Source organism: Streptomyces sp. 4F14, assembly GCF_048159485.1.
Taxonomy (GTDB): domain Bacteria; phylum Actinomycetota; class Actinomycetes; order Streptomycetales; family Streptomycetaceae; genus Streptomyces.
Genome location: NZ_JBLRVY010000003.1, coordinates 57,672 through 115,161, shown reverse-complemented (window position 1 = coordinate 115,161; position 57,490 = coordinate 57,672). Strand labels below are relative to the sequence as shown.

The following is a 57,490-nucleotide window of genomic DNA, read 5'->3' as shown; positions in this document are numbered from 1 at the left end:
CATACCCAATGATGGACAGAACGGGAAGATCCCCTACTCTCTTTCCCGCATTCTTCACCCCATCAAGCGACAATGGGCCGACTTATCCCATTTCCGATTTTGGTGGTTTTACCAACCCCTTTCTGTATGCGTAACTCACCGCCTGCGCACGGTCCTTGAGGCCCGCCTTGGCGAACAGGTTGTTGATGTGGGTCTTCACCGTCGTCGGCGAGACGTGCAGCCTGCGGGAGATCTCCTGGTTGCTGAGGCCGTCGGCGATGAGGACCAGCACCTCGGTCTCCCGGACCGTCAACCCGTCGGGCGGGCCCGCGGGTTCCACCGGCTCCGGTTCGGGCTGTGACAGCCGCTCCAGGAGCCGCAGTTGGATGCTCGGCGACAGTCCCGCGTCCCCGGACAGGACGTCGTGCACGGCCCGGACGATCTCGTCGCCGCCGGCGTCCTTCGTCAGGTAGCCCCGCGCGCCCGCCCTGAGCGCGGGGAACAGGGACTCGTCGTCGGCGAACGTCGTCAGCACCACGACCTGCGTCCCCGGGTACCCGGCCCGGATCCGCCGGGTCGCCTCGACCCCGTCGCAGCGGGGCATGCGCAGGTCCATCAGGACGACGTCCGGGGCGAGTTCGGCGACCAGCCGCACCGCGTCCTCGCCGTCCACCGCCGCGCCCACGACCTCCACCTCGGGCAGCAGCCCGAGCAGCGTCACGATGCCCTCCCTGACGACGGTCTGGTCGTCCGCCACCAGCACCCGCGCGGGCCCGCCCCGCTCCTGCGACGTCATACCGGCACCCTCAGCCTCACCGCGAACCCTTCCTCGTCCGGCCCCGCCTCCAGCGAGCCGCCCAGCAGTTCGGCACGCTCCCGCATGCCCAGGAGACCGTAACCTCCCCCCGCGCCCGCGAGTTCACCCGGCGAGCCGCCCGAGTCCCGCACGTCCAGGGCCACTTCGCGGGGACCGTACTCCAGCCGGAGGCTGACCTTCGCGCCCGGGGCGTGCTTGCGTACGTTCGTGAGGGCCTCCTGCGCGACCCTGCGCACGGTCTGGGACGCCTCCACCGACAGCGGTCTGCGTTCACCCGCCACGGTGACCCGCGCACCGTCCGTCGCCCGCGCCAGGTCGGCCAGAAAGTCCTCCAGCGGGGTCAGTTCGCCGCGCAGCGCGGACAGCGCCTGGCGGGTCTCGTCGAGGCCGTCCCTGGCCATCCCCCGCGCCGCCACGACCCGCTCCAGGATCTGCTGCCGGTCGGCGCCGCGCTCGATCAGCAGGCGGGCCGCCTCCAGGTGCACGAGCTGGGCCGAGAGGCTGTGGGCCAGTACGTCGTGGATCTCCCGGGCGATCCGGGCACGCTCCGTCAGCGCCGCCGACTCCGCCTCGGCGGCCCGCGCGGCCCGCTCCTGGGCCAGCAGCCGCGAGGCGTTGCCGCGGGCCTCGGCGTCCAGCCGCAGGGTGTAGCCGACGAGGGCGAGCGCGCCGAGCGTGGCGGCCGTGGTCAGCCACATGTCCTCGTTGACCACGGCGAACGCGCTCAGCGCGACCGAGGCGAACGGGAGCGCGGCGCCCAACGGAAGCCGTTGCAGCCCCACGACGGCGCAGCCGCACCACAGGACGAGCGCCGAGGTGCCGAACCCCAGCACCTCGGCCACGACCGCGACGCCCAGCAGCAGCGTCAGGAGCAGCAGCGAGGGCCACAGCCGGTGGGCGAACGTCAGCGCGAAGAACCCCTTCGCGGCCCCGACGGCAACGAGCGCGAGGCCCACACCCGCGACGAGGACCCAGCCGTGCGCGCGGGAGTTGTTCTCGAAGGCGCTCCACACCATGATGCCGATCAGCAGCAGCCGGACGACCCGGCCCAGCGCGTTCCTGACCGGGGAGCGTCCCTCGCGGGTGAGCGCCTCCCGGGACGGCCAGCGCAGCCATGGGTTCTCGGTCACACCCGCTCCCTCGTCTTCCGGGCCCCCTGGTCACCGTACGACGCCGAGGGCGCGTGGGTGCGGGCGAGCGTTCGCGCGCGGTGGGTGACGAACCCGGCGCGTACCAGCAGCATGGCCGCCAGGGAGAGCATCAGGGCGGCACTGTGCAGGTGGACGCCGAAGGCCGCGCCGATGCCGAACAGAGCCACCCTGAGAAAGACGCCGCCGCTCCACACTCCCAGGCTCGCCCTGGTGCTCCTGCTCCAGACGACGCCGTCCGCCTCGACCCACATCCGGGTCGTCCAGGCCCAGCCGGCGCCCGACACGAGCCCGATCAGCACCTCCGCGGCGAGCAGCACGCCCGAGAGGACGGGATGGCCGGAGTCCAGCAGATCCGGGTCGCGCAGCGCTATGACGGCGAGGATCCCGGGCACCAGCCACCACCGCCGCTCCCCGTCGACCGGCGCCGCGCGGAACTGCCGCACCAGCACCAGGGCGACCACCACCACGATCACCAACGCGTTGACGAGCCCGGCCATCACTGCCTCCGTGAGCGGAACGAGGATGCCGGCGACGACCGCCGCCGACACCACCGAAGCTACGGAAACCGAAGCCCCAGGAGATCGGAGCCAGGGTGGATCAAGGGTGGATATCCCACCCCTGATCGTCTCCACCCCTGGGTGGAGACGACACGCCCCTCAAGCGCCCCGAGGGGCCCCGCAGGGGCACCCGAGGGGCGCGGGGAACTGCGCGAGCAACCACCGACGACCCGCACCCCGACGACTCCGGAACCCGGCACGACGAACCGCACCGGCCCAAGCCGAGCGCAGCGGCTACGCGTCGATCCGCGACCGGTCCAGCGTCGCCGCCGAACTGGAGATGAACTCCTTGCGCGGCGCCACATCGTTGCCCATCAGCAGGTCGAACACCTGCTCCGCCGCCTCCAGGTCGGACAGGTTGATCCGGCGCAGGGTCCGGTGCCGGGGATCCATCGTCGTCTCGGCCAGCTGGTCCGCGTCCATCTCGCCGAGGCCCTTGTACCGCTGGATGGAGTCCTTGTACCGCACGCCCTTGGTCTGGAACTCCATGAGCTTGTCGCGCAGTTCGCGGTCCGAGTACGTGTAGACGTACTTGTCCTGCCCCTTCTTGGGCTGGACGAGTTCGATCCGGTGCAGCGGCGGCACCGCGGCGAAGACGCGCCCGGCCTCGACCATGGGCCGCATGTACCGCTGGAACAACGTCAGCAGCAGGCAGCGGATGTGGGAGCCGTCCACATCGGCGTCGGTCATCATGATGATCTTGCCGTAGCGGGCGGCCTCCAGGTCGAAGGTCCGGCCGGAGCCCGCTCCTATGACCTGGATGATCGCGCCGCACTCGGCGTTCTTCAGCATGTCCGTGACGGACGACTTCTGGACGTTGAGGATCTTGCCGCGGATCGGCAGCAGCGCCTGGAACTCCGAGTTGCGGGCGAGCTTGGCGGTGCCGAGCGCGGAGTCCCCCTCGACGATGAACAGTTCGCTGCGGTCGACGTCGTCGCTGCGGCAGTCGGCGAGCTTGGCCGGCAGGGACGACGACTCCAGGGCCGTCTTCCTGCGCTGGGCGTCCTTGTGCTGGCGGGCGGCGACGCGGGTGCGCGCGGCGGCGACGACCTTCTCCATGACGACCCGCGCCTGGGCGGCGGCGTCCCGCTTGGTGGAGGTCAGGAACGCCTTGAGCTCCTTCGCGATGACCTGGGCCACGATCCGGCGGGCCGCGGAGGTGCCGAGGACCTCCTTGGTCTGGCCCTCGAACTGCGGTTCGGCGAGCCGGACGGTGACGACGGCGGTGAGGCCCTCCAGGGCGTCGTCCTTGAGGACGCCGTCCTCGGCGACGCGCAGCAGCTTCTTGGTGCGCAGCACCTCGTTCATCGTGGTCGTGACGGCCTGCTCGAAGCCGGCGACGTGGGTGCCGCCCTTGGGGGTGGCGATGATGTTCACGAACGACTTGAAGGTCGTGTCGTAGCCCGTACCCCAGCGCATCGCGACGTCCACGCCGAGTTCGCGGGTGACCTGGGTGGGGGTCATCTGGCCGTGCTCGTCGAGGACCGGGACGGTCTCGCGGAAGGTGCCCTGGCCGGTGAAGCGGAGGATGTCGCAGACCGGCTTGTCGGTGGCCAGGTACTCGCAGAACTCGCTGATCCCGCCGTCGAAGCGGAAGGACTCCTCGCCCTTGCTGCCGCCCTCGCCGAGACCGAGTTCGTCGCGGACGACGATGGTCAGGCCGGGCACCAGGAACGCGGTCTGGCGCGCGCGCTGGTGGAGGTGTTCCAGGGAGAGCTTGGCGTCCTTGAGGAAGATCTGGCGGTCGGCCCAGTAGCGCACGCGCGTGCCGGTGCGGGCCTTGGCGACCTTCTTGGTCTTGCGCAGTCCGCTGCGCGCCTCGAACCCGGCGTCGGGTCCGGCGGCCGCGAAGGCGCCGGGGACGCCGCGGCGGAAGCTGATCGCGTGCGTGCTGCCGCCGCGGTCCACCTCGACGTCCAGCCGGGCGGAGAGGGCGTTGACGACGGAGGCGCCCACGCCGTGCAGGCCGCCGGAGGCGGCGTAGGAGCCACCGCCGAACTTGCCGCCCGCGTGGAGCTTGGTCATGACGACCTCGACGCCGGACAGGCCGGTCTTGGGCTCGACGTCGACCGGGATGCCGCGGCCGTTGTCGCGGACCTCCACGGAGCCGTCGTCGTGCAGCACCACGTCGATGTGATCGCAGAACCCGCCCAGCGCCTCGTCGACGGAGTTGTCGATGATCTCCCACAGGCAGTGCATCAGACCGCGGCTGTCGGTCGATCCGATGTACATACCCGGGCGCTTGCGTACGGCTTCTAGTCCTTCGAGGACGAGCAGGTGCCGCGCGGTGTAGTTGGAGCCGTCCCGGTCTGCTCCTGCCAGCAGCGCAGTGGACGGCACGGACGTATCGGCGGTCACGCGGTTCGCTCCTCGCTGAATTTCAGGTGGGGCCCTTCTGGGTAAGGGCACGGCTTCGGTCGCCGTCAAGAGGGTACCGAGGCCAGGTAGAGCCGTTGTCACGCCACCCTCGTCTGGAGTCAGACTAGTCCAGAGTCGTATGCGTGTTCGATCGCTCGATGGAGTGAAGTACATATCACGTTCCCTTCGAGGCATGAACCATTTAGGCTCCGGGCACGTCCTCAAGAACGAACCGGCAACCCCGCCGGGAGGACCGACCACATGATCGACAGCGCGAAACCGTAAGCACACAAGAAGCGCAATACGGCACATTCGCCGCCAAACCGGCAGCAGACAGCCGCCTCGAAAGATTTTTTCGAGGGAAAGCCGCAAGCGGGAACGTTTGAGGCTGGTTGGATGTTGACCCTGGTACGACAGCTCGTCGAGCTAGAGAAGAGGCGACGTGACTACTGTTCTGACCCCCGCGAGCCCGCTGACGGCCGGCGATCGCTGCGACCGCTGCGGCGCCCAGGCATACCTTCGCGTTGTCCTGGCGAGCGGCGGAGAACTGCTCTTCTGCGCCCACCACGGCCGCAAGTTCGAGCCGGAGCTCAAGAAGATCGCCGCCGAGATACAGGACGAGACGGAGCGGCTGACGGCCGTTCCCGCGACCGCCTCCGAGGACGAGCGCTGACCACCGGCGTTCACGACGAGCCAGAACCGGCATAGGCCGGCGTACGGGCGGCGCCCCCTGGAGACAGGGGCCGCCGCCCGTACGCGTACCCGGCAGAGCCGCTCAGCGCCCGCCTGACGGCCTGGCGGACCCTCCCGGCTCCGCCTGGCCGTTCAGCACCCTCAGGACGTCGGAGACGCGCGTGTAGACCCCCGGACTCCCCGGGCGCCCGCAGCCGCTCCCCCAGGACACCAGCCCGACCAGCTTGCCCCGCGCGACCAGTGGCCCGCCGCTGTCGCCCTGACAGGCGTCCTTGCCTCCCCTGACCTCTCCGGCACAGAGCATCGTCCGCGCGGTGTAGGCGCCCTCGGGTCCTCCGGGGTACGCCCGCTCGCAGGACCGGTCGGCCAGGACGTGCACCCGCGCGGCCCGCAGGCTGCGCGCGTACTCGCCCCACCCGGAGACGTCGCCCCAGCCGTAGACCGTGGCCGCCGTCCCCGCCGCGTACGCCGCGTCCCCCGCCGGGGCCGCCCCGATGAGCGACGCCTCGGGCAGTGGCTCGGCGAGGGTGAGCACCGCGAAGTCCCCGGAGTTGCTGGAGCGGTCGTACTCCGGGTTCACCCAGGTGTCCTGGACGGCGATCTCCCGGCCCGCGTCCGAGCGCAGGTCGGTGCGGCCCGCGATGACCTTGAAGTCCCGCGCCTGGTTCGGAGGGGCGCCGAGGACGTCCTCGCCGACGCAGTGGGCCGCCGTCAGCACCATGGTCGGCGCGACCGCCACGCCGCCGCAGAACTGCCCCGACCGGTTACCGCCGAACCGGTCACGGCTGGACAGCGCGACCGTCCAGGGGCTCTGGGAGACGTCGACCGGGGAGCCGCCCACGATGATGCCGTCGGGGGCCGCCTCGGCGGTGGTCGCCAGCGGTATGGCGACCACCGCGGCCGCCAGGACCAGCGGCCGGGCGAGCGCCCGGACCAGGGGAAGACGCATGCGCACTCCTGACTCTGGGGTGGATACCGAAAACCCAGAGTGATCGACAGTGGGGTGACGCGCACCCGCGCGTACGACGACGAAGGCCCGGTCCCTCTGAGAGGGACCGGGCCTTCGTCGTCGTACGGACCGACCTAGTCGAGGTAGTCGCGCAGCACCTGGGAGCGGGACGGGTGGCGCAGCTTGGACATGGTCTTGGACTCGATCTGGCGGATGCGCTCGCGGGTCACGCCGTAGACCTTGCCGATCTCGTCGAGGGTCTTCGGCTGACCGTCGGTGAGACCGAAACGCATGGACACGACGCCCGCCTCGCGCTCGGACAGGGTGTCGAGGACGGAGTGCAACTGCTCCTGGAGGAGCGTGAAGCTGACCGCGTCGGCCGGGACGACGGCCTCGGAGTCCTCGATGAGGTCACCGAACTCGCTGTCGCCGTCCTCACCCAGGGGGGTGTGCAGGGAGATGGGCTCGCGGCCGTACTTCTGGACCTCGATGACCTTCTCGGGGGTCATGTCGAGTTCCTTGGCCAGCTCCTCCGGGGTGGGCTCGCGGCCCAGGTCCTGGAGCATCTGGCGCTGCACGCGCGCGAGCTTGTTGATGACCTCGACCATGTGCACCGGGATACGGATGGTGCGGGCCTGGTCGGCCATCGCGCGGGTGATCGCCTGACGGATCCACCAGGTGGCGTACGTGGAGAACTTGTAGCCCTTGGTGTAGTCGAACTTCTCGACCGCGCGGATCAGACCGAGGTTGCCCTCCTGGATGAGGTCCAGGAAGAGCATGCCGCGGCCGGTGTAGCGCTTGGCCAGCGAGACCACGAGGCGGAGGTTGGCCTCCAGCAGGTGGTTCTTGGCGCGGCGGCCGTCCTCGGCGATGATCTCCAGCTCGCGCTTGAGCTTCGGGGCCAGCTTGTCGGCGTTGGACAGCTTGTCCTCGGCGAACAGGCCCGCCTCGATGCGCTTGGCGAGCTCGACCTCCTGCTCGGCGTTGAGCAGCGGGACCTTGCCGATCTGCTTGAGGTAGTCCTTGACCGGGTCGGCGGTGGCGCCCGCGGCGGCGACCTGCTGGGCCGGTGCGTCGTCCTCGTCCTCGTCGGAGAGGACGAAGCCGGCGCTCTCGGTGCCCTCGGGCTCGTCGCCGGTCTTGCCGGCGCCGGGGGCTTCTTCGAGGACCTCGTCCTCAAGGAGCTCGACGTCGTCCTTCTTGGCCGTGGTCTTCTTCGCGGCGGTCTTCTTGGCGGGGGCCGCCTTCTTCGCGACCGCCTTCTTCGCGGCGGGCGCGGCCTTCTTGGCGGCGGCCTTCTTGGCGGGCGAATCCGCGTCGTCGCCGGCCGCCGGGGCGGCGGGGGCGGCCGTGGTGGCGGTGGCCTTCCTGGTGGTCACCGTCTTCGCGGCGACCGTCTTGGTGGCGGTGCGCTTGGCCGGACTCTTCGCTGCGACGCTCTTTCGGGTGCGCTTGGGCTCTGCGGCACTGACCATCAGCGTCACACCCTCTTCCTCAAGGATCTGGTTGAGGCTGCGCAGTACGTTCTTCCACTGAGTGGCCGGAATCTGGTCAGCTTCGAAGGCCCGACGCACATCGTCGCCGGCGATCTGCCCCTCAGCCTTTCCCCGCTCAATGAGCGCCATGACAGAGACGGACTCGGCGATCTCCGGCGGGAGCGTACGGGATGTGCTGGCCGACACGAACAACCTCTCGGAACGTTGGAAAACGGCTTCCGGCCCCGTCCACAGCGGACAGGAGCCGACCACCGGCCTTGGGGATGGGCCGACGGGCGGGCGGGGGCCGGGAGAATACACAGCGCCATGAACGGCGTCCGTATTCCCTCCTCGGCTGTCACCTCTTAGGTCATCGCGCTGTTCCCACGAGCGTTACGCCCAATCTACGTGGCCCGAGTCACACCCCGTAAGTGCTCAAAAACGGTCAGACACGGTCAGAGGAGGCCGCCACCGTGATCGCCTCATGACCGAAAGCACTCTCCCGCCCTGTGCACCGTCGGACTCCGCAGGGCCCGGGAGGGGTCCTGCGGAGTCGACCGGAGGGCGGGGCACCGGCCCGGAGGGACTCCGGCGGGGGAGGAAGAGCACCCCCGGGACCGCACCGCCCGAAAGGCGCGGTCAGTGTTCGCGCGGCGCCGGGACCACGCGCTCCACCTCCGGGTGGACGGTGAGCAGCTGCCGCATCGCCGACTCCGCGCCCGCGCCGTCGCCCGCGGCGAGCGCGTCGACCATGCGCGCGTGGTGCGCGAGGGACGCCTCGTTCGGCCGGTCGCAGCCGGTGGCCGGGCCGCCGGACACCTGGAGGGCGGAGGAGACGATCCCGGAGAGGTGCTCCAGCATGCGGTTGCCGGCGAGCTGGATGAGCAGGGTGTGGAACTCGGCGTCCGCGCGGGAGTACGTCAGCGCGTCGCCCTGCGCCATGGCGTGTCCCATGATCTCGACCATGTCGGACAGCCGCTGCTGGACGTCCTCCCGGCCGTGGCCCGCGGCGAGGCGGGCGGCGAGCGGCTCGATGGTCCAGCGCAGCTCGGTCAGTTCGCGGCGCTGGTCGTCGCGCTGCGGGCCGAAGGCACGCCACTCGATGATGTCGGGGTCGAGCAGGTTCCAGTCACTGACGGGGCGCACGCGCGTGCCGACGTTCGGCCGGGCGCTCACCAGGCCCTTGGCCTCCAGGACGCGCAGCGACTCGCGGACGACGGTGCGGGAGACCTCGAAGCGCTGGCCGATCTCCTCGGGCACCAGGGGACGGTCGGCGCCGAGGTCGCCGGAGACGATCATCTGCCCGAGCTGCTGGACGAGTTGGCCGTGCAGCCCGCGCCCACGGCTGCCTGTGGCACGGCGGCCCACGCGGCCCAGGTCGGCGTCGACGCCGTCCCAGATGGGAGAGCGGTCGGCGGGGGCCTCGGCGTAGGGGTAACGGTCGAGTTCGCCCGGGGCGGCCAGACCGGAGTCGGCGGAGCGGGCGGCGGTCATCATGGTGTGCGCAAGGGTACTCACGGATCTTTTGTCGGCGTCGGCCCCAACTCCCTTGAGGGCTTTGGTGAAAAGCACACGAAAGGGTGATCGCTCACCCCGTCGGAATTGACGCCTTATCGGAAAGAAATGGGCTTTCTGGGGGGAGTTGTGCGCACCACGCGCGTGGACGGTCGTCATCGGACCCGGCCGCGCAGGGTGGTGAGCAGATACGCGCACAACAGGGTGGTGAGCGACAACGCCAGTGCACCGCCCACGGGTTGGGCCACCACACGCGCGGCGGCATCGAGATAACGCTCGCCACCGAAGGGCCAGCGCAGCAGGAACATCTCACGCGCCCGCGCGGGCATCCCGGCCGCCGTCCGCACGGAGGCGCCGGCGAACAGCCGGTGCAGCAGCGGTACGACGGCCACCGGTACGGCGAGCACGGCCGCGAGCCCCGCCGTCGTGGACCGGAACACGCCGGCCGCGAGCACCCCCGCCCAGGCGCACCCGACGACGAGGCCGGTCCAACTCGCGCCGAGCGAGAGCCAGTCCGCGGGAACTTCCGCGACCTCCCGTCCGTAGACGAGGTAGAGCGCCTCGGCGTCGCAGCCCACCGCGAGGAAGGCCAGCAGCAGCGCGGTGAGGGCGGAGACGAGGAGCTTCGCGGCCAGCAGCCCCAGCCGCCGGGGGACGGTGCCGCGGTCGGCGGCCAGCGCGGGATGCCGGAACTCGTCCCCGAAGGCCAGCGCCCCGAGCAGTCCCGCCCCCAGGGCCGCAGGGGGCAGCGGCGACTGCGCGGGCCACGCCGCGAACAGCCGTTCCCGAGGCGTGCGTCCGAGCCGGGCCAGCAGCAGCGCGGTGACCACGGAGACGACCAGCGTCCCCGCGCCGACGGCGAATCCCGTACTGATCCCCGCGGCCCGCCGCAGCTCGTAGCGCAGGGGGCGCAGCGGGGTCGGCGCGGGGCGGACGGAGATGGGAGGCGGAAGCGGGGAGGGGGCTCCGTGCGCGCGCAGCGGGGACTCCCGTACGACGTCTACGGCGCCGTCGGCGCCGTCACCCGGTTCGGCCTCGGCGTCCGCAGGTGCCCCGGGCCCCATGTCCCCCACCTCGTCGGCGAGTTGGTGGACGAGGATGCCGTTGCGGAAGGCGACGTCCCCGATGTCGGCGCACGAACTGCCGTACACGGAGAGGTGGTTGCCGTCCTCCTGGACGACCTCGACGGAGCGGCGCGTCGTGCGGGCGTCCTTGGAGAGTTCGGCGGCGAGGCGGGCGGCGTGCGGGGTGCGGACGGCGACACGGGGGCGCAGGCGGGTGCGGGCGAAGGCGGGGGCGTCCTGGTCGGCGACGACGCGGCCGGCGTCCAGGGTGACGACGTGGTCGGCGGTGCGGGCGGCCTCCTTGGGGTCGGCCATGGTCAGCAGAACGGTTCCGCCGTGGCGGGCGTGCGCTGTGAGCATGTCGTACAGCCAGCGGCTCTCGCGCGCGCAGAGGCCGTCGGCGGGGTCGTCGAGGACGAGGGTGTGCGGGTCGGCGAGGAGGGCGCAGGCGAGGCCGAGGCGGCGGTCCATGCCCCGGGACAGGGCGCCGAGGCGTTCCTCGCGCAGGCTCACGAGGCCGACCGCTTCGAGGACCTCGTCGGCCCGTGGGGCCGGGACGCCGGCCGCCGCGCACAGCATCCGCAGGTGCCCGCGGACCGTGCGGCCCGGGTGCCCCGGCACGTCGCCGAGGAGCACGCCGACCTCGCGCGCGGGGTGGGCGATACGGTGCAGTGGGCGGCCCCTGAAGTACGTGACGCCACGGCCCTGCTGGAGTTCGAGCATGAGTCTCAGCGCCGTGCTCTTGCCCGCCCCCGGCACTCCGAGGAGCACCGTGACATGCCCGACGCGCGCCTCGAAGGAGACGTCGTCGACGGTGGGAGGGAGATCCTTGCGGGGGATGCTGGTCAGTCCGAATGCCTGGATCACCCGCAGCAAGATAGCGCCCCATTTAGGGTTTTTGAGGCATCGCACGGCCGGGCGCACCGAGCCCGGGGGCACAGCGGGGCTCAGGAGGCGGCGGTCGGCGCCGGGCGTCCGTGAGGGCGCGCACCGGATCGGCGCTCAACGCCCGCTGCGGGCCGGCGGCGGGCACCCGCCGCCGGGGGCCTCGGCGTCGCGCGTACGGCCGTCTCGCGGCCCCTCACCCCGCGTCACGGCCCTGCCCCGCCCGCCCTCACACCTCGGGGCGCAGCATCGGCGGGTTGAGCAGCGTCGCGCCGCCCGCGCGGAAGAGCTGGGCCGGCCGGCCGCCCTGACGGGTGGTGGTGCCTCCGGTGGGGACGAGGAAGCCCGGCGTCCCGGTCACCTTGCGGTGGAAGTTGCGCGGGTCGAGCGCGACGCCCCACACCGCCTCGTAGACCCGGCGCAGCTCGCCGACGGTGAACTCGGTGGGGCAGAACGCGGTGGCCAGTGAGGAGTACTCGATCTTGGAGCGGGCGCGCTCGACGCCGTCGGCGAGGATCTGCGCGTGGTCGAAGGCGAGCGGCGCGACGGGGTCGCCGTCCCGGCCGTAGCCGCCCTGGTTGAGGAGCTCCTCGACCGGCGCCCAGCGCGCGTTGCTGGCGTCGCCGCCCGCGCGCGGGGCGGGCAGGTCGGGGGCGAGCGCGAGGTGGGCGACGCTGACGACGCGCATGCGCGGGTCGCGCTTGGGGTCGCCGTAGGTGGCCAGCTGTTCGAGGTGGGCGCCGTTGTCCTGGGCGGGGACGGCGGGCTCGTGGGCGTGCAGCCCGGTCTCCTCGGCGAGTTCGCGTGCCGCAGCCTGGGACAGGTCCTCGTCGGCCCGTACGAAGCCGCCGGGCAGGGCCCATCTCCCCTGGAACGGCGGTTCGCCCCGGCGGACCGCCAGCGCGCACAGGGCGTGGCGCCGCACGGTCAGCACGACCAGGTCCACGGTGACGGCGAAGGGCGGGAAGGCTGACGGGTCGTAGGGCATGCGGCGATCTTAGTCGTCTCCCTGACGATAAACACTCCCTTCGCCGGTCGCGGCCCTTCGGTCTCTCACACCCCCAGCTGGAGCCCCTCGCCGGCCTCCTCGACCATGGCGAGGCCGAGTCTGCTGACCCGCACGGAGAACGGTTCGCCCGCGACGCGCAGCCCGCTGAGGCCGATCTCCCCGAGGGGTGCGCTGTGCACGGGGCGCAGGGTGACCGTCCTGGCCGGGGCGTCGGGGCGGATGCCCGCGAGGGTGGTCAGCAGCAGGATCCCGGCGGCCGCCGAGGTGGCGGCGGGACGGCAGGCGGCCGGGTGCGGAACGGGAGCGCTCCCGTCGGTGCGCCGCTCGCCCGCGTACATCTCGGGCAGCCGGTACCCGAACGCCTCCGCTGCCCCGAGGACGCCCTTCAGGAGCGCGCCCGCCTCCTTCTCGTACCCGGCGGCGGCCAGGCCCGCCACGGCGAGCGCGGTCTCGTGGACCCGTACGGCGCCGCCCCGGTGGCCGAAGGGGTTGTAGCCCGCCTCCTTGGCGCCGAGCCCGCGCAGTCCCCAGCCGGAGTCCAGTGCCGGGCCGCCGAGCAGGCGGGCGAGATGCTCGGTCTGCACCCGGTCGAGGAGTCCGGTGGCGAGTTCGCCGCCGCCCAGCAGCCCGGTGTCCAGGAGGTGGACGGCGTTCGCGCCGAGGTGCGCGACGGGGCGGCCGTCCGGCAGGCGTGCGGCGATCGGCCGGCCGCCGCCGAGGTCGTCGGCCCAGAACTCCTCGCGGAACGCCGCCCGCAGTCCGCGCGCCCACACCCGCAGTGGCTCGCCGCCCGGTCTGCCGCAGTCGTCGAGGAGGTCGGCGCCGAGGAGGGCCGCGCGGTGCGCGTGTGCCTGGGTCTCGCAGCGGGCGGGGCCCGCGGGCTGCGGGTCGCACAGGTACGTGCCCGTCCCGACGGTGGTCCGCAACCAGGTCAGGCAGCGTTCCGCCGTCGGCAGCAGCTCCGCGACCTCCACCTCGGGCAGGCCCCAGCGGCGGGCCTCCGCGAGGAGCGCGGGGAACAGGAGCGTGGCCTCCGTGCCCGTGCACGCGGGCGGCAGGTGAGCGCCCGCGTTCCGCTGGGGGCCGGGGACGAGGCCGTCGGGGCGCTGGGTGCGGGCGAGGATGCGCAGGGTGCCCGCCGCGAGCCCGGTGCCGAGGGGCAGTGTCATGCGGGCGGCGGCCAGCGCGTCGGCCGGGGCGAGGCCGCAGCGCCAAGGCGCACCGGCCGCGAGGTGGGTGTCGGTGGGGTGGGCCGGGTCGCGGACCAGGAGCGCTTGGAGGTCCTCGACGCCGGTCCGCAGCAGCGGGCCCACACGCGGGTCGTCGCCCCGGGCGCTCGCGGGTGCCAGGGGGTTCGTCGCCGAGCGGCCCACGGCCCGCATCGGGCCGCTCCCGTCCAGCCTGACCTTGAGTTCGACGACCGCGCTGCCGCCCGGCGGGATGTCCAGGTCCCAGCGCAGCAGGCCGGCGGAGGCCAGGGCGTCGGAGGGCGGTGGGTCCGCGGTGACGGTGGAGGAGCCCGGCGGGCCGGACCAGCGCAGGCCCGCGTCGTGGACGCTGGCGGGCAGTTCGGGCGCGGTCGCGCCGGCCGCGATCGCACCCAGGTCCGCGAGGTCCGTCCCGAGGGACACCTCGACCGGGAGGCGCAGTGCGCGCGGGGCGTAGCTGTGCAGGGTGATCCGCTCCGTGCCGTCGGCGCTGCGGCTGCGCTCGACGACGAGGTCCGGGTCCGGGCCGCCCTGCGGTGAGAGGCGCAGGGTGCCGACGAAGCGGACCTCGTCGGCGGCCGTCATCCGGGCCTGTGTCCCGAGCGGTTCCCGTCCGGCCACGCGCACCTGGCAGCGGGACAGCAGGCGCCGGCCCGCCCGGTAGAACCCCTCCAGGCCGTGTCCGGTGAGCTGTCCCTCCGGCGGGGAGACGGCGAGCCCCGGCAGGGCGACGCAGATCATCGCCGTGTGGACGGGCGGGAGGCCGGTGGGGCGGGGTGCCGGGCGGCGACCCTGGTCAGGCAGCGGGGGCCGGGTCGGGTCAGGCCGCGCCCCGTCGGCCGGTCCACGGGGCGTCCGCCCCAAGAGCCGCTCGGGGATCTCGTCGCGGCCCGGCGGCGGGGGCCCGCCGTGGGCGGAGGGCGGGGTCGGTTGATGCATGCGGTGACTTCTTCTGCTCTCTGTACGCCACGGGCGGGTGCCGCACCGAGGGTCGGCCCCGGCGGGACAAGGGCGGTACGGCAGCACGGGCCGCGCGGCCGTACCGCCACTCAGGTGAACGGGGCGAGGCTCCCCCGAGTCACGCCCCACACCCCAAGGCCCCTCCGAATGGCGGTGCGTACGGCGTCCGCCGAGAGGCCGCCAAGACGCTTCGCCCGGCTGACGTCCGCCGAGAGGCCACCGGTCCTCTGCCGGGCGCCTGCCAGGGACCCATCCCGGCACGCCTGCTGCCCGACGCCCAGTGGAGACCCACCGCGACACGCCTGCTGTCCAACGCCCACCGGAGACCCACCCCGCCACGTCCGCCGGCCGACGCCTGCCGGAGACCCGCGACGGCACGCCCCCTGCCCAACGTCCGCCGGAGGCCCACCACGACACACCCTCCGGCCGACGCCCTCCGGAAGCCCCGGGAAGCATGCCCCGCTGCCCGCGCCCACCCCAGGACCACCGAGGCGCACCACCCTGCCGCCCCCCGGCCGGAGGACCTCCAGATCCGCCACCCCGGCCCACCGCGACGACCTCCGCTCACAGGCCTCCGATCCACCGCACCAGCCCCGCAGCCTCGGCCCCCGCCGAAGGACCATCGCCCACCCCCGTCGAAAGACCACCGCCCCGCTTCACCACCCCCACGCCCGCCCAAGCCCTCTCGCCCACACCGCCACTCGTCGACCCACCCCGCACTCACTCCGCCCCGACCCCCTCGTCCCCGCCGGACACCGTCTCCTCCTCGGGCGCGCTCCGCTGCCGCACAACCCGCTTGCTCTGCGAGGGCGGACGCGTCCCGTCCTTGTCCCTGGCCTTCGCCGATGACCGTGTGCGAGGAGGCCGCCGCCCGTCCGCTCCCGACTCGGCAGACGTGCCGCTCCTGGTCCGAGCCCGGCGCCGAGGAGCCTGAACCGGCTCGCCGGTCCTAGATGCCGCCTCCGTGCTCTCGGCGTTCTCCGCGTTCTCCGCCGCATCCTCGGACAGCCGCCCCTCACGCTCCGACCGCAGGCACCGCCGGACCGCCTCCGGATCGAGCCCTTCGTTGCACGCCTGGTGCAGGAGCGCAGCGAAGAGGTACTCGGGGTCGGCGCCCAGTGCCATCGCGAGGGCCTCGCGCGCTTCGAGTCCGTCCCCGAGGGACCAGGCGACCCAGCCGGCCAGGGCTAGGGGAGCGGCGGCGTACTCGCTGTACGAGCGGACGCAGCGGCGGGCCAGGGCACGCCACAGGCGCAGCGCGGGGAGCGCCTCGTCGCCCTCCATCCACTCGGCGGCGCGGTCGCGGGTCGTGCGGTCCTGGAGCCCGAGGATCAGCAGGGCCGCCTCGTCCTTGTCGATCAGCGCGTCGTCCTGGCGGTCGGACAGGAGCGGGCCGACGATCGCGGGGGCCTCGGCGAGGCGTCGTACCAAAAGGCCGGCCAGGGCGATCGTCTCGTCGGCGATCCGGGCACTCTGGCCGTCGACGATGCGGGGGACGATCTTCTGGGCGGCCCGGTCCAGCGCCTCCTCCTGTTCCCGGACGTCGCCGGTCTCCCAGGGGAGCAGCCGGATCCTGAAGTCCCGCAGGGTGCCCCGGACCTGGAGCCCGGCGTAGGTCGCGGCGGCGGCGAGGACGGACGTGCCGGGCAGGGTCATCGGGATCCCGTCCTCCGGGCAGCAGCCGTCGCCGCTGCAGCAGTAGGACCAGAAGCGTCCGCCGGAGACGCAGAGGGCCTCGATGACGGGGATGTCGAGGTCCCCGCACTGGGTGCGCAGGTGGTGGGCGAGGGGTTGCAGCCGTTCCATGACCTCGCGGGGTGTCTCGCCGGGCTCCGGCTCCTGGCAGAGGTAGGCGACCATCTGCTCGGGCCGCGCCCCTCGGCGTTCCGCTCCCTTGACCAGTCCTTCGGCGAAGTATCCGGCCGCTTCCTTCCAACTGGCGGGATTCCTGGGAATGCTCAGGGCGCCTCGGGGTCCGAAGTGACTCTGCCCGTCCTGCTCGCACAGGGTCACCAGGACCATGCTGTCCTCGGGCCGGTAGCCGAGCAGGTAGGGGACGGCGTCCGCGAGTTCGGCCGGGGTCTTGAGGGTGTACCTGTGGGGTCCGGAGCCGAACGGCACCGCACTGTCGTTCGTTCCGCTGCCGATGGGTTCAGGCGTTTCGCTGTGATTCGTCATGCCGTGACGATCTCGCGAATCGCGAATCCCCGCCGACCCTGTGGATAACTCCCGGCAGGGACACGACATATCCCGCTCCGGGTACCGTCAACTCCCCTCCTCCGAACGCCTTCGACTCCCCCTCGCCGACAAGCCCCCGAGGCCCCTCCCCCTCCGCTCACCGCCCGCATTGTCAGTCCCGTCCTGTTGTATGGACGCATGCAGCACACCAGCAACGCGAACCTCCGGACCGAGGCCGACACCGTCCTCGCCCGGCTCGTCGGCGACCCCAGCGGCACGGCCCGGCTGCGGGAGGACCAGTGGCGGGCCGTCGAGGCCCTGGTCGCCGAGGGCAGACGCGCGCTGGTGGTGCAGCGCACCGGCTGGGGCAAGTCGGCGGTGTACTTCGTGGCGACGGCCCTGCTGCGGGCCAGAGGCGCGGGCCCGACGGTGATCGTGTCGCCGCTGCTCGCGCTGATGCGCAACCAGGTCGACGCGGCGGCCCGGGCCGGCGTCCGGGCGCGGACGATCAACTCGGCCAACACGGAGGAGTGGGAGTCGGTCCAGGCGGAGATCGCGGAGGGGGTGGTCGACGTCCTGCTGATCAGCCCGGAGCGCCTCAACCACCCGGACTTCCGCGACCGTGTCCTGCCCTCGCTGGCCGCGGCGACGGGCCTGCTCGTGGTCGACGAGGCTCACTGCATCTCCGACTGGGGCCACGACTTCCGCCCGGACTACCGTCGCCTGCGCACGATGCTGGGCGAACTCTCCCCGGGCGTACCGGTCCTGGCGACGACGGCGACGGCCAACGCGCGCGTGACGGCCGATGTCGCCGAGCAGCTCGGCACGGGCGGCGCGTCGGACGCGCTGGTGCTGCGCGGCCCGCTGAACCGGGAGAGCCTGAGCCTGAACGTGCTGCGGCTGCCGGACGCCGCGCACCGCCTGGCCTGGCTCGCCGACCACCTGGACGACCTGCCGGGCTCGGGCATCGTCTACACGCTGACGGTGGCCGCCGCCGAGGAGGTCACCGCGTTCCTGCGGCAGCGCGGGCACGCGGTCGCGTCGTACACGGGCCGGACGGAGAACGCGGAGCGGCAGCAGGCCGAGGAGGACCTGCTCGGCAACAAGGTCAAGGCGCTGATCGCGACGTCCGCCCTGGGGATGGGGTTCGACAAGCCGGATCTCGGGTTCGTCGTGCACCTGGGCTCGCCGTCCTCGCCGATCGCCTACTACCAGCAGGTGGGCCGCGCGGGGCGTGGCGTCGACCACGCGGAGGTGCTGCTGCTGCCGGGCCGGGAGGACGAGGCGATCTGGGCGTACTTCGCCTCGCTCGCGTTCCCCGCCGAGGAGTTGGTGCGCCGCACGCTCGACGTTCTCGCGCACGCTCAGGGGCCGGTGTCGCTGCCGGCGCTGGAGCCGCTGGTGGAGCTGCGGCGCTCGCGCCTGGAGAGCATGCTCAAGGTCCTGGACGTGGACGGGGCGGTCCGGCGCGTGAAGGGCGGCTGGACGGCGACGGGGCAGCCCTGGTCGTACGACGCGGACCGGTATGCGTGGGTGGCCCGCCAGCGGGAGGCCGAGCAGCGGGCGATGCGGGAGTACGGCGCGGCGACGGGCTGCCGGATGGAGTTCCTGCAACGGCAGTTGGACGACGAGACAGCCCGGCCCTGCGGGCGGTGCGACAACTGCGCGGGCGCTCGGTTCACCGCCGACGCGTCGACGGCAGCGCTGGACGCCGCGCGCGTGGACCTCGGCCGGGCGGGCGTGGAGGTGGAGCCGCGCCGGATGTGGCCGACAGGGCTCGCGGCGGTCGGCATGGACCTGAAGGGCCGTATCCCGGCCGGGGAGTTGGCGGCGCCGGGGCGGGCGCTCGGGCGGCTGTCGGACATCGGCTGGGGCAACCGGCTGCGGCCTCTGCTGGCCCCGCAGGCGCCGGACGGGCCGGTGCCGGAGGACGTGGCGAGGGCCGTGGTGGGGGTCCTGGCGGACTGGGCGAAGGGGCCCGGCGGCTGGGCCGGTGGAGCAGCGGACGCGCCCGCGCGCCCGGTCGGCGTGGTGACCCTCCCCTCGCGCACCCGCGCGTCGCTGATCGCCTCGCTGGGCGCGCACATCGCGCAGGTCGGCCGGCTGCCGCTGCTGGGAGCTCTGGAGTACGCGGAGGGCTCCTCCCGGGTCGCCCGCAGCAACAGCGCGCAGCGGCTGAAGGCGCTCGACGGGGCACTGTCCGTGCCGCCCGCGCTGGCCGCCGCGCTCGACGGGGCGCAGGGCCCGGTGCTCCTGGTGGACGACTTCAGCGAGACCGGCTGGACGCTCGCGGTCGCCGCGCGGATGCTGCGCCGCGCGGGCGCGCGGGAGGTGATGCCGCTGGTCCTGGCGCTCCAGGGGTGAACGCGCGCCGGGGGAGGCAGTTCACCGGCAGACGCGGGACCGTACAGGCGCGTCGCCCGTCCTGACCCCGTCGTCAAGCGCGAAACCCGAGGTAGTGATATAAGCCATGTAACGGCACATAACAGTCGGTGATCCCAATTGCTCGTTGCCGCATTCCAGTTCGACCGCAAGAATTGAGGTCCGCTCCCCGCAACGGTTCGCCTGAGGTCAGGCAGAGCTCTGTTTGCGGTGCGTGCCCCCCGAATTCGCCCCGCCCGCTGTGTGGGCCGTAGCCGAAGGGAGGATCGTGACCTTCGGATTCGCGCCGTCCTCGGCGGCATCGCTCTCGACGTCCGCGTCCGCCGCTTCCGCCAGCCGCTTGCTCGAACCCGCGGAATGGGCCGCGGCGGGGATCCCGCTGCTGCGCAACCCGCGCGAGGTCGTGAGCGGGCTGCACGCGCGGCATCGGCCGAGACCGTCGACGGCGATCGTGGCCGTGCTCGATCCGGACGAACGGCTGCGCGCCAGCGCCTCGTTCGTCCGTCGTCCGGCGCCGGCCGACGGCTGGATGTTCCGCAACGCGCTGCTCGCCCAGTTGCGCCGGGTCATCCCGCACGACCTGCGGCGGCGGACGCCGGTGCGCACGGCGGTGCTGCTGTACTGCCGCGACGGCGACGCGCGCTGGACCGAGGAGGACGGCGCGTGGATGTGGGGCCTGCGCGACGCGTGCACGCTGCACGGCCTGCGCTGCGGGGCGTACATCACGCTCACGCGGGACGGCTGGCAGGTGCTGGGCGAGGGCCGGGGCGGCCGTCGGCCCAACTCCGAGTCGCTGCCGGAGCCTTTCGGCCTCTCCGAGGCCCCGCCCCCGCTCCCGCGGACCGGCGGCGCCGTCTCGGACGTCCTGAGGCGCGCGGCGGCCCGCTGAGCGCGCGCCGGGGACGGCGTCGGAAACGGCCGCGACACTGTCGTACGGACGACCCGGCCGCGGCCTCCCGATCGTGTCGGCACGCCGTTACACGGGTACGCCGGAGGGCGCGTGCGCGGTGACCCCCGTTCCGTGCGCACGCGCGGGGCGGGCCCCGCCGGGGTCGGTCAGACCCCGGCGCCGAGCGCCGTGTCGACGTGCTGCGGGTCGCCGCAGACGATCAGCAGGGCGCCCGCCTTGGTGCGGGCCAGCGGCAGGACGGTCGCGGTGGCGTCGTCGGGGCCGCCGTTGACGGCGACCACGACGACAGGGCGCTGGGCGGCGCGGCTCGCGAGGGCGGCGTCCACGTAGAAGACGTCGTCACGCGCGTCGTGCTGGGCCCAGTAGGACGCCTCACCGAACGACAACTCGTGGGCGGACCAAGGGTGTTGGCTGCCGGTCGTGATCACCAGCACGTCGCCGGGGGCGCGGCCCGACTCCAGCAGCAGGTCCACGGCCTCCTCGGCGGCGTCCAGGGCGCCCTCCGCCGAGGCCGGGATCGACTGGATCTGGACCGCCGCGGGGGCGGCAGGGGCCGTGTCGCGCGGGGTGCGCTGCGCCGGGGTCGTAGGCCGGGGGCCGGGACGACCGGGGCGCGGCGGGGCCGCGGGACGGGGGCCGGGTACGGGACGAGGGGTCTGCGCGCTGCGGCCGCCGGCCGGGGTGACGCGGGGACCCTGGGCACTCTCGTGAATCTGAGGCTCCTCGGGAATGAGAGGCATGAGCTGATTTTTATCAAACGCTGGTGCGACGCGCGCGAGGGGGTGGCACATCAGTGCGAGCGGTCGCGTCAGAAGTCGAAGCCGAGCTGGCCCTCGATCTCCGGAGCGCTTCCGTCCGCCCAGCTGCGGGCCTTCTTCAGGTGCCGCCACTGGGGCAGCCCGTCGAGATAGGCCCACGAAAGCCGGTGGTACGGGGTGGGCCCCCGCTCCTCCAGCGCGGCCTTGTGCACGGGTGAGGGATACCCGGCGTTGTCCGCGAAACCGAAGTCTGCATGGTCGACACCCAGTTCGGCCATCATTTTGTCGCGCTGGACCTTGGCGATCACCGAGGCCGCCGCGACCGCCACGCACGACCGGTCGCCCTTGATGACGGTACGGACCCGCCAGGGCGTGCCGAGGTAGTCGTGCTTGCCGTCGAGGATGACGGCGTCGGGCCGGACCGGGAGGGCCTCCAGGGCGCGGACCGCGGCGAGTCGCAGGGCCGCGGTCATACCCTTCTCGTCGATCTCCTCGGGCGACGCGTGGCCGAGGGCGTACGACGTCACCCACCCTTGGAGCTGCGCGGCGAGCGCGGTGCGGCGCTTGAGGGTGAGGAGTTTCGAGTCGGTGAGGCCCTCGGGGGCCCGGCGCAGTCCGGTGACCGCCGCGCAGACGGTGACGGGTCCGGCCCAGGCTCCCCGGCCCACCTCGTCGACCCCGGCAATGACCTTCGCGCCGGTCGTCGCTCGAAGGGAGCGTTCGACGGTGTGAGTGGGTGGTTCGTACGGCATGGCGGTCTTAGCCTACGCCGCCGCGCCCGGTGCTCGACACCCCGGCCCGGCCGACGGCGCACAGCGACGAAGCCGTTCGCTGCCGCACCGCAATGGGCGTTGCCGGAACCAGGGTTCACGCCCTCGCGTTTACCTGGCCACGGACCGGGTACGGCGTCCGCCGCGCCGCGTTCCCCGGGCCGCCCGGTCGCACACGTGAAGTGAACGGCAACGCGAAACCCGTCGCCGTACGGATGGCGAGGAGCACTCCGCGTACGGCCCTCAGGGGCGCGTGGGCGGGCCGCTCACGCCTCCGTCGACAGCCATCCCGGGAACGCCTCCGTGCGCCGCGTCCACTCCTGCGGCGGTGCCCCCGTGCTCCCCGCCGCGACCACCCCGCCGACGATCGCGCAGGTGGTGTCGACGTCCCCGCCGGCCTGGGCGGTCGTCCAGAACGCGGACGTGTAGTCGCCCAGCGAGCGCGCCGCCGACCAGAGGGCGAAGGGGACGGTGTCGTGGGCGGTGGTGCGGCGTCCGCAGCCGAGGACGGCGGCGACGGTGGCCGGGTCGGAGTAGTCGAGCATGTCGCGCGCCCGCCTCAGGCCCGCGGAGACGGCGCTGCGGGGGACGAGGGCGACGACGCCGTCGAGGAGGGCGTCGGGGGCGGGCGGGCCGCCTGCGGAGGCGGCGAGGGCGGCGGCAGCGGCCACAGCCATGGCGCCGGCGACGGCCTCGCGATGCTGGTGGGTGGGGTAGGCGGAGATCTCGGCCTGGTGGGTGGCCTGCTCGGGGTCGCCGGCGTACCAGGCGCCGAGCGGGGCGATGCGCATGGCCGCGCCGTTGCCCCAGGAGCCCTGGCCGTCGAAGAGCGCGGCGGACAGCTCCCGCCAGTCGCCGCCCTCGCGGACCAGGCGCAGGAGCCGGTTCACGGCCGGGCCGTAGCCGCGGTCGAAGTCGTGGTGCACGGCGAAGGAGCGGGCCAGCGCGTCCTGGTCGACGCGGTGGTGGGCGGCGAGGACGGCGACGACGGAGCAGGCCATCTCCGTGTCGTCGGTCCACTGCCAGTCGCCGGGCGGCAGCTCGCGGCGGGCGAGCAGCGGGTAGTTCTCCGGGACGAAGAACTGGGAGCCCAGCGCGTCGCCCACGGACAGCCCGCGCAGGCTGCGGAGGGCTCGGGTCAGGCGCTCGTCGGTCGAAGGGGCGGGAGGGTCGGAGGGGATGGAAGGGGCGGGAGTCATCGCCGTCACCCTAACCGGTGACGCCGTAGGGCTCCGGGTCCCGCCACCGGGCGAACGGCCGGTCGAGGCTGTACCTGCCGTCATCCCCTAGAACGAGCATCCGCATCTCCGCGTTCCCGGGATTCGACAGGGATTCGAAATCGGCGACGGTCCAGTGGAACCAGCGCATGCAGAACAGCCGCATGGCGAGGCCGTGGGTGACGATCAGGACGTTCGGCGGGTGGTCGGGGTCCTCGAAGCTGCGGAACAGGCTCTCCAGGAAGCCGCCGACGCGGTCGTACACGTCGGCGCCGCTCTCCCCCTGGGCGAAGCGGTAGAAGAAGTGCCCGTAGGCGTCCCGGTACGCCTTCTGGAGGCGTACGTCGTCGCGGTCCTGCCAGTTTCCCCAGTCCTGTTCGCGCAGCCGGGGCTCCTCGCGCACGCGTATGCGCGCGGGGTCGAGGTCGAAGGCGCTCAGGGTCTCGTGGGTGCGCCGGTAGGGGGAGACGTACACGCTGACCTGTTCGTCGCCGAAGATCTCCCGGACCCGCTCCCCGGTGGCCTCCGCCTGTCGCCGGCCCTTGTCGGTGAGGGCCAGCGCGTGGTCGGGCTCGCGTTCGTAGACGGTGTCATCAACATTGCCCGTTGACTCCCCGTGCCGGACAAGAACGATGCGCCGTGGTCGTGCCATGCCGAAACCCTAGATCGAGTCACCCGGTTTCGAGCACTCGTACGGCCCCCGTACGGCGTAGGTCACACAGAACGGGCACCGCGGGCCACTCGCCTACCCCCGCGGCGGCGGCCTCACACCGTCCAGGCGGATTCCATCTCGACGATGTCACCGGTGAGGGCGGCGATGTCGGCCTCGATCTGGGCGCGCAGGGCGAGGCGTTCGATGCGCTCGGTGCGGTACTTGCCGTGCTCGGCCTCGGAGCGCCACATGGACAGGACCATGAACTCGTTGCCGGGCGCCTCGGCGAACAGGCCGCGGATCATGCCGGGCGAGCCGGCCATCGCGGGGTTCCAGACCTTCTCCTGCATCAGCGTGAAGTGCTCGGCGCGCTCCTCGTGGACCCGGGAGAGGGCGACGCGCAGCAGGTCGGCGTCGGTGAAGCGGGGTTCGAAGCCGGTCTTGACGTCGAAGCGGTGGTCGAAGAGCCGCACCTGAGCGTCGCGGAAGGTGCCCACCTGGGACGCGGCGAGCCGGTCGTGGGAGCGGGCCATGAACGAGTCGTAGAAGGCGCGGCTCTCCCAGAAGGCGAAGACATGCGCGACCCCGGGACGGCTCCGGCTCCAGCCGCCCCCCTGTCCGCGGAATCCCGGTTCCCCCAGAAGCCCCGCCCACTTCCGCTGTCCCCGTTCGAAACCTCGGCGGTCCACCACGGTGCAGCGAATCCACTTGACCAGCACCGCGCCATGGTAAGGCCCCGGGACGTGGCGCCGGTCACCCTCGGCCGGGCAGCCGCGCACATGCACGTGGCAGGATGGACAACCGGCCCTGCTGACCGGGCAGTTCGGGGCGCGAACGACAGGGGAGAAGGGGAAGCCTGATGAACGGCCTCATCAAGGGGATCCGCAAGGTGGAGATCTCGGTCAAGTGGGATCCCAGTCCGGCGGGGCAGCCGGCCACCGACCTGGACATAGTCGCCGGGACGTACCTGCAGAGCGATCCGCAGGGCGGGCCCGGTTTCGTCGTGCACTTCGACAGCCGGTCCCCGGACGGCACGATCTACCTCAACCGCGACAGCAAGGACGGCAAGGGTTTCGGCTGGGACGAGGTGATGACGCTCGAACTCGACCGCCTGGACGCGCGCTACGGCCGTGTCGTGGTCGGTGTCGTCATCCAGCAGCGCCCCGACCACCGGACCTTCGTCAGCGTCACCAACCCGAGGTTCCGTATCCGCGAGGGCTACACGGTCCTGGCGGAGGGCGACTTCGGCGAGATCCTCGGCTCCACGGCGGCGACCGTCGCCTCGTTCGTCCGCGATCCCAAGGACGGCTGGGAGTTCCACGACGGCGTCCACGGCTTCGAGGACGACCCCGCCGATTTCACCCGCGTGATGGGCACCCTCCGCCCGTCCTGACGCGCCGCGTACCGCGTACTCCGTACTCCGTACGACGAGGTAAGGGGCGTCGGCCATGGCCGACGCCCCTTACCTCTGGCACCTATCCGTCAGTGCCCGCGTTCACAGGTCAGCTGCATCCGCTGGTCGAGCCGCAGCCCTCGCAGATGTAGCAGGAGCCGGCGCGCTGCATCTTCGTACCGCAGGAGAAGCAGAGCGGGGCGTCGGCCTGGATGCCGAGCTGCATCTCGACCAGTTCGGCGCTGGTGTGGGCCTGCTGGGGGGCGGGCACGGCGACCGGGGCGGCCTTGGGGGCGACGGCCGCCGAGGCCGTCTGGAGCGGCGCCGACTGGGCCAGGCCCTCGACGTCGACGTCTTCCTCGGCCGGTTCGTACGAGCCGGTCTCCAGGTGGCGCTGGCGCTCCTCGGCGGAGTGGATGCCGAGCGCGGAGCGGGTCTCGAAGGGCAGGAAGTCCAGCGCCAGGCGGCGGAAGATGTAGTCGACGATCGACTGGGCCATCCGCACGTCCGGGTCGTCGGTCATACCGGCCGGCTCGAAGCGCATGTTGGTGAACTTCGAGACGTACGTCTCCAGCGGCACGCCGTACTGGAGACCGACGGAGACCGCGATGGAGAAGGCGTCCATCATGCCCGCGAGGGTGGAGCCCTGCTTGGACATCTTCAGGAAGACCTCTCCGAGGCCGTCGTCCGGGTAGGAGTTCGCCGTCATGTAGCCCTCGGCGCCGCCGACCGTGAAGGACGTGGTGATGCCGGGGCGGCCCTTGGGGAGGCGCTTGCGGACCGGGCGGTACTCGATGACCTTCTCGACGGTCTCGCGGATCGCCGCCTCGGCCTTCTCTGTGACCTCGGCCTTCTCGTCCTTGGACGACTTGGTCTTGGCGGAGAGGGGCTGGCCCACCTTGCAGTTGTCGCGGTAGATCGCGAGCGCCTTGACGCCGAGCTTCCACGCCTCGAAGTAGATCTCCTCGACCTCCTCGACGGTCGCCGTCTCCGGCATGTTGACCGTCTTGGAGATGGCGCCCGAGATCCAGGGCTGGATCGCGGCCATCATCCGGACGTGCCCCATCGGGGAGATGGCGCGCTCGCCCATGGCGCAGTCGAAGACCTCGTAGTGCTCGGTCTTGAGGCTGGGGGCGTCGATCACATTGCCGTGCTCGGAGATGTGGGCGACGATCGCCTCGATCTGCTCCTCCTGGTAGCCCAGGCGGCGCAGGGCCTGCGGGACGGTGCCGTTGACGATCTGCATCGAGCCGCCGCCGACCAGCTTCTTGAACTTGACCAGGGCGAGGTCGGGTTCGACGCCGGTGGTGTCGCAGGACATCGCGAGACCGATGGTGCCGGTCGGGGCGAGGACCGACGCCTGGGAGTTACGGAAACCGTTCTGCTTGCCGAGGCGTACGACGTCCTGCCATGCCTCCGTGGCCGCGGCCCAGACCGGGGTGTCCAGGTCGTCCATGGTGACGGCGGCGCCGTTCGCGTCGGCGTGCTGCTTCATGACGCGGTTGTGGGCGTCGGCGTTGCGCGCGTAGCCGTCGTACGGGCCGACGACCGCGGCGAGTTCGGCGGAGCGGCGGTAGGCCGTGCCGGTCATCAGGGAGGTGATGGAGCCGGCGAGGGCGCGGCCGCCGTCGGAGTCGTACGCGTGGCCGGTCGCCATCAGGAGGGCGCCGAGGTTGGCGTAGCCGATGCCGAGCTGGCGGAAGGCGCGGGTGTTCTCGCCGATCTTCTTCGTGGGGAAGTCGGCGAAGCAGATGGAGATGTCCATCGCGGTGATGACGAGTTCGACGACCTGCTGGAAGCGCTCGGTCTCGAAGGACTGGTTGCCCTTGCCGTCGTCCTTGAGGAACTTCATCAGGTTCAGCGAGGCGAGGTTGCAGGACGTGTTGTCCAGGTGCATGTACTCGCTGCACGGGTTCGACGCGGTGATCCGGCCGGACTCGGGGCAGGTGTGCCAGTTGTTGATCACACCGTCGTACTGGATGCCCGGGTCGGCGCAGGCCCAGGCGGCCTCGGCGAGCTTGCGGAACAGGGCCTTCGCGTCGACCGTCTCGATGATCTCGCCGGTCATCCGGGCGCGCAGGCCGAACTCGGTGCCGTTCTCGACGGCCGTCATGAACTCGTCGTTGACGCGGACGCTGTTGTTCGCGTTCTGGTACTGGACCGACGTGATGTCGTCGCCGCCGAGGTCCATGTCGAAGCCCGCGTCGCGCAGGGCGCGGATCTTCTCCTCCTCCTTCACCTTCGTGGCGATGAAGTCCTCGACGTCCGGGTGGTCGACGTCCAGGACGACCATCTTGGCCGCGCGGCGGGTGGCGCCACCGGACTTGATGGTGCCGGCCGAGGCGTCGGCGCCGCGCATGAAGGAGACCGGCCCGGAGGCGTTGCCGCCGGAGGAGAGCAGTTCCTTGGAGGAGCGGATGCGGGAGAGGTTCAGGCCGGCGCCGGAGCCGCCCTTGAAGATCATGCCCTCTTCCTTGTACCAGTCGAGGATCGACTCCATGGAGTCGTCGACGGCCAGGATGAAGCAGGCGGAGACCTGCTGGGGCTGCGGGGTACCGACGTTGAACCAGACGGGGCTGTTGAAGCTGAAGATCTGGTGCAGGAGGGCGTACGCGAGCTCGTGCTCGAAGATCTCCGCGTCGGCGGGCGAGGCGAAGTACTTGTACTCCTCGCCGGCCTTCGTGTACGTCTTCACGATGCGGTCGATCAGCTGCTTGAGGCTGACCTCGCGCTGGGGGGTGCCGACCGCTCCGCGGAAGTATTTGCTGGTGACGATGTTGACCGCGTTCACCGACCAGAAGTCGGGGAACTCGACGCCGCGCTGCTCGAAGTTGACCGAGCCGTCGCGCCAGTTGGTCATGACGACGTCACGGCGCTCCCAGACCACCTCGTCGTACGGATGCACGCCGGGGGTGGTGTGGATGCGCTCGATGCGCAGCCCCTTGGTGGCCTTGGCGCCCTTGGCTCGGGAACCTCGTGCCGGACCGCTCGCCGTCTCTGTCATGCCGCCTCCCTGGTACAGGCAAAAACGCCCGGAAATGCCACGTTGTTCCCGTGACACAGTGTGATTTCTGAAGTTGCGGGCACTTGATGTGCTGCGTCCTGCCGCCCGCAACAGGTCTCTTCGCCGCCGTCCGGCCGTCCCCGGTGTCCTCGCCCGGTTCCGGCCCGCGGATCAGTCGGCGGTACCGGCGGGTTGGGGCACCTGAACGCCCCCGCTTCCGCCGTCGTCTCCTTCGCGGACGTCGTCGTCCGCGGCCGGGGAGCCGGTCTGCTGCCTGAGCTCGACGATCGCGGCCTCGAAGTCCTCCAGCGAGTCGAACGCCCGGTAGACCGAGGCGAATCGCAGATAGGCGACGAGGTCGAGTTCCTGCAACGGGCCGAGTATGGCCAGCCCCACGTCGTGCGTCGTCAGCTCGGCGCTTCCGGTGGCCCGGACGGCCTCCTCGACCCGCTGGCCGAGCTGGGCGAGGGCGTCCTCGGTGACAGGCCGTCCCTGGCACGCCTTGCGCACGCCGTTGATGACCTTGGTACGACTGAAGGGCTCGGTCACACCCGAGCGCTTGATCACCATCAGTGAGCAGGTCTCCACCGTCGTGAAACGACGGGAGCAGTCAGGGCACTGACGGCGCCTGCGGATCGACGTCCCGTCGTCGGTCGTACGACTGTCGACCACACGGCTGTCGGGGTGCCTGCAGAAGGGGCAGTGCATGGATTCCCAACCCTCCTCACAGCAGACTCGATGGCCTCACGGGCCCCTCGGGCCTCACGAAGCAGCCCCCAGCATAGGCGATCCCTGAGGGTGCGAATACACGGGGCACCACAACTTCTGGGCCACTGCGCCAATCCAACCACTAGATGTGGGGGATTGACGAATAAACGCAGGCCGCTTCAGCGTGTCGCGTCGCTACGGCGCCTCCCGGCGGTCCCGCGCCCGCGCGGGAGGGGGTGCCACCTGGGCACATGCGGAGATTACGTGAGTGCAGAAAGGAGGAGAGGTGGGACTCGGGCCGCGGTACCCGCGCGGCGGGACATCGGCTGGCAGACTGGGACGACGGCCCACAAGGCCGTCCGGTGACGGCGGCGAGGGGTGCGACGTCAGCCCGTTCCGTCCGCCGGACACGGCACGAGCCATACACCTGGACACATGATCAAGTCCAACTCTTCGGGGTTTTTCACTCGAACGTGTGTTTGGCGCAACCTTTCGAAAGCAACTACCGTTGTCAAGCAGGGAGACCATCGAGAGGGGCCGCCGTGACCACCACCGCAGACAGTGCCACCATCACCGCCCAGGACCGCTCCCAGGGCCGGCTCGACCCGGTGCACGCGATGAACGAAGCCACCAGTCCCGAGGGGCACAAGCGCTCCCTGCCGGGCCGACCTCCAGGCATCCGGGCGGACAGCTCGGGCCTGACCGACCGGCAGCGCCGGGTGATCGAGGTCATCAGGGATTCCGTGCAGCGGCGCGGCTACCCACCGTCCATGCGGGAGATCGGCCAGGCGGTCGGCCTGTCGAGCACCTCCTCGGTGGCCCACCAGCTGATGGCACTGGAGCGCAAGGGCTTCCTGCGCCGCGACCCGCACCGCCCGCGCGCGTACGAGGTGCGCGGCTCCGACCAGTCGGTGTCCGTCCAGCCGACGGACACCGCGGGCAAGCCCGCCGCGTCGTACGTCCCCCTGGTCGGCCGGATCGCCGCCGGTGGCCCGATCCTCGCGGAGGAGTCCGTCGAGGACGTCTTCCCGCTGCCCCGTCAGCTCGTCGGTGACGGTGAGCTGTTCGTGCTGAAGGTCGTCGGCGACTCGATGATCGAGGCCGCGATCTGCGACGGCGACTGGGTGACCGTCCGCCGTCAGCCCGTCGCCGAGAACGGCGACATCGTGGCCGCGATGCTCGACGGGGAGGCGACCGTCAAGCGTTTCAAGCGCGAGGACGGGCATGTGTGGCTGCTTCCGCACAACTCCGCGTACGAACCGATCCCCGGGGACGACGCGACGATCCTCGGCAAGGTGGTGGCCGTACTGCGCCGCGTCTGAGGCGGTGGGCGGGCGGCCCTTCCCGCTGCGCCTGCGCCCTGTTGACTGGGCCCCGGGATCCCTGCGCCGGTTCCGGGGCCCTGTGGTGTCTTCGGGGCCTGTAGGGGCCCTGATCCGGGTCTGCGCGTTGCCTCACGGCTCAGGGCTGTGCTGCCTCGCGAAGCCTCAGGTGGCTCTCCGGCCCGAAGGGGGCGAGTTCCGGCTCGCCCCCTCAGTCATGCACGCACACTGTCATGCCCCCGGGCTGCCGTGCCCTCAGGCCCCCGCCTGTTTCGCCGCCGCGTCGATCGCCGCGAGGGACTTGCGGACCTGGTTGCGGTCCGTCGTGTACCAGAAGTCGGGCATGGAGGACTTCAGGTAGCTGCCGTAGCGCGCGGTGGCGAGGCGCTGGTCGAGGACGGCCACGACGCCCCGGTCGCCCATCGCGCGGACGAGACGGCCCGCGCCCTGCGCCATCAGAAGAGCGGCGTGGGTGGCCGCGACGGACATGAAGCCGTTGCCCCCGGACTCCTCGACCTTCTTCTGCCGGGCGCTCATCAGCGGGTCGTCGGGGCGCGGGAACGGGATCTTGTCCATGACGACGAGCTGGCAGCTCGGCCCGGGGACGTCGACGCCCTGCCAGAGCGAGAGCGTGCCGAACAGGCACGTCCTCGGGTCCGCCGCGAAGTTCTTGATCAGCTCGCCGAGCGTCTCCTCGCCCTGGAGCAGGATCGGGAACTCCGGCATGCGCACGCGCAGTTCCTCGGCGGCGAGCTGGGCACCCCGCATCGACGAGAACAGGCCGAGCGTACGGCCGCCGGCCGCCTGGACGAGTTCCGCCAGCTCGTCCAGCATGTCCGCACGGTCCCCGTCGCGCGCGGGGCGCGAGAGGTGCTTGGCGACGTACAGGATGCCCTGTCTGGGGTAGTCGAAGGGTGAGCCGACGTCCACGCCCTTCCACTGCGGCAGGTCCTCGCCCTCGACGCCCTCGGGGGCGAGCCCCAGGGACGCGCCCACGCCGTTGAAGTCACCGCCCAGCTTCAGCGTGGCCGACGCCAGGACGACCGAGCGGTCCGCGAAGAGCTTCTCCCGCAGCAGGCCCGACACGGACATCGGGGCGACGCGCAGGGACGCCCCGAAGCGGTCGTGGCGTTCGTACCAGACGACGTCGTACTCGGAGCCCTGCACGATGCGCTCGGCCACGTCGTGGACCGTCTCCACCGACGCCAGCGCCTGCTTGCGGACCGCGTCCTCGTCCTGGACGGACTTGTCGCGGGTCGTGCCGAGCGCGGAGATCACCGTACGGCCCGCGTCGCGCAGGGCCATCAGCGCGTAGTTGAGGTCCTCGGGGAGTTCTTCGAGGCGTCCGGGCAGGGCCAGTTCCATCAGCCGCTCGAAGCCCTCGGCCGCGGTCTGGAGCTGGTCGGCGACCTTCTCGTCGACCAGCTTCGCCGCCCTGCGCACCGCGCGGTTGACCTGCCCCGGGGTCAGCTCGCCGGTGGCGACGCCGGTGACCCGGGAGACCAGTTCGTGCGCCTCGTCGACGATCAGGACCTCGTGCTGCGGGAGGACCGGGGCGCCCTCGATGGCGTCGATCGCGAGCAGCGCGTGGTTGGTGACGACGACCTCGGCGAGCTTGGCGCGCTCGCGTGCCATCTCGGCGAAGCACTCGGCGCCGTACGCGCACTTGGAGGCGCCCAGGCACTCGCGGGAGGAGACCGACACCTGCGCCCACGCGCGGTCGGAGACGCCCGGGGTGAGGTCGTCGCGGTCGCCCGACTCCGTCTCGTCCGACCAGTCGCGCAGCCGCAGCAGGTCCTGGCCCAGCTTGCTGGAGGGGGCCGCCGCCTCGAACTGGTCGAAGAGTCCCTCCTCCTCGTCCTGCGGCACGCCCTCGTGGAGCCGGTGCAGGCACAGGTAGTTCGATCTGCCCTTGAGCATCGCGAACTCCGGGCGGCGGCGCAGCAGCGGATGCAGCGCGTCGACGGTGCGCGGGAGGTCGCGCTCCACGAGCTGGCGCTGGAGGGCGAGGGTGGCGGTCGCGACCACGACCCGCTCACCGTGCGCGAGCGCGGGAACGAGGTATCCCAGCGACTTTCCGGTGCCGGTACCGGCCTGCACCAGCAGATGGGAGCCGTCGTCGATCGCCTCCGCGACGGCTTCGGCCATGGTCACCTGACCGGGGCGCTCCGCACCGCCGACAGAGGCGACGGCGGCGTGCAGGAGTTCGGGGAGAGAGGGCTTCGTCATAGCGCGACCACCCTACGGCCCGGCACTGACATCGTGCGGCCGAAGGGGAGGTGAGGGGTGGGATCGGGGTGGGGTGTGGAGTGGGAGGGGGCGCGAGGGGGTGGAGCGGGCGCCGGGGTTCGAGGAGGGGACGTGGGCACTGGGTTCGAGGGGGTGGGGACGGGGTGGTGAGTGGCGGGAGGGCCCGGCGAGCGCGTGGGATCCGGCGAGCCGGAGGGGTTCGGAAAAAAGTCTGGGAGACGAGGGAACTCGGACGACACCCCGAACGTCACTATGAGTAACTAATCGAGTTCGAACAGTCAACACCAGTCCGGGAGGTTGGGGTCCGTGAACTGAGGCATCCGGCCCTCGGGCGGAGGGCACAGGGAATTACGGTCGCGCGTCACGATCGCGGCCCGCTTGGAGGGCAGGTCGACCTCGCCGATGCACTCGAAGCCGGTGGTGTAGAAGATGCGGAGGGAGGCAGCGTTGCGGACGTCCGGTTCGGCGATGACCCGGGGGCAGTCGGGGCGCTTTTCGAGGATGAGGTCGGCAACGGTCCGAAGCAGGACACTGCCCAGCCCCCGCCCCCGGTCCCGCGGGTCCCCGATGAGGAGGTGCAGGCCCGTGTCGTGCGGTAGGGCGGGGTAGTAGCGGGCCAGCGGGTCGAGGTCCGCGCGGTAGATCTCCCAGTAGCTCATGGGCGTCCCGTTCAGCACCCCCAGACAGGGGACGCTGCGCCCGCCGCTCTCGAACTGGACCCGGACGTGCCGGGTGGTCCGGATCTCGGGGCCGGCCAGGTCCCAGAAGGCGGCGACGGCGGGGTCGTTCATCCAGCGGGCCACCAGCGGGATTCCCAGGTCGAACGTCACAGGGATGAGGTGAAAGATCCCCACATGGCACAGGGTGGGCCCCCAGTCGGCGACCCCGTCGAGGAGGTCTTCGGTGGTGCTGGGGCCGTCGTGACCTTTCGTGGTCGGCACAGGGACGCTCTTTTCGGGAGGCGGACGGGAGGAAGGCCGGAGCTCAGGAGGCCGAGGAGGCAAGGGGGTTGGCGAAGGTGACGTAGACGGACTGCGTGTCGACCGGGCCGACGAGTTCGTCGAGGCCGTGCACCCGGGTCAGGAGGTTCGCCTTGCAGCGCAGGACGGGTGAGTCGAGCAGACGCGAAGGGAGGGAGCCGCGCATCCGCCGGGGGCCGGCGGCGGCCATTTCGAGGAAGCGGCGGAAGGAGGCGAGCAACAGGCGCTCGTCCACGAGGCGTTCGGAGCCGAAGGCGCCGATCAGACCGAACACGTTGTTGATGCCGAGGTAGTAGGCGAAGCGCTCGTCGGTGACCTCGTCGGAGACGAACGTGTCGCTCGACCCGCCGATCCCGGGCAGCCGGGCGTCGAGCCGGGCGCGATGGGACTCACGGAAGTAGTAGCCCTGGTTGTCGCGGTACCGGCCGCCCGCGGGCCAGCCTTCGGAGTCGAGCAGCAGGAGGGTGTTCTGCTGGTGGGCCTCCAGGGCGATTCCCGCCTCGCCGTCGAGCCACAGCACCGGTCGGACGACGTGTTCCAGGTACCGCAGGAACCACTCGACGGCGACGGCACCCCGCGGACGGGCGCTGCGGGCGGCGAGGCGGTCGACGAGGGTCGCGAGACGAGAACGGAAGGAGAGGAGGTCCGGAGATGGATCGGTCACGGGACGGCGGGCGCCGGGCAGGTGCCCGGGGGTGTGCGGGCGGGGTGAGACCAGTCCGGCGACGCACGAGACGTCGTCCGACGGGGCGAAGGGGTTGTGCCGGATCACCACGTCCAGTCCGGTCACCGGCCGGCCCTCACGGTCGTCGACAGCGAGCCAGGCCGGATCGCGGACGATGTCGAAGTGCGGGTGGGCCGCGTGCCACCCCCGGGCGAGGCCGGTGCGCAGGAGGCGGTGCACCTCGACGCCGCGGTGGAGTTCCTTGCGGAGGTTCTCCCGGCGGGAGTTGGTGATGCGCAGCGCCAGCGAGAGCTTCAGCATCGCGGGGGCACCGGAGCGGTGGACGGTGCGGACGGAGGAGGTGGGATGCCAGGGCGGGCCGTACGTGCCGAGGTCCTTCAGCAGCCCGGCGTCCAGCAGGGCGGCGACCTCGGGGCGGTGCCGGGCCTCGCGGAACTGCCAGGGGTGCAGGGGGAGCGCGGCGTACCCCTCGGGCAGCGGGAGTCCGGGGCCGGCGAGGCGGGCGGTCAGGTCCTGTGCGCGGACCGGGCGGCCGCTCTCGGTCCAGGCCGAGTCGGTGGCGAGCACGGAAGGGGCGACAGCGAGCCAGTGCAGGGGGAACGCGCCGTGCGACTCGGGCGAGTAGAGAAGGGTCTCGACGTCGGTCAGGCCCTCGCGGCTCTTCGGAGTGGGGTGGAGAGGGTGTCCCAGCAGGAGGGACTGTTCGGCGGCGAGGAACAGATCGGGGGTGTCGGTGGAGGAGGGCGCTCGGCGGGCGGTGAGGAAGAGGGTGGCGCGGCGGAGGGAGTCGGCGACGCGGGTGACGAGGTCGGAGGCGTCTGCGGGGTGCGCAGGAGTGGGGGCGTCGGCGAGGCCGGATCCGGGGGCGAGGTCCGGGTTGCCGATGGCCCTGTCGCAGGCCGGCAGCGGGGCGGTGTCCGGCGCCGGTGGCGTGACCGTGTCGCGCGCGTGCGCCTCGCGGGTCAGCAGGGCAGCAAGCGTGACGGCGTCCAGGGGCGGGGCCGGGGCGGGGGTGTCGGCGAGGGACGGGGGGCCGAAGCGGTGCAGGCCGGTCGGGGACCAGTAGTGGACGGGCGCGAGCAGGATGAGGCCGCAGGACGGGAGGGGGATGCGGAGGAGGTCGGTGTCGGGGGGCGGTACGGAGGTCTCGCGTACCCAGCAGCGGAGGAGGTTCTCCGTGGCGGCGGCTCGGGCGGCGGGGTGGGTGAGGGGGGCGGTGATCGGTCGCGGGGTGGCTTCGGCGTGCACGCGGGGTCCTTGTGGGGAGGGTGGCCGGTGAGCGGGAGGGGGCTAGGTCGGAGGTGTCGCGCGTGGGGGCGGGTCCGTGAGGCGGTGGGGGTGCTCGTCCGATGGGGAGCGGTGGGTGCGGGGGTCGCGGGTGACCGCCGCGAGCGCGTCGGCGAAGCGGTCGAGGATCGCGGTCGCCTGGTCGTCGGTGATCGTGAGGGGCGGGAGGAGGCGGACGACGCTGCGGTCACGGCCGCCGAGGCCGACGATCAGCCCTCGCTCCAGGCAGGCGCGTCGGACGGCGTCGGCGGTCGGACAGGGCGCGCGTCTGTCCACGCCGGACCTGACCGGCAGCGGCACTGTCGGGCCGGGCTCCCCGGCGGCCATATCGACGCCGATCATGAGCCCGCGGCCGTGCACGTCACCGATCCACGGGAACTCCCCCGCAAGAGACCGGAGTTGACGCAGCATCCGGGCGCCGACACGGGCCGCGTGGTCGGCGAGGCGGTTCTCGCGGACGTGGGCGAGGGTGGCGGCGCCCGCGGCCATGGCGAGCTGGTTGCCGGGGACCGTGCCCGCGTGGCCGCCGGGTCCCCACAGGTCGAGGTCGTCGCGGTGGACGATCACCGCGAGGGGCAGGCCGCCCCCGATCGCCCGGGAGAGGACCATGGCGTCGGGGCTGATCCCGCTGTGCCCGACGGCCCAGAAGGCACCGGTGCGGCCGACGCCGGTCCGGGTCTCGTCGGCGATCAGAGGGACCGCCCGTTCCGCGGTGATCCGCCGCATACGGCGCAGCCACCCGTCCGGCGCGGGAACGCCGCTGTCCTGGACGGGTTCGAGGATCACGCAGTCCGGACGGGGCACGCCCGGCTCGCGGCCGCCGAGGACGGACTCGGCCCAGCCGACGGCGAGTTCGGCACCCAGGCCGTCGCCGGCGCCGTAGGGACAGCGGTGGACGGGAGGAGTGCGGGTGTCCGGCACGCCGGCGGCGATCGTGTGGTGGGCGTCGGTGAAGGCGAGGACGGCGGTGCGGGCCGGCGCGAGGGTCGTCGCCACCGCGTCCGTCCCGGCGGGCCCGCCGAACCGCACGCGCGCGTGGCCGGCGAGTCCGGGCGGGAGGGTGCACAGCAGCTCGGCGACGAAGGCGTCCTGCACGGAGGTCGCGAGGCCGGGGGCGTGCAGCGGCGCCCCGGAGTCGAGGACCCCACGGACCGCTTCGAGGACGACGGGATGGTTGTGCCCCAGCGCGAGCGCCCCGCCTCCCGACAGGCAGTCCAGGTACCGCCGCCCGTCGGCCCCCTCGACGATCGGCCCGCGCGCCCGCACCGGCACGATCGGCAGCGCGCAGGTCCGCTCCCCCGCCCCGACCTCACCCACGGCTGCCTGCCTTCCCTCGCCCAGGAACGGGACCCCCGGCACGTCCCCGCCCGGCCCCACCGCTACCAACCCCGCTCCGGCCGACGGGTTACGGCCTCCCAGAAGATCGTCACCGGGGTCGCGGGGGCACCGGCGACGGATGCGGCGGGACCCGTCCCGCGCGGCCCCTGGTACGCCGGGCAGGAACCGTTTCTGCGCCCAACTCCCCAGCTCAGGCAGCTCGTAGCGAAACCGTTGCCGTTCCCCCGGAAGTCCCCCACAGCGAGCGCATATCGTGTGTTGCCGTTCTACATGGCCGCGAGATCGGCCCGAACTCGCCGTTCGGGCGGCCGATTTCCCGGCATCGCACCAAGTTCGCCGAAAGCAGGGGGAGTTCAGACATGCCATCCATACGGCCGCCGTTCACCGCTCGTCGAGGGGGGACCGCGCGCCGCACCACCGCTCCCGCGCGCCGCCGGACCTCCCCGGTGCTGTCCGCGGTCGCGCTCGCCTCGGTGCTCGCGCTCACCGCCACCGCGTGCGACGGGGACGACCAGGCGGCCGGTTCACCGACGGCCTCCGCCTCCGAGGCCGGCGGCGGGAAGATCCAGGTCCCGGGCGACCTGCTGGACCGGCTCAAGCAGCACGGCATCGACCTCGACAAGTGGAAGAACGGCGCCTGGAAGAACTGGGACAAGGACGACTGGCTGCGCGAGGCGCAGGACTTCGTCAACCCGATCATCGAGGGTCTGTGGGACCCGGACCGGATGCGCGATGCGCAGGACCCGGACCGGGGTGTCGCCGACAGCGACCTCGCGGGCGACCAGGGTGTGACGGACCCGGAGCCGTCGCCGGTGGACGCGAAGGCGGTGGCCGCGAAGTACCACACGAACGTGCCCGAGGCCGGGAAACTGCTCTTCGACTCCCCCGAGGGCTCGATGGTCTGCTCGGCGACGGTCGTCGAGGACCCCGCGCACCTCGGCAAGTCGAACCTGGTGTGGACGGCGGGCCACTGCGTGCACGCCGGCAAGAACGGCGGCTGGTACCGCAACATCGCCTTCGTCCCGTCGTACAACGACACCGCGATGCCGACGTCGGCGCTCAAGACGGCGACGCGCGAGCAGGTCGCGCCGTACGGCGTGTGGTGGGGTGACTGGGCGCAGACCTCACAGCAGTGGATCGCGCAGGGCGGTCCGACGGGCGGTGACGGGGCGCCGTACGACTTCGCGGTCATCCATGTCACCCCGGAGAAGGGCGGCTCCGGGAAGTCGCTGGAGGAGACGGTCGGCGGGGCGCTGCCGGTGGACTTCGCGGCGCCCGCGGTGGCGGACGTGCCGAGCATCACGGCGGCGGGCTACCCGGCGGCCGAGCCGTTCGACGGGCAGAAGCTGTACGAGTGCGCGGACAAGCCTGGCCGGCTCTCGCTGTCCTCGGCGGACCCGACGATGTACCGGATCGGCTGCACGATGACGGGCGGCTCCTCCGGCGGCGGCTGGGCCGAGAAGGGGTCCGACGGCAGGCTCAGGCTGGTCTCCAACACGTCCATCGGCCCGGCCACCTCTGGCTGGCTCGCGGGACCGCGCCTCGGCGAGGTCGCCAAGGGCGTGTACGAGTCGGTGAGCAAGAAGTCAGCGGGCCAGTGACACACCGAAGCGCCGCTCCCTCGCGCTGAGCGCTGAGGGGGCGGCGCTTCGTCGTAGGCGTACGCGCGTCAGATCGCCTGGGCGGGTACGTACGGCGCGAGGTCCGCGGCGAGTTCCTCGTGGACGCGCGCCTTCAGCAGCGTGCCCTCCGCGAGGTGCTCCTCGGAGAGGACCTCGCCCTCGGTGTGGGCGCGCGCGACCAGCTTGCCGTGCGTGTACGGCACGAGCGCCTCGATCTCGACGGACGGCCTCGGCAGCTCCTCGTCGATCAGCGCGAGCAGTTCGGCGATGCCCTCGCCGGTGCGCGCGGAGACCGCGATGGAGCGCTTCTCGATCCGCAGCAGCCGCTGGAGCGTGAGCGGGTCGGCGGCGTCCGCCTTGTTGATCACGACGATCTCGGGTACGCCGGTGGCGCCGACGTCCCTGACGACCTCGCGCACGGCCGCGAGCTGCTCCTCCGGGGCGGGGTGCGAGCCGTCCACCACGTGCAGGATCAGGTCGGACTCGCCGACCTCCTCCATGGTGGAGCGGAACGCCTCGACCAGGTGGTGCGGCAGGTGCCGGACGAAGCCGACCGTGTCCGCCAGGGTGTACAGCCGGCCGCTCGGGGTCTCCGCGCGGCGGACGGTCGGGTCCAGGGTCGCGAACAGGGCGTTCTCGACCAGGACTCCCGCGCCCGTGAGGCGGTTGAGCAGCGAGGACTTGCCGGCGTTGGTGTAGCCCGCGATGGCGACGGACGGCACCTTGTGGCGCTTGCGCTCCTGGCGCTTGATCTCGCGGCCGGTCTTCATCTCCGCGATCTCCCGGCGCATCTTCGCCATCTTCTCGCGGATCCGGCGCCGGTCCGTCTCGATCTTGGTCTCACCGGGACCACGGGTGGCGAGGCCGCCGCCCTTGCCGCCGCCCATCTGGCGGGACAGCGACTGACCCCAGCCGCGCAGCCTCGGCAGCATGTACTGCATCTGCGCGAGCGCGACCTGCGCCTTGCCCTCCCGGGACTTGGCGTGCTGGGCGAAGATGTCGAGGATCAGGGCCGTACGGTCGATGACCTTGACCTTGACGACGTCTTCCAGCGCGATGAGCTGGCCGGGGCTCAGCTCGCCGTCGCAGATCACGGTGTCGGCGCCGCTCTCCAGGACGATGTCCCGCAGCTCCTGCGCCTTGCCGGAACCGATGAAGGTGGCCGCGTCGGGCTTGTCGCGGCGCTGGACGACGCCGTCGAGGACGTACGCGCCGGCCGTCTCGGCGAGGGCGGCGAGCTCCGCGAGGGAGTTCTCGGCGTCCCGCGCGGTGCCGGTGGTCCAGACGCCGACGAGGACGACCCGCTCCAGCCTGAGCTGGCGGTACTCGACCTCGGTGACGTCCTCCAGCTCGGTGGAGAGGCCCACCACGCGGCGCAGGGCCGCGCGCTCCGAGCGGTCGAACTGGTCGCCGTCCCGCTCCTCGTCGATCGTGTGGCTCCAGGCGACGTCCTCTTCCATCAGGGCATCGGCCCGAAGACCGTCGGGGTAGTCCTGCGCGAGGCGCTTGGTGTCCTGGGAAGCGGAAGAAGAGGAGGTCATTTGATCCTTACGTCGTCGAAGATGCCGCTAGGGCGCCTGTCACCCTGCTCAACGCACGAGCCCGGCGGAAGATTCCCGCACCTCGGCCCGTACCACGCCGGCCCGAAAATGTTCGCACGCGCCGCCCCGCCTCGTCACGGGCTTATCGGGGCGAGGCCCCTCAGTGCCGCCCGTGCCGCACCACCGGCGTCTCGGCCGTCGCCTTGGTGTTCGCCGGCGTCTGGGACCTCCAGTCCGGGTGGTTCGGCATCGGGGGCGTCTTCGTGCCGTAGAGCCAGGCGTCGAAGAACGCGGTGAGGTCCTTGCCGGAGACGCGTTCGGCGAGGCGGGTGAAGTCGGCGGTGCTCGCGACGCCGTCGTGGTTCCGGGTCACCCACGCGCGCTCCAGGCGCTCGAACGCGGGGCGGCCGATGGTCTCGCGCAGCGCGAACAGGACGAGGGCGGCGCCGTCGTAGACGACGGGGCGGAAGATGCTGATCTTCTGGCCGGGTTCGGGGCCCTTGGGGTGCGCGGGCGGTCCGCCGGCCGCGCGCCAGCGGTCGGACGCCCCGTACGCCGTCTTCATCCGGGCCTCCAGCGTGCGCCCCGCCTTCTCCTGCGCGTACAGGGCCTCGTACCAGGTGGCGTGCCCTTCGTTGAGCCACAGGTCGGACCAGGTGCGCGGGGAGACGCTGTCGCCGAACCACTGGTGCGCGAGTTCGTGGACCATGATCGACTCGATGTACCAGGCGGGGTAGCCGGGCTCGGTGAACAGGCCCTTCTCGAACAGCGACAGGGTCTGCGTCTCCAGCTCGAACCCGGTGCTGACGTCCGCCATGAGCAGCCCGTACGTCTCGAACGGATACGGTCCGACCTTCGACTCCATCCAGGAGATCTGGTCCGGCGTCTTCGCGAGCCACGGCTCCAGGGCGGCCCGGTCCGCGGTGGGGACGACGTCCCGTACGGGCAGGCCGTGCGGTCCCTCGCGGCGCAGGACGGTCGAGCGGCCGATGGAGACCTGGGTCAGCTCGGTCGCCATGGGGTGCCGGGTGCGGTACGTCCAGGTCGTCACCCCGCGCGCGCGGTCGACGCCGGTGGGCAGGCCGTTGGCGACGGCCGTGTACCCGTTGGGGGCGGTCACCCTGATGGTGAACATCGCCTTGTCCGAGGGGTGGTCGTTGCAGGGGAACACGAGGTGCCCGGCGTCCGCCTGGTTCGCCATGGCGAGGCCGTCCGCGGTGCGTACCCAGCCTCCCTCGCCGCCCTTCGGGGGCAGTGGGTCGCTGGTGTGCCGGACGGTGATCCGCATCCAGCTTCCCTCGGGGACGGCGCGGCGCGGGGTGACGACGAGATCTTCGCCCGCGCGCGTGTAGTGCGCCGGTTCCCCGTCGACCTCGACCGACTCGACGTCGCCGTGCGCGAAGTCCAGGTTGACCCGCTCCAGCCGCTCGGTCGTGACGGCGTCGATGGTCGTCTGCGCGCGCAGGGGCTTGTCGTTGCTGCCCGGGTAGGTGAAGTCCAGGTCGTACGCGGCGACGTCGTACCCGGGGTTGCCGAGGTTCGGGAACAGCCGGTCCCCGACGCCGAGCTGCTCGGGGGGCGCGCTCGCGGCGACGAGGCACAGGGAGAGCGCGGAGGCGACGAAGGCCGCCCGCGCGAGGCGGCGTGGGCCCGGGCGGGCGGCCCGGGTTCGGGGTCCGGCGGTCGCGGGGCCGGTGGCCCCGGGGGCTTCGGTTCGAGGGCTGCGCAGCATGCCCCACGGCTACCAGCGCGCATGCCCCCGACGCCGCCGACTCGCGCCCGACCCACCCGAACGTGTTGCCCGGGTGGGCCCGAGTTGCCGGGGACCGTACGTCCCGCGCGCGCCCGTCAGTGTGCTCCCGCGTGGTGCTGCGCCCGGCTCACGTCGTACACCCCAGGAACGTTTCTCATGGCGCGCATGAGGGTGGGCAGCTGGGCCGCGTCGGGGAGTTCGAGGGTGTAGGTGTGGCGCACACGCTGCTGGGACGGGGGTTCGACGGTGGCCGAGACGATCTCGGCGCCCTCCAGGGCGATGGCCTCGGTGAGGTCGGCCAGCAGATGGGGGCGGCCGAACGATTCGGCGACGAGGGTGACGCGGCACTCGGTGGAGTCGCCCCAGTGGACGTCGGCCTCGGGCCGCCCGGCTGCGCGCATGCGCGCGACGGCGGCGCACTCGACGCGGTGGACGGTGACCACTCCCCCGCGTACGGCGAACCCCGTGACCTCGTCGGCGGGCACGGGCGTACAGCATCCGGCGAGCCGCACGCTCACGCCGGGCCGTCCGGCGACGGAGATGGTGCTCCCCGCGCGCGGGGCGGACGCCGGATGCGGCAGGGGCCCGTCCGCGCCGCGCCGCCCGCTCTGCCCCCGGAAGGCGGGCTCGGCGTCCTCGTCGGCCGTGTCCTGCCGGGCGCCGGCGCGGGGCTCCGTGGGGTGGGTGGTCAGCCACCGCTGGATGGCGATGCGGGCCGCGGGGGTGTGGGCGTGCTCCAGCCACTCCCTGGAGGGCTCGGAGGCGGGGTCCTGGCCCATCAGGAGCTGGACGGTGTCCCCGTCCCGCAGAGCGGTGCTGAGGGTCGCCAGGCGGCCGTTCACGCGGGCGCCGATGCAGGCGTGCGCGTCCTCGCCGTACTGGGCGTAGGCGGCGTCGACGCACGTTGCCCCGTCGGGCAGGCCGAGCGTGCCGCCGTCGGGGCGGAAGACGGTGATCTCGCGGTCCTGGGCGAGGTCCTCGCGCAGGGTCGACCAGAAGGTGTCCGGGTCGGGCGCGGCCTCCTGCCAGTCGAGGAGCCGCGAGAGCCATCCGGGCCGGGTCGGGTCGACGCGCTCGTCGCCGGCGGCCTGCTCCTCCGCGGGGCTCGCGTAGGGGTTGCCGAGGGCGACGACACCGGCCTCGGCGACCTTGTGCATCTGGTGCGTGCGGATGAGCACTTCGGCGACCTGGCCGTCCTCGCGCGCGACGGCCGTGTGCAGCGACTGGTAGAGGTTGAACTTCGGTACGGCGATGAAGTCCTTGAACTCCGAGACGACGGGCGTCATGCAGGTGTGCAGCTCACCCAGGACGGCGTAGCAGTCGGCGTCCTCGTTGACGAGCACCAGGAGGCGTCCGAAGTCCGAGCCGCGCATGCCGCCGCGCTTGCGGGAGAACCGGTGCACGGAGACGAAGTGCCGGGGCCTTATGAGGATCTCGGCCTGGATGCCGGCCTCGCGCAGGACGCCGCGCATCCCCTCGGCCGTCTCGGCGAGCGGGTCGTCCGCGCGGGAGGCGTTGTCGACGATCAGCTCGCGCGTGCGGTCGTACTCCTCGGGGTGCAGGATCGCGAAGACCAGGTCCTCCAGTTCGGTCTTGAGGGCCTGTACGCCGAGTCGTTCGGCGAGGGGGATCAGGACGTCCCGGGTGACCTTCGCGATGCGCGCCTGTTTCTCGGGGCGCATCACTCCGAGGGTGCGCATGTTGTGCAGCCGGTCGGCGAGTTTGATCGACATCACGCGTACGTCGCTGCCGGTGGCGACCAGCATCTTGCGGAACGTCTCGGGCTCGGCGGCGGCCCCGTAGTCGACCTTCTCCAGTTTCGTGACGCCGTCGACGAGGTAACGGACCTCCTCGCCGAACTGTTCCCGTACCTGGTCGAGCGTCACATCGGTGTCCTCGACGGTGTCGTGGAGCAAAGACGCCGTCAGGGTCGTGGTCTCCGCGCCGAGTTCGGCGAGGATCAGCGTCACCGCGAGGGGGTGGGTGATGTAGGGCTCGCCGCTCTTGCGCATCTGGCCGCGGTGCGAGGACTCGGCCAGCACGTACGCGCGGCGCAGCGGTTCGAGGTCGGCCTCGGGGTGGTGGGCGCGGTGGGCCTCGACGACATGGCCGATCGCGTCGGGCAGCCGGCCTCTGGTGGCCGGGCCCAGGAAGGCCGCGCGACCCAGCCTGCGCAGGTCGATACGGGGGCGGCTGCGCCGTCGCGGGACGGCGGGCACCACCGGGCCTGGGGTCGCGGGATTCGTCGCCTCCGCACTCATGGGCACCTCCGGCTGCGTGGACCGGCGGACGAGTGCCCCAGGGCGGACACGGCTCGGGGACTGGTTTCGGTCTCCCGTCCGGGCCGGTGCTTGATGCTACCGAGCCCACCATGTGCGGCTGACCGCCTCTCGCCGAGCGTGAAACGGATCACCCATTCGAGCGACACCACGGTGGTTGACTGTTTCGCGCCATCATGGCCGGAGCAGGTCGCGCATTCCTGCCTCCTGGCACGCGTGAGGGGCGCACCCGTACGGTGACGGGCCGCCCCTGCCTGCAATGTGAAGCTGCTACGCCGGCCGTCGAGAGGCGTCTTCCAGCCATCCGGATTCGATCGTTCCTTCGGCGACGATCACAGCGGGACCGGTCATCTCGACCGCGCCGTCGGGGTGTTCGGTGATGACGAGGCGTCCGCCGGGCACGTCCACGGTGTACGTCACGGGTGTACCGGTGACGGCCGGGTCGGCGCCGTCCCTGCGCGCGGTGGCGACGGCGACGGCGCACGCGCCCGTGCCGCACGAGCGGGTCTCGCCGGAGCCCCGCTCGTGCACACGCAGGGCGACGTGCCTGGGGCCCCGGTCGACGACGAACTCGACGTTGACGCCCTGCGGGTAGGCGGAGGCTGGGCTGACGGGCGGGGCGGTGAACAGGTCGCCCGCGTGCGCGAGGTCGTCGACGAAGGCGACCGCGTGCGGGTTGCCCATGTTCACGTTCCGCGCGGGCCAGGTGCGCTCGCCGACGCTCACCCGGACATCGCCCTCGGGGAGGCGGGCGCGGCCCATGCCGACCGTGACGTCGCCCTGCTTGTCGAGGTGGACGCTCTTGACGCCCCCGCGGGTGGCGATCGCGAGGTCGCCCTCCTCGACATGTCCGGCGTGCTGGAGGTAGCGCGCGAACACGCGCACGCCGTTGCCGCACATCTCGGCCACCGAGCCGTCGCCGTTGCGGTAGTCCATGAACCACTCCGCCTCGGCCGCCATCGCACGCGCCTCGGGGTGCGCCGCGGACCGTACGACGTGCAGCAGTCCGTCCCCGCCGATGCCCGCGCGGCGGTCGCACAGGGCGGCCACGGCGGCGGGCGAGAGGTCGAGGGCGTTCTGCGGGTCCGGGACGATCACGAAGTCGTTCTCGGTCCCGTGCCCCTTGAGGAAGGCGATCCGCGTGCTCATTCCTCGATCGTACGGCGTGGGTACGACAGTCCCGCTCACAGCGGGTGACCGTGCTCCCGCGCGGGTGGCTCAGCGCAGCCGGGCGACGCGCCAGACGGCGAGGACGACGGCCGCGGCGACCATCACGGCGTACGCGAGGACGACGCGCCAGTCGGGGCGGCGGCCGGAGCCCCTCAGGGGCAGGCCGGGCCAGGTGTGGCCGACGCGGCGGGCGGCCATCATGCCCCAGCCGGCGGCGCAGGAGCAGATCAGCAGGCCGAGCATGGCGACGACGGCGCCGCTGTCGCCGAAGTCGAAGGCGAGCGGGAAGGCGAACATCAGGGAGCCGACGGTGGCCAGGGCGACGATCGGGGCGAGCTGCCAGATCCGCAGCCGCCGCTGGGGCCGCAGTTCGACCTCGACCTCGGGGCCGCTCGCGAACATCTCCTCGGGCTCGGGGCCGTCGTCCGTGACGCCGTCGGGGGTCTCGTCCGCCTCGTCCGGGCCGTCGGGGGTGAGGCCGCCGCCGGCGGGCTCCTCGAAGGCGTCCGCGGGGTCGAGGAGGCCGTCGTCGTCCGGCTGGGCGTCCCGGGGACCGGAGGGGGCGTTGTCGCGCCCTCCGGGACGGGGGATGCCGTCGATCAGGCGCGGGGAGCCGTCGGCCTCGGCGGGGAAGGCGTCCGAGCGCGGAAAGGCGTCGTCCGGCTTCCGTTCGTCCCGCTCAGGAGTGCGGTTCCCGGTGCCTTGTGCGGTGTCGCGAGGGCCGGCCTCCATCGCCACGCGCCCTCCCAACTCGGACTCCACTTGGTCGATCGAAGCTCGATGATGGCACGACGCGACAGGCCCGGATGACGGCCTGGGCGTCCCGATGCCATGACGTGATCAGGCTGTAACCGGTCGTTCGACCAACGCCGATGCGAGGCGCGGAAGTTCCTCGCGGTCCGCCGCGGCCCCACTCAACCAGTGCACCCGGGGATCGCGCCTGAACCACGAATCCTGACGGCGCGCGAAGCGCTTGGTGGCGCGGACGGTCTCGGCTCGCGCCTCGTCCTCGGTGCACTCCCCGGCGAGCGCCGCCAGGATCTGCTGGTAGCCCAGCGCGCGTGAGGCGGTGAGCCCGTCGCGCAACCCCTGCGCCTCCAGTGCGCGCACTTCGTCGACGAGTCCCGCCTCCCACATGCGGTCGACCCTCAGGGCGATGCGCTCGTGGAGTTCGGGGCGTGCGACGTCGACGCCGATCTGGACGGTGTCGTACACCGAGTCGTGGCCCGGGAGGTTGGCGGTGAAGGGCTTGCCGGTGATCTCGATCACTTCCAGCGCGCGCACGATCCGGCGCCCGTTGCCCGGCAGGATCGCCCGCGCGGCGTCGGGGTCGGCGGCGGCCAGGCGCGCGTGCAGGGCGCCGCAGCCGCGCAGGGCGAGCTCCTCCTCCAGGCGAGCACGCACCTCGGGGTCGGTGCCGGGGAACTCCAGGTTGTCGACCGCACCGCGCACGTACAGGCCGGAGCCGCCGACCAGGATCGGCCAGCGTCCCTCGGCGAGCAGCGCGTCGATCCGCGCGCGGGCGAGGCGCTGGTACTCGGCGACGGAGGCGGCCTCGGTGACGTCCCAGATGTCCATGAGGTGGTGGGGAACTCCGCCGCGCTCCTCGATCGTTAGCTTGGCAGTACCGATGTCCATTCCCCGATAGAGCTGCATGGAGTCGGAGTTGATGACCTCACCGCCCAGCTTCCGGGCCAGGAAGACCCCCAGATCGGATTTTCCTGCCGCGGTCGGTCCGACGACGGCGATGACTCGGGGGGCGGGGGGTGCGCTGCTCACGGCACCAGTCTCGCAAACCTCACGGGCCGTGCTCGAACCGGTGAGGTGACGCGATCCGAGGGGCGCGAGTACCGTGTGAAGTGGATATGGGCGTTTTGCGAAGTTCTGTCGGTTGCAGGTGACGTAGCGCGAGGAAGGTGACCCGATGGGTCTCATGGACAATTTGAAGGCCAAGCTCGCCCCGGCCAAGGACAAGGTCTCCGACCTCGCCCAGCAGCACGGCGGCAAGATCCAGGACGGCATCGACAAGGCCGCCAAGGCGGTCGACGAGCGGACCAAGGGCAAGTACAGCGAGAAGATCCACACGGGCACCGACAAGGCGAAGGGCGCGGTGGACAAGCTCGCCCACAAGGACGACGGCACGACCGGCACCCCGCCGAGCTCGCCGCCCCCGGCGTCCTGATCCGCATCCGGGACAGCCATCGACGGACGGCCGGGAGGCCGTCCGTCGGCGCTTCCCGGCCCTGAGGGCTACGACCAGGTCGCGACCACGTACCCGACCCCGTACGGCGCGTCCTCGTACAGCAGCTCCCCGCTCAACCCGGCACCCTTGCCCGCCCCTGCCAGCACCTGCCAGGGCGCCCGCCCCGACGCCATGAGCTGGCGGGCCAGCTCCACGTCCATCGTCTCCAGCGCGGCGACGTCCGCCTTGCCCAGCGCCCGTCCCATCTCCGCGTCGAAGGGCGCCGCGCGCTCGTCGAGGTAGCCCGGCGCCTTGAGCGTCCGGCAGGCGCTGGCGTCGCCCATCACCAGCATCGCGACCCGCCCGGCCCGCCCGGCGGCCTCCTGGCCCGCCTGGACGCACCGCTCGGCCCCGAACGGCTCCCCCACCCCGAGTCCCTCGATCGGACCGTCCCCCCAGCCGGCCCGCTCCAGCAGCCAGGCCCCCACCGCGAGCGACGGCGGCAGCAACCGCCCGCTCCCGTCCCCCTCACCCCGCCCCAGCCGTACGACGATGTCGGCGCCGAAGCCCCGGAAGGAGCCCGGCGTGCCCTCGGGGTACGGGCCGCACCCGTGCTCCGCCGCCGGACCGACCACCACCAGCCGGTCCGGCCGGGAGGCGGCGAGCACACCCAGCGCGTCCGTGCAGGCGGCTCTGGCCGCGTCCAGCTCGGGCGCGGCGCCCGCGGCGATCTCGGGCACCAGGAGGGGCGGACAGGGACAGACTGCGGCGGCGACAAGCATGATCGGCAGCGTATCCCCGGGAAGCGGTCACACGTCACATACGGGTCGGTCGGACGCGGAAGGGGGGCGCGCGGGTGACGTCCGGACGGTATCGGCCCGTCGCAACGTAAGCGTCGGGCCGATACCGTTTCGTCGCAACGTGCACAACCCGACGAACCAGTATCGTCCCGACGTCATCCCACCTCGCCTCCGGCCCCCCTGACCTCTCACTTTTCCGCGCTGTCCTCCACCAGCTCGGCCAGTGAGAACCGCGTCAGGAACGTGTAGAACCGGCCGTCGGTGATCAGCAGGAGGGCATCGTCCTGCTGGCAGAGCCGCGTGCGCCGGGGTATGCGCGGGTGGGTGGGACTGCACGCGCGCGCCTGGCTCTCCACATGCCCCAGGGCCTGCCGGACGGTGTCGTCGAGGACCCCGCCCATGCCGTCACTCGACGCTGCACCCGCCGCCCGTGGCGACCGGCAGCGGGGCGGGGACGCCGACCTTGGGCAGGCCGAGCATGACGCCGGCCGGGGTGGCGGCCTTCTCGGCGGTGCGCTTCTCCCAGGCGTCGCCCGCGCGCGTACGGCGCACGTCGAGGACGGGGCCCTCGGCGAGGAGGTGGTGCGGGGCGGCGTAGGTGATCTCGACGGTGACGATGTCGCCGGGGCGGACGTCCTGGTCGGGCTTGGTGAAGTGGACGAGGCGGTTGTCGGGGGCGCGTCCGGACAGGCGTCGGGTGGCGTCGTCCTTGCGGCCCTCGCCCTCGGCGACCATGAGCTCCAGGGTGCGGCCGACCTGCTTCTTGTTCTCGTCCCAGGAGATCTCCTCCTGGAGGGCGACGAGGCGCTCGTAGCGCGCCTGGACGACCTCCTTGGGGATCTGGCCCTCCATGGTCGCCGCGGGCGTCCCGGGGCGCTTGGAGTACTGGAACGTGAACGCCTGCGCGAAGCGGGCCTCGCGGACCGCGTGGAGGGTCTGCTCGAAGTCCTCCTCGGTCTCCCCGGGGAAGCCGACGATGATGTCGGTGGAGATCGCCGCGTGCGGGATGGCCGCGCGGACCTTCTCGATGATCCCCAGGTAGCGCTCCTGGCGGTAGGAGCGGCGCATCGCCTTCAGGACGGTGTCCGAGCCGGACTGCATCGGCATGTGGAGCTGGGGCATGACGTTGGGCGTCTCGGCCATGGCGGCGATGACGTCGTCCGTGAAGTCCCTGGGGTGCGGCGAGGTGAAGCGGACACGCTCCAGGCCCTCGATCTTCCCGCAGGCCCGCAGGAGCTTGCTGAACGCCTCGCGGTCGCCGATGTCGCTGCCGTACGCGTTGACGTTCTGGCCGAGCAGGGTGATCTCCGTGACGCCCTCGCCGACCAGGGCCTCGATCTCGGCGAGGACGTCGCCGGGGCGGCGGTCCTTCTCCTTGCCGCGCAGGGCCGGGACGATGCAGAAGGTGCAGGTGTTGTTGCAGCCGACAGAGATCGACACCCAGGCCGCGTAGGCGCTCTCGCGGCGGGTGGGCAGCGTCGAGGGGAACGCCTCCAGGGACTCGGCGATCTCGACCTGCGCCTCCTCCTGCACGCGCGCGCGTTCCAGCAGGACCGGGAGCTTGCCGATGTTGTGCGTGCCGAAGACGACGTCCACCCAGGGCGCCTTCTTGACGATCGTGTCGCGGTCCTTCTGCGCGAGGCAGCCGCCGACCGCGATCTGCATCCCGGGGCGGCTCGCCTTGCGCGGCGCGAGGCGGCCGAGGTTGCCGTACAGCCGGTTGTCGGCGTTCTCGCGGACCGCGCAGGTGTTGAAGACGACGACGTCGGCGTCGCCGTCGGACCCCTCGGGCGCGCGCACGTAGCCCGCGCCCTCCAGCAGACCGGCCAGGCGTTCGGAGTCGTGGACGTTCATCTGGCACCCATAAGTGCGCACTTCGTAGGTCTTCGCGTCCACTGGCTGGCTCCGGTCACTGCTGCTGGTCATGGCTCAAGGGTAGGCGGTGCCTCGGACAGCCCTCGCCCCCGCTCGCGCGAGCGGGACCGGAACCGCGCGGAGGGATCCCCCGTACGAAGATCGCAGCAGTGCTCCCTCCACTGGAGGACAGGGGCCGTCCTCCTCACGAAGGGCGGCTCCACGCCGCGAGCCGCGTCTCGACCTCGTCGGCCGTGGCACGCCCGCGCGCGAGGGTCACGATCCGTTCCCCGTCGACGGCGAGCAGCGTCGGGAAGCCGCTCACCCCCAGTTCCGCGCTCCGCCGGAAGTCCGCCTCGGCCTCAGCGCGCGCGTGGGGCGCCTCGAACGCGGTCACGACGGCGTCCGCGTCCAGCCCGTGCGCCTCGGCGAGCTTCCGGTACGTGGCGGGGTCGGAGAGGCTGAGGCCGTCGACGTAGAACGCGTCCTGGAGGGCTGTCGCGAGGTCGGCGGCGCGGTCCTGCGCGCCCGCGCGGAGGGCTGCCAGACCGCGCGCGGCGGCCTCGGAGTCCATGACGAAGGAGCCGTCCGCGATGAGCCGCTCGTAGGGCTCACCGAAGACGGCGCCGGTCAGTTCGGCGATCTGCGCGTTGGCGCCCTGGATGTACCCGAACTCTCGGACGGGGACGCGCCGGCGGCCGGTGAACAGCCCTCCGGAGACCACCTCGACGGGCAGTTCCGGGTGGTGCGCGGCCGTCTCGCGGAGGGTGGCGGAGAAGCCGTGGGACCAGCCGCAGTAGGCGTCGTACACGTAGACGAGCTGCATCGATGACCTCGACAGGGTGGGCGCTCGCCGGGCGCGAGCGATTCATCTGAGGGAACAGTATCTGCCACCTCAGATATTTCCGTCGCGCCCACATCTCCGCGATCACCCCCGGCGCCCGGTCACGGCAAGCGCGGCAGCATGTCCCGCGCGGCGTGGCTGAGGATCCGCAGGTCCTCCGCGAACCGCTCGCGGTCCCCCTCGGGCAGCGGCGCCAGGAAGTACCGCTCGATGTTCGCCACGTGCACCCGCGAGGCCGCCACCACGGTCTCCTCCCCGAGCGCCGTGAGCCGCACCAGGCGCCCGCGCCGGTCGCCGGGGTCCTCGACCCGCTCGACGAGCCCGGCGGCCTCCATGCGGTCCACCAGCCGCGTCGCGCCCCCGGTCGTCAGCACCTGCTCCTGGGCCACCGCCCGCATGGACAGCCCGGGTTCACCCGCGCGCCCGAGGATCAGCAGCACCTCGAAGGTCAGGTGCGTGATGCCGCACTCGACCTCCAGTGCCCGCCCCAGGATGTACTCCAGCCGGTTGGCGGCGCCCTGCAACCGCCCGAACGCCAGCACCAGTTCGTCGTTCGCGGCTTCCCGCGCCGTCGAGATCGCGCTCACGCTTCCCCCGCCGCTCTCCTCCGTCGCCATGCACCGATCATGCCTGACGGCAGAGGCGAAGCCGCGCACACTCATGCGGATCTGACGCCCGGTCGGCCCGGCGGAGGCCGGGCGTCCGATTGTCAGTGGGCTTTCGTACGATGGCGACGATCGGACCAAATCCGGTCGGAGCACCCTTGAAAGGGACCACCCCGATGAAGCTCGACATCTTCAGCGAAATCCAGGACCCGAAGCCCTGGACCCCCGATCACCAGCACCTGCGGATGACCCAGGCACTGGAGCAGGCAGAGCTGGCCGACACACTGGGATACGGCTGCTGGTGGCAGGTCGAGCATCACGGCGCGCAGGAGTTCAGCCTGTCCTCGGCTCCCGAGCTGTTCCTCGCCGCGCTCTCGCAGCGCACGGCGCGCATACGGCTCGGGCACGCGGCGGTGCTGGCCCCGCCGCAGATCAACCACCCGATCCGGGTCGCCGAGCGCGCGGCCGTACTGGACCATCTCAGCGGCGGCCGCGTCGAGCTGGGGCTGACGCGGTCGACGGCCCCGGAGTGGCGGCTGTTCGGGGTGGACCCGGCGACCGTGCGGGAGCAGGTCGCGGAGGTCTTCGAGACCGTCCCGCGCATCTGGGGCGGCGACCTCACGGTCACCGGCGGCGTCCCCGTCGTCCCCTCCCCCCTCCAGGACCCGCACCCGCCGCTGTGGCAGGCGGCGTCCACGCCCGGGTCGTTCGAGGAGGCCGGGCGCCGGGGTGTCGGGGTGCTCGGTACGACGCTGTGGGAGCCGTTGGAGCGGGTCGGCCGGCTGGTCGAGCTGTACCGCGCGGCGGCGGCCGAGTGCCGTACGCCCGCGGGGGCGTTCGTCAACGACCAGGTCGCGTTCTTCACGTTCGTGCACTGCGCGGACACGGACGAGCAGGCGATGCGGGACGGCGCGGCCGCGGCGGCCGCCTGGTACACGGCCCGGGCGCTGACCTTCTTCGAGGCGGCCGACGCGTTCCTGGAGAACATGACCCGTGAGAAGGAGCTGATGGCCTCCCCCGACGGCGGCGGGCGCGCGGGCGCGTTCCTGCGCGCGGAGGCGGGCGCCGCGGGCGGGCCGAACGCCGCGCAGCTCGCGATCGGCCGCATCCTCCAGGGCGAGACCGTCCCCGAGAAGGAGCTGTTCGAGGCGCTCAGCGAACAGGGCTCGCTGATCGTCGGCTCCCCCGAGACCGTCCGCAAGAAGATCCGGGCCTACGCCGACCTCGGCATCGACCGGCTGATGTGCTTCCAGCAGGTCGGGGGGCTGTCGCACGAGAGCGTCATGCGCAGCATCGAGCTGGTCGGCGAGCTGATCCCGGAGTTCGACTTGGCGGGGTGAGGCGCATGGACGGGGCGAGCCTCAAGGGTTCCAAGGGGTGAGCCTCAAGGCGCAAGCGCAGGCGTCTCCGGCTCCGGGCGGGGCGCCTCGGGCCGAGGCCGTCTGTCTCCGAGCGAGGCGCCTCACAGGCGGGCCGGGGCGCCTCGGGTCGGGACGCCTCAGGCCGGGGCGTCTCGGCCCGAGCCGGCCTCAGGGATCGATCAGCCCAGCCCGGATCGCGTACCGCGTGAGCTCCAGGCGATCCCGCATCCCCAGTTTTTGCAGCAGGTTGGCCCGATGGCGCTCGACCGTCTTGGCGCTGATGAACAGCAGGTTCCCGATCTCCTTCGAGGTGTGCCCCTCGGCGACGAGCTTCAGGATCTCCTCCTCGCGCTCCGTGATCGGCCGCTCCGGGAGCCCGTCGCCCCGGTGCAGCCGGTCCAGGTACGACCGCACGAGCGCCCGCTCCGCCCCCGGGTAGATGAAGGGCTCGTCCCGCATCGCCGCGCGGCACGCCTCGACGAGGTCCCGGTCGGCGGCCGACTTCAGCACGTACCCGCCCGCGCCGGCCTTCAGCGCCTCGAAGAAGTACTGCTCGTTGTCGTACATCGTCAGGATGAGGATCCGCAGGTCGGGCAGGCGGCGCGACAGTTCCCGGGCCGCCTGCAGCCCCGTCATCCGGGGCATCGCCACATCCAGCACGGCGAGATCGACGTCCCCGCTCCGCGCCCGCTCGACCGCCTCGGCCCCGTCGCCCGCCTCGGCGACGACGGTCAGGTCCGCCTCGCTGTCGAGGATCAGCCGCACACCCCGGCGCACCAGAGTGTGATCGTCGGCCAGCAGCACACGGATCGGCGACCGGGGGCCACCGACGGGCGAGACGGTCATTTCTGTCCCCCGGGCGCGGGCGGGAGGTCGGTACGGGCAGGTCCGGACACGGGCGGATCGACGGGAGGCCGAGGCTCGACACCCGAACGGGGCCCGCTCAAGGAACCGCCGGCTTCAGGGCCGTACACACGCCTCCCGGCGCCGGCTCCGGGCGCGCGCCGCCCGTCCCCGGAGCAGCACACGGTCCCTTCCCGGGCGGCAGCCGACATACCGCCGTGCCTCTGATGAGCGGGCGCGGAATCCTCGTCCGGCGTCCCGGGTGTCTCCCCCTCCCCCGGCCAGCCGCTCCCCCGCCGACCGGCTTCCGTCCCGCCTTCCGGGCCACCCCCGACAGCCGTACCGCCGGAGGCGAGCCCAGCGCCGTACGCCGCGGGGAACCCCGCGAGCCGCTCCCCCTCGTACCCCGCGCCCAGCTCCAGCCGAGGCTCCACCGGCAGCACGACCGGAATGCGCAGCCGGACCTCCGCGCCGCCGCCGGGAGCGTCGCCGAGGGTCAGGCGCGCGCCCACCAGGAGGGCGCGTTCGCGCATGCCCGGTATGCCCGCGCCCTCAGGCGCACCGCGAAAGCCCTTGCCGTTGTCGCGGACGACGAGTTCGGCGCCGCCCGGGACGGCCCGCAGGCTCAGGTCCGCGCGGTCGGCGGCGGCGTGGCGCGCGGTGTTGGTGAGGGCTTCCTGGGCGACGCGGTAGATCACGAGTTCGGACTCCTCGGGGAGCGGGGGCAGCCCGGCGGCGAGGTCGCGCCGGACGGTCAGACCGTGGGTGGTGAACTCGGCGGCGAGCGAGCGCAACGCGCTGACCAGCCCGAGTTCGTCGAGCACACCGGGGCGCAGCCGGCGCGCGATCCGGCGGATCTCGTCGAGCCCCGCCCGGGTCGCCTCCTGCGCCTGCCCGATCTCCTCACGCAGTTCGTCGGGCCCCCGGTCGGCAACCCGCTTGAGCTGGAGGAGTACGGCGGTCAGGGTCTGGCCGACCTCGTCGTGCAGCTCGCGCGCGATGCGGTGGCGCTCGCTCTCCTGCGCGGACAGCGCCCGCCCGGCGCTGGCGGCCCGTTCGGCTTCGAGCCGGTCGAGCATCGCGTTGTACGTCATGATCAGTTCGGCGGTCTCCACGGGCCCCGAGACGACCGCGCGCCCGCCCGGCTGGAGCAGGTCGGCGGAGGCCATGGCCCGCCCGAGCCGCCCCAGCGGCGCGAGGCCGATCCGCAGGACGACGGCGTTGGCGACGAGCAGCACCCCGAGCCCGGCGGCCACGACGAGCGCCTCGGCGGGCAGGACGGGCGTCGAGACGGTGACCGGCCCCAGGAGCAGGGCTGCGGCCACGACGAGGCCGACCGCGTTGAGGCAGAACATCCGCCAGAACAGCGACACGCTCCCGACCCCTCCTCTCCCTCTCCGCGACCCTCGCGGGGTCCCGCCCCGCGCCCACGGCACACCCGCGACCAGCCTCTCCGTCCGCCGCCGGGCCCGTCCATCCGTCATGACACCCATATCGCCACCGTACGGCCGGATGGCAGCATGGGCGGTTCCGGGCAGATGTCCGGAACACATCGGCAGGACGTCCGCGCACCTGGGGCGTCTCAGCACGACATCAGCATCAAGGGGAAGAGAAACGTGTCTGTTCCACGCCTGCGGTCGACGCCGTTGCCGGGCATCGGGGTCCAGTACGACCTCGTGACGCGCGACCACCGCCACCTCTCGGTCGTGGCGCACCGCGACGGCACGCGCACGGTGAACGTGTACCGGTCCGACGACCCCGACTCCTGCGCCCAGTCCCTGCGGCTGACCACCGCCGAGGCCGGTTCGCTGATCGACGCGCTGATGCCGTCGCACCACAGCCCGAGCCTGCTCTACACCACCGACCTGGGACTCGTCGCCGAACGCGTCGAGGTCGGGGCCACCTCGCGGTGGAACGGGCGGCTGCTGGGCGACACGCGCATGCGTACGGAGACCGGCGCGTCCATCGTCGCCGTGCTGCGGCGTGCGGAGGCGATCCCGTCGCCCGCGCCGGACTTCCGGCTGGCCGGCGGTGACACGGTGATCGTGATCGGCACCCGGGAGGGCGTCGACGCGGCGGCCGCGATACTCGGTCAGGAGTGACGGGTGCACTCCGCGGTCCTGCTCATCGAGTTCGGTTCGATCATTCTCGGCCTCGGACTGCTCGGGCGGGTCGCCGCCCGGTTCCAGTTCTCGCCGATCCCGCTGTACCTGCTGGCCGGTCTCGCCTTCGGTGAGGGCGGGCTGCTGCCGCTCGGCGCGAGCGAGGAGTTCGTGGCGACGGGCGCCGAGATCGGTGTCATCCTCCTGCTGCTGATGCTCGGCCTGGAGTACACGGCCAGCGATCTCGTCTCCAACCTCAAGTCGCACTACCCGGCCGGGCTCGTCGACTTCTGCCTCAACGCGCTCCCGGGCGCGGCCGCCGCGCTGCTGCTGGGCTGGGGCCCGGTCGCGGCCGTCGTCCTCGCGGGCGTCACCTGGATCTCGTCGTCCGGGGTGATCGCGAAGGTGCTCGGCGACCTGGGGCGGGTCGGCAACCGCGAGACGCCGGTGATCCTCAGCATTCTCGTGCTGGAGGACCTGGCGATGGCGGTCTACCTGCCGATCGTCACCGCGCTGGTGGCGGGCGCCGGGCTGCTGTCGGGGTCGCTGACGCTGGCGGTCGCCCTCGGTGTCGCCGGGGCCGTGCTGTTCGTCGCGCTGCGGTACGGGCGGCTCATCTCGCGGTTCGTCTCCAGCGACGACCCGGAGAAGCTGCTGCTGGTGGTGCTGGGGCTGACGATCCTGGTGGCGGGTGTGGCGCAGGAGCTCCAGGTGTCGGCTGCGGTCGGCGCGTTCCTGGTGGGCATCGCGCTCTCCGGTGAGGTCGCCGAGGGCGCGCACACGCTGCTGAGCCCGCTGCGGGACCTGTTCGCCGCCGTGTTCTTCGTGTTCTTCGGGCTGCACACGGACCCGGCGAGCATCCCGCCCGTCCTGCTGCCCGCCCTCGCGCTGGCCGTCGTGACGGCCTGCACGAAGATCGCCACCGGCTACTGGGCCGCCCGGCGTGCGGGCATCTCCGTGCGGGGCCGCTGGCGCACGGGCGGCACGCTGGTCGCGCGCGGCGAGTTCTCCATCGTCATCGCGGGCCTGGCGGTGACGGCCGGCATCGAGCCCGACCTCGGCCCGCTGGCCACCGCGTACGTCCTTCTGCTGGTCATCCTCGGCCCGCTGACGGCCCGTTACACCGAGCCCCTGGCCACCCGCTGGGCCCTGCGCCGGGCGACCGCCAAGGCGGCGGAGCAGGTCCCCATGACAGAGCAGGCGGAGAAGCAGGAGCAGACCTGAGGTCTCGCCCCGGCCGTACGGCCCCTGGCGTGGCGCGCGGTGGGCGCCACGCCAGGGGCCGTTCTCACGCCCGCCACCCATTCGCCCAAATCCCCTTCTCCCAAGGGAAGTTGAGACCCAGTCCGACAACTTCCCCCACACCGCCAGGAAGCCCCCGAGAACGCCTCCGGCATGACGCAGGTCACATCCTGATGTGATCAAACCGTGGAACCTCCGTGTGGTCGTCGTGGCATGCTCGTGGCCCGTTACCGGCGAGTAGCCACCTCTGCCCCGCCGGTCGTCTCTCCCACCCCCCTCACCTCCAGGACTGACGTTGCGCCGACACACGAGGCCCTACCGCGCCCTCATGCCCGCATTGGCCGCGAGCGCCCTGCTCCTCGCGGCGGGCTGCTCCTCCGCCCCGCAGAACGACCGCTCCGCCGCGACCGACGAGCAGATCGTCGCGGACATCTCGACGGCGGCCCCGGACGACGCCCCCTTGGCCGTCGCCGCCGCACCCGACGACGCGCCGACCGCCACCGCACGCCCCGGCGGCGGGTCCGAGGGGCGGGCCAGACCGAGCAAGCTGAGCGTCGCGTCGTACGACAGCAGGACCGGACGGGCCGTCATCTCCTCCAACGCGGGCAAGGAGACCGAAAGTTCCCCATCACCAACAAATTCTCCAAGACCGTCAAAAACCGCCGAAACAACGGAAGAACCAGCCGGATCGGCGTCCCCCTCCATACCGGCGCCCACGCCCACAGCCCTGGAGCCCTCCGCCCCGTCCCAGACCACCGCCGTGGGCGACGTCATCGCCAGCGCCCCCGCCCCCGGCGCCCCGAACGGCCTGCTCGCGAAGGTCACGAAGGTGCTCGGC

Annotated in this window: 47 protein-coding genes and 1 pseudogene (2 of these 48 only partly in view); 11 read left to right on the top strand and 37 right to left on the bottom strand. The window is 72.3% G+C overall.

Annotated features, from left to right (window positions below):
- From ACLZOT_RS05235 to ACLZOT_RS05215, 5 genes are all read right to left on the bottom strand, one after another.
- Positions 1-3 carry the start of a DUF485 domain-containing protein gene (locus tag ACLZOT_RS05235; RefSeq protein ID WP_416967518.1) on the bottom strand. 549 nt of this gene lie to the left of the window's left edge, so 3 of the gene's 552 nt are visible here — the first part of the coding sequence; it begins with the start codon at positions 1-3; the stop codon falls past the left edge of the window.
- A 79-nt stretch (positions 4-82) separates the two neighbouring features.
- Entirely contained in the window at positions 83-775 is a 693-nt protein-coding gene (locus tag ACLZOT_RS05230; protein ID WP_416967517.1) for a response regulator, read from the bottom strand.
- Positions 772-1,926 carry a sensor histidine kinase gene (locus ACLZOT_RS05225; protein ID WP_416967516.1) on the bottom strand — a complete coding sequence of 385 codons (1,155 nt, stop codon included), beginning with the start codon at positions 1,924-1,926 and terminating at the stop codon, positions 772-774. Before ACLZOT_RS05225 ends, ACLZOT_RS05230 begins: the two co-directional genes overlap by 4 nt.
- The gene (locus ACLZOT_RS05220; protein ID WP_416967855.1) at positions 1,923-2,444 is read right to left on the bottom strand and encodes a DUF1453 domain-containing protein; all 522 of its coding nucleotides are present in this window, start codon (positions 2,442-2,444) and stop codon (positions 1,923-1,925) included. The genes ACLZOT_RS05225 and ACLZOT_RS05220 overlap by 4 nt, the downstream gene beginning before the upstream one ends.
- A gap of 294 nt (positions 2,445-2,738) precedes the next feature.
- Positions 2,739-4,862 (bottom strand): DNA gyrase/topoisomerase IV subunit B, encoded by a 2,124-nt coding sequence (locus tag ACLZOT_RS05215; protein ID WP_416967515.1) that lies wholly within the window; start codon positions 4,860-4,862, stop codon positions 2,739-2,741.
- A 442-nt stretch (positions 4,863-5,304) separates the two neighbouring features.
- On the opposite strand from ACLZOT_RS05215, the gene ACLZOT_RS05210 reads away from it, so the two are divergent.
- Positions 5,305-5,535, top strand: coding sequence for a DUF7455 domain-containing protein (locus tag ACLZOT_RS05210; RefSeq protein ID WP_055721807.1), 231 nt, complete (start codon positions 5,305-5,307; stop codon positions 5,533-5,535).
- A 102-nt stretch (positions 5,536-5,637) separates the two neighbouring features.
- Here the strand turns inward: ACLZOT_RS05210 and ACLZOT_RS05205 are convergent, their stop codons facing one another.
- The 7 genes from ACLZOT_RS05205 to ACLZOT_RS05175 form a co-directional block, all read right to left on the bottom strand.
- Positions 5,638-6,504 carry a S1 family peptidase gene (locus ACLZOT_RS05205; RefSeq protein ID WP_416967514.1) on the bottom strand — a complete coding sequence of 289 codons (867 nt, stop codon included), beginning with the start codon at positions 6,502-6,504 and terminating at the stop codon, positions 5,638-5,640.
- A 134-nt stretch (positions 6,505-6,638) separates the two neighbouring features.
- Positions 6,639-8,186 carry an RNA polymerase sigma factor gene (locus ACLZOT_RS05200; protein ID WP_416967513.1) on the bottom strand — a complete coding sequence of 516 codons (1,548 nt, stop codon included), beginning with the start codon at positions 8,184-8,186 and terminating at the stop codon, positions 6,639-6,641.
- 432 nt (positions 8,187-8,618) lie between these two features.
- On the bottom strand, positions 8,619-9,497 hold the full coding sequence (locus ACLZOT_RS05195; protein WP_416967512.1) for a FadR/GntR family transcriptional regulator: 879 nt from the start codon (positions 9,495-9,497) through the stop codon (positions 8,619-8,621).
- Between the two features lie 152 nt (positions 9,498-9,649).
- Entirely contained in the window at positions 9,650-11,425 is a 1,776-nt protein-coding gene (locus ACLZOT_RS05190) for an ATP-binding cassette domain-containing protein (protein ID WP_416967511.1), read from the bottom strand.
- A gap of 247 nt (positions 11,426-11,672) precedes the next feature.
- On the bottom strand, positions 11,673-12,431 hold the full coding sequence (locus tag ACLZOT_RS05185; protein WP_416967510.1) for an NUDIX hydrolase: 759 nt from the start codon (positions 12,429-12,431) through the stop codon (positions 11,673-11,675).
- 65 nt (positions 12,432-12,496) lie between these two features.
- Positions 12,497-14,401: a glycogen debranching N-terminal domain-containing protein gene (locus ACLZOT_RS05180; RefSeq protein WP_416967854.1), complete on the bottom strand. Its 1,905-nt coding sequence runs from the start codon at positions 14,399-14,401 to the stop codon at positions 12,497-12,499.
- A 939-nt stretch (positions 14,402-15,340) separates the two neighbouring features.
- On the bottom strand, positions 15,341-16,798 hold the full coding sequence (locus ACLZOT_RS05175) for a DUF4192 domain-containing protein (RefSeq protein WP_416967509.1): 1,458 nt from the start codon (positions 16,796-16,798) through the stop codon (positions 15,341-15,343).
- A gap of 198 nt (positions 16,799-16,996) precedes the next feature.
- Here ACLZOT_RS05175 and ACLZOT_RS05170 point away from each other — a divergent pair, with 198 nt between their 5' ends.
- Both ACLZOT_RS05170 and ACLZOT_RS05165 read left to right on the top strand, forming a co-directional pair.
- A complete protein-coding gene (locus tag ACLZOT_RS05170) occupies positions 16,997-19,162 on the top strand; it encodes a RecQ family ATP-dependent DNA helicase (RefSeq protein ID WP_416967508.1) in 2,166 nt (721 codons plus the stop codon).
- Positions 19,163-19,448: 286 nt separating this feature from the next.
- Entirely contained in the window at positions 19,449-20,069 is a 621-nt protein-coding gene (locus ACLZOT_RS05165) for a hypothetical protein (protein WP_416967507.1), read from the top strand.
- A 167-nt stretch (positions 20,070-20,236) separates the two neighbouring features.
- Here the strand turns inward: ACLZOT_RS05165 and ACLZOT_RS05160 are convergent, their stop codons facing one another.
- From ACLZOT_RS05160 to ACLZOT_RS05140, 5 genes are all read right to left on the bottom strand, one after another.
- Positions 20,237-20,830, bottom strand: a complete 594-nt coding sequence (locus ACLZOT_RS05160; protein WP_416967506.1) for a hypothetical protein — start codon at positions 20,828-20,830, stop codon at positions 20,237-20,239.
- Positions 20,831-20,898: 68 nt separating this feature from the next.
- A complete protein-coding gene (locus tag ACLZOT_RS05155) occupies positions 20,899-21,600 on the bottom strand; it encodes a ribonuclease HII (RefSeq protein WP_416967505.1) in 702 nt (233 codons plus the stop codon).
- A 284-nt stretch (positions 21,601-21,884) separates the two neighbouring features.
- A complete protein-coding gene (locus ACLZOT_RS05150) occupies positions 21,885-22,817 on the bottom strand; it encodes an ADP-ribosylglycohydrolase family protein (protein WP_416967504.1) in 933 nt (310 codons plus the stop codon).
- A gap of 10 nt (positions 22,818-22,827) precedes the next feature.
- A complete protein-coding gene (locus ACLZOT_RS05145; RefSeq protein ID WP_416967503.1) occupies positions 22,828-23,487 on the bottom strand; it encodes a histidine phosphatase family protein in 660 nt (219 codons plus the stop codon).
- A 113-nt stretch (positions 23,488-23,600) separates the two neighbouring features.
- Positions 23,601-24,206 (bottom strand): YdbC family protein, encoded by a 606-nt coding sequence (locus ACLZOT_RS05140; protein ID WP_010358919.1) that lies wholly within the window; start codon positions 24,204-24,206, stop codon positions 23,601-23,603.
- A 140-nt stretch (positions 24,207-24,346) separates the two neighbouring features.
- On the opposite strand from ACLZOT_RS05140, the gene ACLZOT_RS05135 reads away from it, so the two are divergent.
- Entirely contained in the window at positions 24,347-24,880 is a 534-nt protein-coding gene (locus ACLZOT_RS05135) for a TerD family protein (protein ID WP_416967502.1), read from the top strand.
- Positions 24,881-24,989: 109 nt separating this feature from the next.
- Here ACLZOT_RS05135 and ACLZOT_RS05130 read toward each other — a convergent pair whose 3' ends face one another.
- Positions 24,990-27,884: a vitamin B12-dependent ribonucleotide reductase gene (locus ACLZOT_RS05130; protein ID WP_416967501.1), complete on the bottom strand. Its 2,895-nt coding sequence runs from the start codon at positions 27,882-27,884 to the stop codon at positions 24,990-24,992.
- A gap of 171 nt (positions 27,885-28,055) precedes the next feature.
- Positions 28,056-28,592: a transcriptional regulator NrdR gene (gene nrdR, locus ACLZOT_RS05125; RefSeq protein WP_416967500.1), complete on the bottom strand. Its 537-nt coding sequence runs from the start codon at positions 28,590-28,592 to the stop codon at positions 28,056-28,058.
- 542 nt (positions 28,593-29,134) lie between these two features.
- Between nrdR and lexA the strand changes: the two genes are divergently transcribed.
- Positions 29,135-29,914, top strand: a complete 780-nt coding sequence (gene lexA, locus ACLZOT_RS05120; RefSeq protein WP_416967499.1) for a transcriptional repressor LexA — start codon at positions 29,135-29,137, stop codon at positions 29,912-29,914.
- A gap of 255 nt (positions 29,915-30,169) precedes the next feature.
- On the opposite strand, the gene ACLZOT_RS05115 is transcribed toward lexA, so the two are convergent.
- The 4 genes from ACLZOT_RS05115 to ACLZOT_RS05100 all read right to left on the bottom strand — a co-directional run bounded on the left by ACLZOT_RS05115 (position 30,170) and on the right by ACLZOT_RS05100 (position 36,502).
- Positions 30,170-32,143: an ATP-dependent DNA helicase gene (locus ACLZOT_RS05115; protein ID WP_416967498.1), complete on the bottom strand. Its 1,974-nt coding sequence runs from the start codon at positions 32,141-32,143 to the stop codon at positions 30,170-30,172.
- Between the two features lie 299 nt (positions 32,144-32,442).
- Complete coding sequence (locus ACLZOT_RS05110) at positions 32,443-33,105, bottom strand: GNAT family N-acetyltransferase (RefSeq protein WP_416967497.1); 663 nt, start codon at positions 33,103-33,105, stop codon at positions 32,443-32,445.
- Positions 33,106-33,148: 43 nt separating this feature from the next.
- Positions 33,149-35,077 carry an IucA/IucC family protein gene (locus ACLZOT_RS05105; protein WP_416967496.1) on the bottom strand — a complete coding sequence of 643 codons (1,929 nt, stop codon included), beginning with the start codon at positions 35,075-35,077 and terminating at the stop codon, positions 33,149-33,151.
- Positions 35,078-35,119: 42 nt separating this feature from the next.
- A complete protein-coding gene (locus ACLZOT_RS05100) occupies positions 35,120-36,502 on the bottom strand; it encodes an aminotransferase class III-fold pyridoxal phosphate-dependent enzyme (protein WP_416967495.1) in 1,383 nt (460 codons plus the stop codon).
- A gap of 311 nt (positions 36,503-36,813) precedes the next feature.
- Here ACLZOT_RS05100 and ACLZOT_RS05095 point away from each other — a divergent pair, with 311 nt between their 5' ends.
- On the top strand, positions 36,814-38,055 hold the full coding sequence (locus ACLZOT_RS05095; RefSeq protein ID WP_416967494.1) for a trypsin-like serine peptidase: 1,242 nt from the start codon (positions 36,814-36,816) through the stop codon (positions 38,053-38,055).
- A gap of 68 nt (positions 38,056-38,123) precedes the next feature.
- On the opposite strand, the gene hflX is transcribed toward ACLZOT_RS05095, so the two are convergent.
- From hflX to miaA, 6 genes are all read right to left on the bottom strand, one after another.
- The gene (hflX, locus tag ACLZOT_RS05090) at positions 38,124-39,617 is read right to left on the bottom strand and encodes a GTPase HflX (RefSeq protein ID WP_416967493.1); all 1,494 of its coding nucleotides are present in this window, start codon (positions 39,615-39,617) and stop codon (positions 38,124-38,126) included.
- Between the two features lie 160 nt (positions 39,618-39,777).
- Positions 39,778-41,349: a M1 family metallopeptidase gene (locus tag ACLZOT_RS05085; RefSeq protein ID WP_416967492.1), complete on the bottom strand. Its 1,572-nt coding sequence runs from the start codon at positions 41,347-41,349 to the stop codon at positions 39,778-39,780.
- 116 nt (positions 41,350-41,465) lie between these two features.
- Entirely contained in the window at positions 41,466-43,631 is a 2,166-nt protein-coding gene (locus ACLZOT_RS05080) for a RelA/SpoT family protein (protein ID WP_416967491.1), read from the bottom strand.
- Positions 43,632-43,919: 288 nt separating this feature from the next.
- A complete protein-coding gene (dapF, locus tag ACLZOT_RS05075; protein WP_416967490.1) occupies positions 43,920-44,798 on the bottom strand; it encodes a diaminopimelate epimerase in 879 nt (292 codons plus the stop codon).
- 69 nt (positions 44,799-44,867) lie between these two features.
- Positions 44,868-45,551 (bottom strand): hypothetical protein, encoded by a 684-nt coding sequence (locus ACLZOT_RS05070; protein ID WP_416967853.1) that lies wholly within the window; start codon positions 45,549-45,551, stop codon positions 44,868-44,870.
- Between the two features lie 108 nt (positions 45,552-45,659).
- A complete protein-coding gene (gene miaA, locus ACLZOT_RS05065; RefSeq protein ID WP_416967489.1) occupies positions 45,660-46,598 on the bottom strand; it encodes a tRNA (adenosine(37)-N6)-dimethylallyltransferase MiaA in 939 nt (312 codons plus the stop codon).
- A 145-nt stretch (positions 46,599-46,743) separates the two neighbouring features.
- Here miaA and ACLZOT_RS05060 point away from each other — a divergent pair, with 145 nt between their 5' ends.
- Positions 46,744-47,001: an antitoxin gene (locus ACLZOT_RS05060; protein ID WP_416967488.1), complete on the top strand. Its 258-nt coding sequence runs from the start codon at positions 46,744-46,746 to the stop codon at positions 46,999-47,001.
- 68 nt (positions 47,002-47,069) lie between these two features.
- On the opposite strand, the gene ACLZOT_RS05055 is transcribed toward ACLZOT_RS05060, so the two are convergent.
- The 5 genes from ACLZOT_RS05055 to ACLZOT_RS05035 all read right to left on the bottom strand — a co-directional run bounded on the left by ACLZOT_RS05055 (position 47,070) and on the right by ACLZOT_RS05035 (position 51,116).
- Positions 47,070-47,783 (bottom strand): class III extradiol dioxygenase subunit B-like domain-containing protein, encoded by a 714-nt coding sequence (locus tag ACLZOT_RS05055; protein WP_416967487.1) that lies wholly within the window; start codon positions 47,781-47,783, stop codon positions 47,070-47,072.
- A gap of 206 nt (positions 47,784-47,989) precedes the next feature.
- The gene (locus ACLZOT_RS05050; protein WP_416967486.1) at positions 47,990-48,202 is read right to left on the bottom strand and encodes a hypothetical protein; all 213 of its coding nucleotides are present in this window, start codon (positions 48,200-48,202) and stop codon (positions 47,990-47,992) included.
- A 4-nt stretch (positions 48,203-48,206) separates the two neighbouring features.
- Positions 48,207-49,727 (bottom strand): tRNA (N6-isopentenyl adenosine(37)-C2)-methylthiotransferase MiaB, encoded by a 1,521-nt coding sequence (miaB, locus tag ACLZOT_RS05045; RefSeq protein WP_416967485.1) that lies wholly within the window; start codon positions 49,725-49,727, stop codon positions 48,207-48,209.
- Between the two features lie 133 nt (positions 49,728-49,860).
- Positions 49,861-50,481, bottom strand: a complete 621-nt coding sequence (locus tag ACLZOT_RS05040; RefSeq protein WP_416967484.1) for a DsbA family protein — start codon at positions 50,479-50,481, stop codon at positions 49,861-49,863.
- Positions 50,482-50,600: 119 nt separating this feature from the next.
- Positions 50,601-51,116, bottom strand: coding sequence for a MarR family winged helix-turn-helix transcriptional regulator (locus tag ACLZOT_RS05035; RefSeq protein WP_416967483.1), 516 nt, complete (start codon positions 51,114-51,116; stop codon positions 50,601-50,603).
- 164 nt (positions 51,117-51,280) lie between these two features.
- On the opposite strand from ACLZOT_RS05035, the gene ACLZOT_RS05030 reads away from it, so the two are divergent.
- Positions 51,281-52,444 carry an LLM class flavin-dependent oxidoreductase gene (locus tag ACLZOT_RS05030; RefSeq protein WP_416967482.1) on the top strand — a complete coding sequence of 388 codons (1,164 nt, stop codon included), beginning with the start codon at positions 51,281-51,283 and terminating at the stop codon, positions 52,442-52,444.
- Between the two features lie 189 nt (positions 52,445-52,633).
- Here ACLZOT_RS05030 and ACLZOT_RS05025 read toward each other — a convergent pair whose 3' ends face one another.
- Both ACLZOT_RS05025 and ACLZOT_RS05020 read right to left on the bottom strand, forming a co-directional pair.
- A complete protein-coding gene (locus tag ACLZOT_RS05025) occupies positions 52,634-53,311 on the bottom strand; it encodes a response regulator (RefSeq protein ID WP_416967481.1) in 678 nt (225 codons plus the stop codon).
- Positions 53,312-53,751: 440 nt separating this feature from the next.
- A pseudogene (locus tag ACLZOT_RS05020) lies at positions 53,752-54,801 on the bottom strand (sensor histidine kinase); the annotation flags it as partial.
- 123 nt (positions 54,802-54,924) lie between these two features.
- Between ACLZOT_RS05020 and ACLZOT_RS05015 the strand changes: the two are divergent.
- Together ACLZOT_RS05015 and ACLZOT_RS05010 are read left to right on the top strand one after the other, a co-directional pair.
- Positions 54,925-55,410 (top strand): cation:proton antiporter regulatory subunit, encoded by a 486-nt coding sequence (locus tag ACLZOT_RS05015; protein ID WP_416967480.1) that lies wholly within the window; start codon positions 54,925-54,927, stop codon positions 55,408-55,410.
- A 3-nt stretch (positions 55,411-55,413) separates the two neighbouring features.
- On the top strand, positions 55,414-56,634 hold the full coding sequence (locus ACLZOT_RS05010) for a cation:proton antiporter (protein ID WP_416967479.1): 1,221 nt from the start codon (positions 55,414-55,416) through the stop codon (positions 56,632-56,634).
- Positions 56,635-56,967: 333 nt separating this feature from the next.
- On the opposite strand, the gene ACLZOT_RS05005 is transcribed toward ACLZOT_RS05010, so the two are convergent.
- Positions 56,968-57,243, bottom strand: a complete 276-nt coding sequence (locus ACLZOT_RS05005) for a hypothetical protein (RefSeq protein ID WP_416967478.1) — start codon at positions 57,241-57,243, stop codon at positions 56,968-56,970.
- Positions 57,244-57,412: 169 nt separating this feature from the next.
- Between ACLZOT_RS05005 and ACLZOT_RS05000 the strand changes: the two genes are divergently transcribed.
- Positions 57,413-57,490 carry the beginning of a hypothetical protein gene (locus ACLZOT_RS05000; RefSeq protein ID WP_416967477.1) on the top strand. It continues 954 nt past the right edge of the window, so 78 of the gene's 1,032 nt are visible here — the first part of the coding sequence; the start codon lies at positions 57,413-57,415; its stop codon lies off the right edge, out of view.

Bases quoted from the DNA above. Each gene is read 5' to 3' on its own strand.
- ACLZOT_RS05230 (WP_416967517.1), bottom strand. From the start codon at position 775: ATGACGTCGCAGGAGCGGGGCGGGCCCGCGCGGGTGCTGGTGGCGGAC.
- ACLZOT_RS05220 (WP_416967855.1), bottom strand. From the start codon at position 2,444: ATGGCCGGGCTCGTCAACGCGTTGGTGATCGTGGTGGTGGTCGCCCTG.
- ACLZOT_RS05205 (WP_416967514.1), bottom strand. From the start codon at position 6,504: ATGCGTCTTCCCCTGGTCCGGGCGCTCGCCCGGCCGCTGGTCCTGGCG.
- ACLZOT_RS05185 (WP_416967510.1), bottom strand. From the start codon at position 12,431: ATGCCCTACGACCCGTCAGCCTTCCCGCCCTTCGCCGTCACCGTGGAC.
- ACLZOT_RS05180 (WP_416967854.1), bottom strand. From the start codon at position 14,401: ATGATCTGCGTCGCCCTGCCGGGGCTCGCCGTCTCCCCGCCGGAGGGA.
- ACLZOT_RS05175 (WP_416967509.1), bottom strand. From the start codon at position 16,798: ATGACGAATCACAGCGAAACGCCTGAACCCATCGGCAGCGGAACGAAC.
- ACLZOT_RS05170 (WP_416967508.1), top strand. From the start codon at position 16,997: ATGCAGCACACCAGCAACGCGAACCTCCGGACCGAGGCCGACACCGTC.
- ACLZOT_RS05160 (WP_416967506.1), bottom strand. From the start codon at position 20,830: ATGCCTCTCATTCCCGAGGAGCCTCAGATTCACGAGAGTGCCCAGGGT.
- ACLZOT_RS05155 (WP_416967505.1), bottom strand. From the start codon at position 21,600: ATGCCGTACGAACCACCCACTCACACCGTCGAACGCTCCCTTCGAGCG.
- ACLZOT_RS05150 (WP_416967504.1), bottom strand. From the start codon at position 22,817: ATGACTCCCGCCCCTTCCATCCCCTCCGACCCTCCCGCCCCTTCGACC.
- ACLZOT_RS05145 (WP_416967503.1), bottom strand. From the start codon at position 23,487: ATGGCACGACCACGGCGCATCGTTCTTGTCCGGCACGGGGAGTCAACG.
- ACLZOT_RS05135 (WP_416967502.1), top strand. From the start codon at position 24,347: ATGAACGGCCTCATCAAGGGGATCCGCAAGGTGGAGATCTCGGTCAAG.
- ACLZOT_RS05130 (WP_416967501.1), bottom strand. From the start codon at position 27,884: ATGACAGAGACGGCGAGCGGTCCGGCACGAGGTTCCCGAGCCAAGGGC.
- nrdR (WP_416967500.1), bottom strand. From the start codon at position 28,592: ATGCACTGCCCCTTCTGCAGGCACCCCGACAGCCGTGTGGTCGACAGT.
- ACLZOT_RS05115 (WP_416967498.1), bottom strand. From the start codon at position 32,143: ATGACGAAGCCCTCTCTCCCCGAACTCCTGCACGCCGCCGTCGCCTCT.
- ACLZOT_RS05095 (WP_416967494.1), top strand. From the start codon at position 36,814: ATGCCATCCATACGGCCGCCGTTCACCGCTCGTCGAGGGGGGACCGCG.
- hflX (WP_416967493.1), bottom strand. From the start codon at position 39,617: ATGACCTCCTCTTCTTCCGCTTCCCAGGACACCAAGCGCCTCGCGCAG.
- ACLZOT_RS05085 (WP_416967492.1), bottom strand. From the start codon at position 41,349: ATGCTGCGCAGCCCTCGAACCGAAGCCCCCGGGGCCACCGGCCCCGCG.
- ACLZOT_RS05080 (WP_416967491.1), bottom strand. From the start codon at position 43,631: ATGAGTGCGGAGGCGACGAATCCCGCGACCCCAGGCCCGGTGGTGCCC.
- dapF (WP_416967490.1), bottom strand. From the start codon at position 44,798: ATGAGCACGCGGATCGCCTTCCTCAAGGGGCACGGGACCGAGAACGAC.
- ACLZOT_RS05070 (WP_416967853.1), bottom strand. From the start codon at position 45,551: ATGGAGGCCGGCCCTCGCGACACCGCACAAGGCACCGGGAACCGCACT.
- ACLZOT_RS05060 (WP_416967488.1), top strand. From the start codon at position 46,744: ATGGGTCTCATGGACAATTTGAAGGCCAAGCTCGCCCCGGCCAAGGAC.
- ACLZOT_RS05055 (WP_416967487.1), bottom strand. From the start codon at position 47,783: ATGCTTGTCGCCGCCGCAGTCTGTCCCTGTCCGCCCCTCCTGGTGCCC.
- ACLZOT_RS05050 (WP_416967486.1), bottom strand. From the start codon at position 48,202: ATGGGCGGGGTCCTCGACGACACCGTCCGGCAGGCCCTGGGGCATGTG.
- miaB (WP_416967485.1), bottom strand. From the start codon at position 49,727: ATGACCAGCAGCAGTGACCGGAGCCAGCCAGTGGACGCGAAGACCTAC.
- ACLZOT_RS05040 (WP_416967484.1), bottom strand. From the start codon at position 50,481: ATGCAGCTCGTCTACGTGTACGACGCCTACTGCGGCTGGTCCCACGGC.
- ACLZOT_RS05035 (WP_416967483.1), bottom strand. From the start codon at position 51,116: ATGGCGACGGAGGAGAGCGGCGGGGGAAGCGTGAGCGCGATCTCGACG.
- ACLZOT_RS05030 (WP_416967482.1), top strand. From the start codon at position 51,281: ATGAAGCTCGACATCTTCAGCGAAATCCAGGACCCGAAGCCCTGGACC.
- ACLZOT_RS05025 (WP_416967481.1), bottom strand. From the start codon at position 53,311: ATGACCGTCTCGCCCGTCGGTGGCCCCCGGTCGCCGATCCGTGTGCTG.
- ACLZOT_RS05005 (WP_416967478.1), bottom strand. From the start codon at position 57,243: ATGACGGCCCGTCCGGTCCTGCTGTCGTACGACGCGACGCTCAGCTTG.